This window comes from Massilia yuzhufengensis, assembly GCF_900112225.1.
In the GTDB taxonomy this organism is placed as follows: Bacteria; Pseudomonadota; Gammaproteobacteria; order Burkholderiales; family Burkholderiaceae_D; genus Telluria; species Telluria yuzhufengensis.
Genome location: NZ_FOLD01000018.1, coordinates 55028 through 112140, shown reverse-complemented (window position 1 = coordinate 112140; position 57113 = coordinate 55028). Strand labels below are relative to the sequence as shown.

Sequence of the window (57113 nt, the reverse complement as noted above, 5' to 3'; positions counted from 1 at the left end):
GTCAAGTCGCCGATGGTCGGCACCTTCTACCGTTCGTCGGCGCCAGGCGCCGCGGCCTTCGTCGAAGTGGGCCAGAACATCAAGGAAGGCGACACCCTCTGCATCATCGAAGCGATGAAGCTCCTGAATGAGATCGACGCCGACGTCACCGGCGTGGTCACCAAGATCCTCGTGGAAAACGGCCAACCGGTCGAGTTCGGCCAGCCGCTGTTCGTGATCGGCTAAGCAGCCTTCCCGGCCCGGCGGCGTCCTGCCGCCAGCCCATTCTTGTCGTGTCCGGCGCGTTTGATTTCCTCGATGCGCCGGTATTCACAGAAACACCAAACCTACCATGTTTGAAAAAATCCTTATCGCCAACCGTGGTGAAATCGCGCTGCGTATCCAGCGCGCCTGCCGCGAGCTGGGCATCAAGACGGTTGTCGTGCACTCCGAGGCCGACAAGGACGCCAAGTACGTGAAACTGGCGGACGAATCGGTCTGCATCGGCCCGGCGCAATCGGCCCTGAGCTACCTGAACATGCCGGCGATTATCAGCGCCGCCGAAGTGACCGACGCCGAAGCGATCCACCCGGGCTACGGCTTCCTGTCGGAGAACGCCGACTTCGCCGAGCGCGTGGAAAAATCGGGCTTCGTCTTCATCGGCCCGCGTTCGGACTCGATCCGCCTGATGGGCGACAAGGTCTCGGCCAAGCAGGCCATGATCAAGGCCGGCGTGCCCTGCGTGCCCGGTTCGGACGGCGCCCTGCCGGACGACCCGAAGGAAATCATCCAGACCGCGCGCAAGGTCGGCTACCCGGTCATCATCAAGGCGGCAGGCGGCGGCGGTGGCCGCGGCATGCGCGTGGTGCACACCGAAGCGGCCCTGCTGGGCGCGGTGCAGATGACCAAGACCGAAGCCGGCAGCGCCTTCGGCAACCCGGAAGTCTATATGGAGAAGTTCCTGGAAAATCCGCGCCACGTGGAAATCCAGATCCTCGCCGACGAACATAAAAACGCCGTCTGGCTGGGCGAACGCGACTGCTCGATGCAGCGCCGCCACCAGAAGGTGATCGAGGAAGCACCGGCGCCGGGCATCCCGCGCAAGCTGATCGAAAAAATCGGCGACCGCTGCGCCGAAGCCTGCCGCAAGATCGGCTACCGCGGCGCCGGCACCTTCGAATTCCTGTACGAGAACGGCGAGTTCTACTTCATCGAGATGAACACCCGCGTCCAGGTCGAGCACCCGGTCACCGAGATGATCACCGGGATCGACATCGTGCAGGAACAGATCCGCATCGCCTGCGGCGAAAAACTCCGTTTCCGCCAGCGCGACATCATGTTGTCGGGCCACGCGATCGAGTGCCGCATCAATGCCGAAGACCCGTTCAAGTTCACCCCGTCGCCAGGCCGCATCACCGGCTGGCACCCGCCGGGCGGCCCTGGCATCCGTGTCGATTCGCACTCGTATGCGGGATACTATGTTCCACCTCATTACGACTCGATGATCGGCAAGGTAATTTCCTACGGTGCGACGCGCGACCAGGCTATCCGCCGCATGCAAATCGCGCTCTCGGAAATGGTGGTTGAAGGTATCCTCACCAACATCCCGCTGCACCGCGAACTGATGGTGGATGCGCGCTTCATCGAAGGCGGCACCAACATCCACTACCTGGAGCACAAGCTGGCCTCCAAGCCAGACCTGCCGAAGGAAGGCGGTATCGGCGCCAAATCGGAAGTCAAGGCAGACGCATGAGCTGGACCGAAGTCGTCATCGAAGTCGCCCGCGAACACGCCGAGGCCCTGTCGGACGCCCTGATGGAAGCGGGCGCGCTGTCGGTCTCGGTGGAAGACGCGGACGAAGGCACCGAGGCGGAACAGCCGCTGTTCGGCGAGCCGGGCATGGAACCGAAGGAAGCGGCGTGGGAGCATTCCCGCGTGGTCGCGCTGACCGACGTCGATGCCGACCAGTTCGCGATCGTCCAGGAAGCCGCCAACGCCATCAAGCTGCCCGTCATCCCGTCCTTCACCACCCGCGCGGTGGCCGACGCCGACTGGGTGCGCCTGACGCAATCGCAGTTCGAGCCGATCCACATCGGCACCAACATCTGGGTCGTGCCAAGCTGGCACGAAGCACCGGACCCGGATGGCCTCATCCTCGAACTCGACCCGGGCCTGGCTTTCGGTACCGGCAGCCACCCGACCACCCGCCTGTGCATGGAGTGGCTCGAAGCGCACCCTGCGCCCGGCAAATCGGTGCTGGACTACGGCTGCGGCTCGGGCATCCTGGCGATGGTCGCCAAGAAGCTCGGCGCGGCTGACGTGGCCGGGGTCGACATCGACCCGCAGGCGATCGAATCGGCGCGCGCCAACGCCGAGCGTAACCACTGCGCGATCGACTTCTACGTGCCGGACGACCTGGCCGTGACGCCCAACGCGCGCCATGCCACCGGCCAGTTCGACATCGTCGTGGCCAACATCCTGTCGAGCCCATTGAAGCTGATGGCGCCGATGCTGGCCGGCCGGGTGGCCGCCGGCGGCAGCCTGATCCTGTCGGGCGTGCTGGCGCGCCAGGCCGAAGAAGTCGCTGCCGCCTACGCGCCTTTCATCAAGCTGGGCGTCTGGGCCGAGCAGGACGGCTGGGTTGCCCTTCACGGCACGCTCGGCCAGGACAGCGTGCCGCCGTCGCGCCAGGCAGCTTCCAGCTGACGCATGGCGCTCGCCACCCAATGCCCCCATTGCGGCACCGTGTTCCGCGTCGCCGCGGACCAGCTGAAGCTGCGTGGGGGGATTGTTCGTTGCGGCGCCTGCACCCAGGTCTTTGACGGCAGCGCCGCGCTGGTCGACCTCGACGCGCCCAAGCCTGCCTCCCCCCTACCGCCTCCTGCCGTTGCGCGCCGCCGCCGCGATTCCGATGCAGCGCCGGTAGCCGAACCGGCCGACGACGATCCCATCTACACCCTCGAATTCGACCGCACCTTCGCGCCCTTCGGCATCCTGCCGCAAGCCGGCGGCGAGGACGCCACGCCCGCGCAAGACGTGATGGTGGAAGCGCCTCAGGAAGCGCCGGCCGCGCCGGAGCCCGAACCAGACCCGGATCCCGGACCCGAGCCCGAGCCCGACCCTGAGCCGGAGGCGCCCGCCGAACCGCCGCCGCCCCTGGCCGAGCTGCAGGTCGACGAGGAACTGGTGGCCGCGCCCCTGCCCGGCGACAGCCACGACGAGCTGGAGGAGGCGGTGGAGCCCGCTCCTGCCCCGGCCCCGGCCCACAAGGCGGCCCACACGTCGATCCCGCCCCTGCTGCTGCGCGAATCGCGTCCGTCCACCGTGACGATGGCGCTGCCGCCCAGCGCCCCCCAGGTGGCCCCGCGCACGCCGCGCACCAAGTCGGCCGAAGCGCGCGCCGCGCGCCGCTCCAAACTCACGCCGACCAAGATCGAGCCACCCAAGCTGCGCGTGCCGGAAAGCGACGAGCCGGAATTCGTGCGGCGCGGACGCCAGCGCGAACGCTCAAGCAAGGCAGTGAGGATCGCGCTTGGCCTGGGCAGCCTGCTGCTGCTGCTGGTGCTGGCCGCGCAGCTGGTTTCCACCTTCCGCAATACGCTGGCCGCGCGCTATCCCGACATGAAGCCCTCGCTGGTCACCGTGTGCAAGCTGCTCGGCTGCAGGGTCGAGCTGCCAGCCCAGATCGACCAGCTGGTGATCGACACCGGCGAACTGACCACGCTCGGCGGCGCCGCCTACACCTTCAGCACCCAGCTGCGCAACCAGGGCGAGCTGGCGCAGGCCTGGCCGAGCATCGAACTGACCCTGTCCGACCCCGACGACAAGCCGCTGGTGCGGCGCGTCTTCGGCCCGCGCGACTACCTGCCTGCCGGGCCCCTGCTGGCCAGCGGCTTCGCCGCACGCGCCGAGCAGCCGATCAAGCTGCACTTCCGCGTCGAAGCGCCGTCGCCGTCCGGTTACCATATCGCCGTTTTCTATCCTTGAAGGCCACCTCATGACCAAAACCGCCCTGATCTGCGGCTCGATCGCATTCGACAAGATCATGCAATACCACGGCCGCTTCGCGGAAACCCTGCTGGCCGACCAGCTGCACCGCGTGAACGTGTCCTTCCTGGTGCCGACCATGCGCCTGGAGTACGGCGGCTGCGCGGTGAACATCGCCTACAACCTGCAACTGCTGGGCGGCGCCCCGCTCATCATGGGCGCCATCGGCCAGGACGGCGGCGACTACCTCGAGCGCATGGGCAAGCAGGGCCTGGAGACGCGCGCGATCCGCACGATTCCCGACGCCTACACGGCGCAGTGCTTCGTCACCGCCGACCAGGACAACAACCAGATCAACGCCTTCCACCCGGGCGCGATGCAGTACTCGCACGACAACAGCGTGGCCGACATGGGCGCATTGCGCGTGGCGATCATCTCGCCGGACGGCCGCGACGGCATGATCAAGCACGCCGCCGACTGCGCCGAACTGAAAGTGCCCTTCATGTTCGACCCGGGCCAGCAGCTGCCGATGTTCTCGGGCGAAGAACTGATCCGCTTCATCGGCCAGGCCAGCTACCTGGCGTGCAACGACTATGAATTTGAAGTGGTGATGGACCGCACCGGCCTGAGCCAGGCCGACATCGCGTCGCGCCTGGAGGCGCTGGTGATCACGCGCGGCGGCGAAGGTTCGGACATCTACGCGGGCGGCGAGCACTATCGCATCCCGGCGGTGAAGGCCGAGAACATCGTCGACGCCACCGGCTGCGGCGACGCCTACCGCGCCGGCCTGCTGTACGGGATCACGGAAGGCCTCGACTGGCCCACCACCGGCCGCATCGCCAGCCTGCTGGGCGCCATCAAGATCGGCAGCACGGGTGGGCAGAACCACACGTTCACGCCGGCGGAGATCGATGAGAAGTTCGAGGCGGCGTTTGGGTACAAGTTCCGCTGATTGCTTGCGCTGACACTGCGCATACAACTTGGGTCCCGGCCTGCGCCGGGACCCAATTTCATCAGCGCACCAATAAAGCACGCTCTAGCCCATCACCCGTGAAACACCTGCCTGAGCACAAACTGAATAATCTGAATCACCACCAGCGCCACCAGCACTGACAAATCCACCCCACCCACCGGCGGCACCACCTTGCGGATCGGCCGCAGGATCGGCGTATTCATCGCATGCACGAACGGCGCCAGCGGTGCGTTCGGGTTCACCCAGCTGAAGATCGCATCGATGATCAGCAGCGCCATGAAGCCGTACAGGATCCAGGTAAGGAAGCGATACAGCGCGTGCAGCAGCACGGCCTCCACCGGCGCCCCGGCCACCAGCAGCAGCGAGCTGGCCAGCAGGACCACCAGGAAGGCGCCGATCAGGCTCGCCCAGTCATAGCCGCCCATGCCCGGCACCAGGCGCCGTAGCGGCAGCACCAGCCAGTCTGTCAGGGTGAAGGTGAACTGCCCGATCTGCTGTGGCGGACGCACGCGGATCGCCTGCATCCAGAAGCGCAGCAGGAGCAGTCCGCCCAACAGGCTGGCAGCGGTATCGACGATAAACTGGAGAATAGACAGCACAAAGGCTCCTCAAAAAAAAACCGCTGTGTGAACGATCACACAGCGGTATTTTGCCTTATCCAGGCAAGACTGGCTAATCCAGCCGAATTACGGGCGGCTGCTGGTCGGGAATGGCCATGCAGCTGCCGGCGACAGCGCGGTCTTTGCGGCTGGAGCAGGTGCGGCAGCTTTGCCGTCCTTGCCGTCCGCTTTCGACTCGGCCTTCGAATCCGACTTCGAATCGGCTTTGGTGTCGGCTTTCGATTCTGCTTTGGTATCGGCTTTGGAATCGGCTTTCGCTTCCGGCTTGGCTTCTGCCTTGGCTTCCGGCTTCGATTCCGCTTTCACTTCCGGCTTGGCTTCTGCTTTGGCGGCTGGTTTAGCAGCAGGCTTGGCAGTAGTTTTAGTCGCGGTCGATTTGGTAGCAGCGGTTTTGGTCGCAGCCGATTTCGCTGGAGCAGCAGCTTTAGCTGGCGCTGCGGCTTTAGCTGGTGCGGCGGCTTTTGCAGGAGCAGCGGCTTTAGCTGGAGCAGCCGATTTAGCTGGGGCAGCAGCTTTCGCAGGTGCAGCCGATTTGGCCGGCGCAGCTGATTTGGCCGGTGCAGCAGCTTTCTTGGCGGCAGGTGCAGTTGCTTTCTTTACAGCAGGTTTCTTAGCTGCTGGTTTTGCAGCCGATTTGCTGGCGACGGTTTTAGTAGCGGCTGCTTTGACTGCTGGTTTAGCGGCGGCTTTCTTTGCAGCTGGCTTGGCAGCGGCTTTCTTTGCAGCTGGTTTAGCGGCGGCCTTCTTTGCGGCTGGTTTAGCGGCTGCCTTCTTTGCTGCTGGTTTAGCAGCTGCTTTCTTTGCTGCTGGCTTGGCTGCGGATTTAGCTGCCGATTTGGCCGCTGGTTTAGCTGCCGCTTTCTTGGCTGCAGGTTTTGCTGCGGCTTTCTTTGCTGCAGGTTTAGCGGCTGCTTTCTTGGCTGCAGGTTTAGCTGCTGCTTTCTTTGCTGCAGGCTTAGCGGCTGCTTTCTTGGCTGCAGGTTTAGCTGCTGCTTTCTTTGCTGCCGGCTTGGCCGCCGATTTAGCGGTCGACTTGGCTGCTGGCTTCGCTGCGGCCTTCTTCGCTGCTGGCTTGGCTGCTGCCTTCTTGGCTGCTGGCTTGGCTGCAGTCTTCTTCGCTGCTGGCTTTGCTGCTGCCTTCTTCGCTGCTGGCTTTGCTGCTGGCTTTGCTGCAGCTTTCTTCGCTGCAGGTTTTGCTGCCGACTTTGCAACAGCTTTCTTCGCTGCCGGTTTTGCCGCAGCTTTGGTGGCGGTGCTCTTGGTTGCGGCGGTCTTGCTTGCTGCAGCTTTCTTTGCAGCAGGCTTAGCGGCCGATTTCGCTGCCGATTTCACGGCTGGCTTTGCAGCCGACTTGGTCGCGCTCGCCTTTGCCGCCGGTTTGGCAGCAGCTTTCTTGGCTGCCGGTTTCTCCGCTGCGGCTGCCTTCGCTGCCGGTTTGGTGGTCTTCGTCACGGACGAAGGCGCGCTTTTTGCTGCTGCCTTTGCTGCTGGTTTCTTAGCGGTTGCCATTTTAATTCTCCTTCATCTGCGATGAGAAAATACGCCTAGGGTTAAAACCCGCCCAACCAATCACTGACGGGCGAATTATTCATCGGACCACACCGCCTGCTGGTCTGGGCCAATGAATCCGGCACCGGCTGAACTGCTGCAACTCCTCACAATTGCAGCGCTTCAGCCAACGTCGACAGGTAACCGACTCAATGCGTTTTCACATCGCTACCCTTACGGGTGCGAAAAGAAAAAGCCGCCATGCCTGAACTCGGTCAGGCAGGGCGGCTTGTTCTTTTCGCTTCGCTTGCGTGCATACTGATTGAATCAGTGTCCTATTATTCGATCGATTACTGCCTGGATGGACGCGACAATATCACATGTTCACGTTTTGACAAATTCAATCAACGTAAAGTACACGAAAATCGTGTGGGTGCGCAACCCGAACACCTCAAATGAAATCACGTTTTTCGCACTTCAACATGCGATTGCGCATTCGTCCGTTATCTATCACACCGAATCGCATTTCAACCCATCGACAAACTCCATAGCCGCCGGTCCGGACGCCTGGTGTTTCAGCCAGATCGCGTGCATTGAAAAGCCGTAGCTAGCAATGGATGAGCTTTCATCATCACGCCGATTTCGCGAGCCGGTCACGTACATCAGGTTCGGACGCGCGGGCGGCATCGACGTCCTACTCGACCACGCGCAGCAGGTCCATCTTGCACAGCCAGGCCAGCCCGCGCAGCAGGGTCGGGCGGTCGCACGGGCCCAGCGTGTCGATCAGCTCTTCCACCTCCACCGGGCGCGGCCCGATCGCGCCGAACAGCTGGCCGAAGTCTTCCAGCGTCGGCAGCGAGGCGCCGGCGTAGCGGTTGATCGCCAGCTCGCGGTACTGGTTCACCCGGGCCAGCGACGCATCCGGCGCGAGTTCCACCAGCGAGGCCGCCGTCAGTGGCCGGGTCGGATACGTCGCGAAGAGCTTGAACGGATCGGGACGGTCCGGCGCGCGCATCGGCAGCGCCGGCGCCAGCACCGGATCGGCGCGGCGGCGCTCGGCCAGCTCCTGCCACAGCGCGCGGTAGCGCCCATACACCACGGCCCAATCGAACTCGGTCTCGGCCCGGCGCCGCGCCTGCGCTCCCAGCTCCCGGCGCAGGCCGGCGTCGCACACCAGGCGCCCGTAGGCCTGCGCCAGCAGCGCCCCGTCCAGCGCCACCGCCTGGCTGGCGTGGCCACTGTACATGTCGAAGCTGTCCACCCCATCGTCGTATCGCAGCGCCAGGTCGAGCCCCGCGCCCGGTCCCGGCATCACGGTCGGGATGCGGTAGCCGTCGACGCCGTCGCGCACCGTGTCGCGGTAGCCGTTCCAGTCCGAGACCACGCAGGGCAGCCCGGACGCCATCGCTTCCACCGGCGTGAGGCCGAAGGTCTCCTGCACGTTGTCGGACAGCGACGTGAACACGTCGGCGGCGGCCCAGGCGTCGCGCTGGTTGGCGTGCTCGCGCCCGTCCAGTTCCACCAGCCGCACCGATGGACACAACAGCGCGGCGGCTTCCTGGAAGGCCGCCTGCATTGCCTCGCCCGCGTACCAGCCCGCCATGATCAGGTGGACCCGCCGCCCGCCCTTCTCGGCCCGTTCCAGCGCCGTGAACATCTGCTGCGGGTGCGACTTGGCGTGCACCGACAGGCGGCCCAGGTACAGGAAGGCGACATCGTCCGCGCCGATGCCCAGCCGTGCGCGCGCCTCGGCGCGGCGCGCGGCATCCGGCCGCAGGTCGGCGCAATGCACGCCGAGCGGAATCAGGGGCAGCTGGGGCAGCTCGAAACGCTGCGCCGACAGCCGCGTGCGCAGGTAGTCGGCCTGCTCCTCGACCAGCACGCGCAGGCTGTCGCGCACCACGCGCGAGGTGCAGATGATCGCGTCCCAGCTGCGCACCGGCGCCACCAGCAGGTTGGTCACCATGCTCATCATCTCGTGCGAGGCGGTGCCGTGGGTGACGCCGCACAGGCTGTAGCCGCGCTCTCCCGCGGCCAGCCGGCGCCACGCGAGGCGCTCGATGCCGGGCCCCGGGTGGACCAGGCAGCCGTAGGGTTCCAGTTGCTCGGGGGCGGAGCGGGGAATCCAGGCGATCTCGCCGCCGTAGCCATCCTCGTGCAGGGCCGCGCCGAAGGCGTCGGCATGCGCGCGCTCGGCCGCGAAGCAGCCGATTTCCGCGGCGTCGGTGTGGCGCGCGATGGCGCGCAGCAGGCCGACGCCGGCGGACTGGCGGCCCATCAGTTTCTGGCCGGCGGTGGAGAAAGCTTCGGGAAGGTAGTGCAGCGCAAAGCGGTCGATCATGCGGTCTCCTGCGGCCACGCACGCGCCGCACGAACGCGGCGCGCAGCGGGCCTGTCGAAACCATCATAGCCAGTGGCTGCGCAAGGTGGCGCAGGCCTGCCGCGTTGCGTGGCTAGCTGCTGCCGCAACCGCCTCCGCCGCAGGAGCTGCCGCCGCATGCACTGCCGCTCCAGCTACTGCCGCCGTCCGGCGGCGCGGCCCCGTCGCCGCTTGCGCCGTCGTCGTCGGTGCCGGCGATGTCAAGATAGACGCCGGCGCCAATGATGGCGGCGCCGTCATCGGCAACGCAGCGGCGCTCGCGCACGCCGCCGGGGAGCGCGGCGGCGTCGTACTCGTCTTTGCTGACCAGGCCCGACACGTAGAGCGCGTACGGCGCCAGCTCGCCCGGGAAGCCCAGCTTGTCCTCGGGATTGCCGAATTCGTCCAGGGTGGAACAGGCGACCAGGCCGCCGATGACGCGGTAGCCGAAGCCGCCGGGCATGCCCAGTTGGCCATCGAGCGAGAACAGCCGCGGCAAGTGGGTGCCGGCGGCAGGCTGCGACGCCCGGCGGCGCGCCTGCACCAGGCAGACCGCGAGCGCCAGGCCCATATCGCCCTGCATGTGCGCCCGCTCGACATGCGGGATGCCACGGCCGAAGTGGCGGATGCAGAAGCGGTCCAGGCCCGGCGCATCCAGGCGCGCCCACGCATGCCAGACCGAGTCGGCAGCGCGCGAGGGCAGCGCGCAGCGCCTGCCGGCCGCCGCCACGCAGTCGAAGAACATCATCAAGCCCTCCACCGACTGCGCGTAGAACGACGCGTCGCGCGGGATGCCGGGGAATTCGTGGTGCGCGGTCGCCACCCAGTAGGGGAACAGCGCCCCAGGCACGTCGGCCAGCACCTGCGCATAGGTGGAGTGCGCGAATTCCCATTCCACCGCGCGGGTTACTGCGTTGGCGGTCTCCCTGATATTCATCGCCGTCCCTCCGTCGTGGGTCATCCGGCTACGTTAGTTCACGGCAAGCTCGACAGTGATGATGGAGCGCAAGCGATAAAAAAACCCGCCTTGCGACGGGTTGATGTCTGCTTCGTACGGTGGCCGGGTGTCCCGGCCGCGCGTCCAGCTCCGATGTGATCTGCCGCAGCGCATCGGCGATGTGAACGCGCGGCCGGTATAGCCGGCCACCCTACGTTGGCGCGCCAAATGCGCGCAATGACGTGGTGCCTAGCGCTGCGGCGCGATGCGCCACACGACCCCGCTGCCGGCGTCGTCGACCACCAGCAGCGCGCCGTCGGCCGCCACCGCCACGCCGGCAGGCCGGCCCCAGACATCGCGGTCGCTCAGCACCATGCCCGACATGAAGTCCTGGTACTGCCCGGTCGGCACGCCGTTCTTCATGAATACGCGCACCACCTTGTAGCCGGTGCGCACGCCCCGGTTCCAGGAGCCGTGCAGCGCCACGAAGATGTCGCCCTCGTACTCCTTCGGGAAAGCGTGCTGGGCGCCTTTTGGCGCGTGGTACACCGCCATGCCCAGCGGCGCCGAGTGCGACTGGATCAGCACGTCCGGCACGATGACCTTGCCCTTCAGGTCCGGCCGCTGTCCCTTCAGGCGCGGGTCTTCGTTGTCGCCGATGTAGTACCACGGCCAACCGTAGAAGCCGCCCTGCTTCACGCGCGTCAGGTAGTCCGGCGGCAGGTTGTCGCCCAGCGCGTCGCGCTCGTTCACGTTGCACATCACGTCGCCCGTGCCCGGGTACACCAGCATGCCGACGCAGTTGCGCAGGCCGGTGGCATACGTGCGGCGGTTCTTGCCGTCCGCGTCGAAGGCCATCACGGTGGCGCGGTCGGTCTCGACGCCCCAGCTGGCGCCGACGCCGTGGCGCGCTTCCCATTGCGCCAGCGGCTCTGGCGGCTTGGGGCCGATCTCGGTGGCCACGTTGGTGGCCGAGCCGATCGACAGCAGCAGCGTCTTGTCGTCCGCCGAGAAGGCCAGGGTGCGGGTGGTGTGGCCGCCGCTGGTCTCGGACAGTTCGGGAACGACGACTTCCGGTGCGCCGCGCGCCTTCAGGTCGCCGTTGCGGTAAGGGATGCGGACGATCGCGTTGACGTTGGCAACGTACAGGTATTGCGGGTTGGCGCCGGACGGCCACAGGGCCATGCCGTAGGGACGCGTGAGGCCACTGGCGAATACCTCTGCGGTGTCGACCGACTGGCCATTATTCGCGCGCAGCAGCTTGATCTCGCCCTTGGCGGTGGCGGCCAGGAAGATGTCGCCGTTCGGGGCGCGCAGCGGCAGGCGGGCCTTGTCGGTGTCGCTGGCAAACACGCTGACGGCAAAGCCTTTCGGGACCACCGGCAGGCTGCCGTTCGGGCGCGCTTCGACGCGCGGGCCGTTGCCGGCGCTGGCGGTGGCGAAGGGCGGCGGCAGGTCGGACAGCTTGATGTGGTGGATCTTGCCGGGCTGGTTGTCGTCCCAGGAGCCGCTGCGCTCGGGCGGCGCCGCAGCCGTCGCCGGCGCGGCTGCCGTGGCGGGACCCTGCAGCGTGGCCAGGTAATCGACCAGGGTGGCGCGGGCTTTCTTGTCGGTGATCCCGACCGGCATCGTGGTGCCGGGCACCGACTTGGCCGGATCGGCCAGGAACAGGTCGAGCTCGGCGCGCGTCCAGGTCTTGCCGGACTTGATCAGCGCGTTCGAGTAGTTATAGCCGGGCACCGCGGCGGCCTTGCGGCCCACCAGGCCGAACAGGCCGGGACCCGCGCGCGAGGACAGGCCGCTGTCGACGCTGTGGCAGCTGGCGCAGTTATTCTGGAAGACGGTCTGGCCGGCGCTCCGGGGCGCGGCATGGGCGCTGGACGCCGCCGCCAAAGCGGCGAGCATGAGGACGTGCAGCGGCAGGGACTTGGCGTGCAAGGGGATACTCCTGGATGGTTTGACTGGTCAATCCGCCATCATAGGGGAAGTCGGCATCTAGCGTTACACCGCCAGCGTGCCGCGAAAACCGCGCGCCGCGTAATACGACTCGGCGCCGTTGTGATAGACGAAGACCCGGCCGTAGCGGCGGTCGCAGAACAAGGCGCCGCCCAGCGCGCGCACGTCCGGCGGCGTCGCGATCCAGCTCGAGGTCTTGCGGTCGAATTCACCCAGTTGCTGCAAGGCGCGGTACTGCGCTTCGGTCAGCAGTTCGATGCCCATGCCGGCCGCCACCTCCAGCGCACTGCTGCGCGGCTTGTTTTCCTTGCGCGCGTCCAGCGCTGCGCGGTCGTAGCAGATGCTGCGGCGGCCACTCGGGGTCTCGGGCGCGCAATCGCAGAAGGCGATGCGGCCGGTGGCGGGGTCGATGCCGATCACGTCCGGCTCGCCGCCGGTGGCTTCCATCTGCGCCAGCGAGGCCAGCGCCGCCGGGTTGGCGTCCAGCCTGGCCCGGACATCGGACCACGCGATGCCCTCGTGGCGCTGCATGTGCTTGTCGAAGCGCGCTTGCAAGGCCTGGAGCAGGTCCTGGGGAAGGTCTGGTGCTTGCGGCATGGTGCCTCCGGTGGGTTGTCGAAGCGGCGGTTCAGCCTTGGCCGGGCAGGTGCTTCCTGAAAAAATCGAGGATGGCGGTATTCATCGTCGCATGGAAGGCGCTGCGGTCAAAACCGCCGGCATCCTGGCACAGGGCCGGCGGACCAATGAGTCCACAAGGCGCGAGGAAGGCGGTATGGCCGGCGCCGGCCACCGTGTGGAACTCGACCCTCTCGCCGAGTGCCGTGCGCACCAGCGCAGCGTTGCTCGCGTACGGCGTGTGGCGATCCTGCTCGCCGCTCCACAACTGCAGCGGCACCTGAATCCCCGCCAGGCTATCCGGCGCCACGGTGAACACCAGGCCGGGCGCGGCGATGACGGCGGCCTTGATGCGCGCATCCTTCACGAAGCTGCCACCCTGCTCCCCCGCTGTCTTCACCAGCGGGGAGCCGGCGGCGCGCAGCGCCTCGCACACGAATTCGGGCTGCGCCGCGCAGTGCGGCGCGACCTTGCGCAGGTCCGGCTCCGCGCCCACGGCAGCGAGCACCGTGAAGGCGCCGGCGGAAAAACCGTAGGCGCCGATCCGCGCCGCGTCGATCTGGCCATGCGCGGGCCAGGCCTTGAGCATGAAGTCCACGGTGGCATGCAATTCATCGCTGCGGCCGCCGAACAGGTTTGCCGAGCCGGCCGCGCTTTGGTCGGCATAGTTGTCGCCCCGGTGCATGGGCGCCGCGACGACGTAGCCTGCGTTGGCGAGGGCCAGTGCCAGGTCCACATGGCTGCCGGGGCCGCCGCCATTGCCATGGGACAGGACAATCAGCGGCAGCGCCTGCCCCGCCACCGGTGCGTCCGGCGCCACGTTCATGACCCGCAGGCCGAGCAAGGTGGTGGGACGGGGCCGGGCCTGGGTCGGATGCCATACGGCGACCGCGAACGGACGTCCGCCGCTATCTGCCGCCTGTAGCACCTGGAAGCCCACCGGCTTGTCGGTGCCGAGCGCCGTCAGCATGCCGGCGGCGACCAGGCCGGCGGCGAGGAGCAGGACCACGATGACCACGCGACGCATCCATTTCATGATTGACCTTCCTGTTCGGGGATGTCGAGCATTTTGCTTTAATAGCAATTTCCCGACAACAAGAATCAGATATGCATAAGGCCGGGCCGTGCAGCACATACAACAACGCCCGGCTGGTTTCCCAGCCGGGCGTCGGATTTTATGCTGGAACCGGTCAGTCCCAGTTCAGCGCACCACCGGTCTGGTACTCGGTCACGCGGGTCTCGAAGAAATTACGCTCTTTCTTCAGGTCGATCATCTCGCTCATCCACGGGAACGGGTTTTCTTCGTTCGGGAACAGCGGATCGAGGCCGATCTGCACGGCGCGGCGGTTGGCGATGAAGCGCAGGTAGCCCTTGAACATCGGGGCGTTCAGGCCCAGCACGCCGCGCGGCATGGTGTCTTCGGCGTAGCGGTATTCGAGTTCGACGGCCTGCAGGAACAGGACCTTGATCTCTTCGCGGAATTCCGCGGTCCACAGCATCGGGTTTTCCATCTTGATCGTGTTGATCAGGTCGATGCCGAAGTTCACGTGCATCGACTCGTCGCGCAGGATGTACTGGTACTGCTCGGCGGCGCCGGTCATTTTATTTTGACGGCCCAGTGCCAGGATCTGGGTGAAGCCGACGTAGAAGAACAGGCCTTCCATCAGGCAGGCGAACACGATGATCGACTTGAGCAGCTTCTGGTCGTTTTCCAGCGTGCCGGTCTTGAATTCCGGATCGGTCAGGGTGTTAATGAACGGGATCAGGAACTGGTCCTTGTCGTGGATCGACTGGATCTCGTTGTAGGCGTTGAAGATTTCCTTCTCGTCCAGGCCGAGCGACTCCACGATGTACTGGTAGGCGTGGGTGTGGATCGCTTCCTCGAAGGCCTGGCGCAGCAGGTACTGGCGGCATTCCGGCGCCGTGATGTGGCGGTAGGTGCCCAGCACGATGTTGTTGGCGGCCAGCGAGTCGGCGGTAACAAAAAAGCCGAGGTTACGCTTGACCAGGCGGCGCTCGTCTTCCGACAGGCCGTTCGGGCTCTTCCACAGCTCGATGTCGCGCTGCATGTTGACTTCCTGCGGCATCCAGTGGTTGGCGCAGCCTGCCAGGTATTTGTCCCACGCCCATTTGTACTTGAACGGCACCAGCTGGTTGACGTCGGTCTGGCCGTTGATGATGCGCTTGTCGTCGGCGTTGACGCGCTTGGCGACTTCGGCGGCGGCAGGCGCGGCTTCCGAAGGGGCTTGCGGGGCGCGCGGGGCTGGCGCGGTGGTTTGTTCGTCGTCCCAGGAGAGCATGGTTGGTTCCTTCTTTCGTGGCTGCGTCCGCGGGGAGCGGACGGCCAGTGATTTGTTCGGTTGTTCGTCGTCCTGATGGACCGATACGCTAGCGAGATGCTGCGAAATTAGGGGAATTCATGCCAGTGGCATGGATTCCGCCTGCGCCGGAACGACGGTTATAGGGTAGTGGTGAAAGCGGGCTGCCTGGCCTTCAGGCCGGGTAGCCCGCTTGATCCATTACTGGCAGGCTTCGCACTCGTCGAAACCGGCGTCGCCGGGGCGCAGGTAGCAGGCGGCGCCGTCGGCTTCGGCCGCGGCGGCGGCCGGTGCTGCGGCCGGGGCCACTGGCGCTGCATGGCCGCCCGACAGGGCGCCCGAGACCGAGACCGCGTTCAGCGCGCCGGTGCGGCTGGTGGATTTCTCCATGTGGGTCGCGGCGATGGTGCGCAGGTAGTAGGTGGTCTTCAGGCCACGCAGCCATGCCAGTTTATAGGTCTCGTCCAGCTTCTTGCCCGAGGCGCCGGCCATGTAGATGTTCAGCGACTGGGCCTGGTCGATCCACTTCTGGCGGCGCGAAGCCTGTTCCACCAGCCACTTTGGTTCGACTTCGAAGGCGGTGGCGTAGATGTCGCGCAGGTCTTGCGGCACGCGGTCGATCTTGGACAGCGAACCGTCGAAGTACTTCAGGTCGGCGATCATCACTTCGTCCCACAGGTCGCGGGCCTTCAGGTCGCGCACCAGGTACGAATTGATCTCGGTGAATTCGCCCGACAGGTTCGACTTCACGTACAGGTTCTGGAAGGTCGGCTCGATACAGGCCGACACGCCGATGATGTTCGAGATGGTCGCGGTCGGGGCGATCGCCACGCAGTTCGAGTTGCGCATGCCGAATTCCTTGATGCGGCTGCGCACCAGGCTCCAGTCCATGCTTTCGCTCGTGTCCTGCTCGAGGTAGCCGCCGCGCTCTTCCGCCAGCATCTTGATCGAATCCTGCGGCAGGATGCCGCGGTCCCACAGCGAACCTTCGTAGGAACCGTAGCGGCCGCGCTCTTCGGCCAGTTCGGTCGAGGCCAGGTAGGCGAAGTAGCAGACCGCTTCCATCGACTTGTCGGCGAATTCCACCGCTTTATCGGACGCGAACGGCACGCGCATCATGTGCAGGCAGTCCTGGTGGCCCATCACGCCCATGCCGACCGGACGGTGGCGCATGTTCGAATTGCGCGCCTTGTCCACGGCGTAGTAATTGATGTCGATGACGTTATCGAGCATGCGCATGGCGATGCGGATGGTCTTCTGCAGCTTGACGTGGTCCAGGCTGTCGCCCTTCATGTGCTGCGGCAGGTTCACCGAGCCCAGGTTGCAGACGGCGATTTCGTCGGCGCTGGTGTTCAGGGTGATCTCGGTGCACAGGTTCGACGAGTGCACGACGCCGATGTGCTGCTGCGGCGAACGGATGTTGCACGGATCCTTGAAGGTGATCCATGGGTGGCCGGTTTCGAACAGCATCGACAGCATCTTGCGCCACAGGTCGAGCGCTTCGATCTTCTTGTACACGGTCATTTCGCCGCGCTCGGCCTTGGCTTCGTAGCCTAGGTACGCTTCTTCGAAGGCCTTGCCGACCTTGTCATGCAGGTCCGGGGTTTCGCTCGGCGAGAACAGGCTCCAGTAGCCTTTTTCCATCACGCGCTTCATGAACAGGTCGGGAATCCAGTTCGCGGTGTTCATGTCGTGGGTGCGGCGGCGGTCGTCGCCGGTGTTCTTGCGCAGGTCGAGGAACTCCTCGATGTCCATGTGCCAGGTTTCCAGGTAAGCGCAGACCGCGCCCTTGCGCTTGCCGCCCTGGTTCACCGCCACGGCGGTGTCGTTGACCACTTTCAGGAACGGCACCACGCCTTGCGACTTGCCGTTGGTGCCCTTGATGCGCGAGCCCAGTGCACGGACCGGGGTCCAGTCGTTGCCCAGGCCGCCGGCGAATTTAGAGAGCAGCGCGTTTTCCTTGATGGCGTCGTAGATGCCTTCCAGGTCGTCGCCGACGGTGGTCAGGTAGCAGGACGACAGCTGCGAGCGGCGGGTGCCCGAGTTGAACAGGGTCGGGGTCGAGCTCATGAAATCAAAACTCGACAGCAGGTTGTAGAACTCGATCGCGCGCGCTTCGCGGTCCGCTTCGCGCAGGGCCAGGCCCATCGCGACGCGCATGTAGAAGGCTTGCGGCATCTCGATGCGGGTTTCGCGCACGTGCAGGAAGTAGCGGTCGTACAGGGTCTGCAGGCCGATGTAGCCGAACTGCAGGTCGCGGTCGGCAACTAAGGCCTTCGACAGGCGCTCGAGGTCGTAGGTGCCCAGTGCTTCGTCGAGCAGCTCGTTGGCGATGCCCTTGGCGATGTACTGCGGGAAGTAGGTGATGTATTCGGCGGCGGCGCCGGCTTGCGGCACTTCGTGGCCGAAGACTTCCTTGCGGATGGTATGCAGCAGGATGCGGGCGGTGACCTGGCTGTAGGCCGGGTCTTTTTCCATCAGGGCGCGGGCGGCCAGGATGGCCGACTTGTGCAGCTCTTCGACCGGCACGCCGTCGTACAGGTTCTTGAGGGTCTCGGCGACGATGGCGTCGGCGTCGACATGCTTTTCCAGGCCCGAGCAGGCGGCGTTCACCAGGCCGTACACGGCATTCATGTCCAGCGGGATGCGCTGGCCACCGTCGATCACGTGGATCTGCGGCGCGGCCACGGCGGCGCCGCCGGCGGCTTCCTTGGCGGCGCGGCGTTCTTCCATGCGCTTGGCGCGGTACAGCACGTATTCGCGCGCGACGTCATGCTCGCCCGAGCGCATCAGCGACAATTCGACCTGGTCCTGCACGTCTTCGATGTGGAAGGTGCCGCCGTTCGGCTGGCGGCGCACCAGCGCAGCCACCACGTTGCCGGTCATCTGCTCGACCAGTTCGCGGATGCGCGCCGACACCGCGCCCTGGCCGCCGGCCACGGCGAGGAAGGCCTTGGTCATGGCGACCGAGATCTTCTGCGGCTCGAATGCGACCACGGCGCCGTTGCGGCGGATGACACGGTAGTCACCGCGCGCCGCGATTTCCGCAGGCGTGGAGGTGGACGACGCGCCGGAAGTGACGTGTGGATTGATCGAAATGTCTTGTGCTGTTTGCATTGAGCCTCCAGGGTGGGCAGGTGCTGCCGCCATTTGTTTGTTACCAGGACCGAAGTCCTACGGAATTCATAGCAAAGCGATACCCCGCCAGCCGGAACGCCTTGCTGGCACCAGATATGCAGGGTGATAAATCGCTGTTGAATCAGTCGCTTGCGCTGCAAGCCTCATGTCGGGACTGAGCTACTTGCTTTAAGTCCACTACCACTACATCTAGTGTTCGACGTTGATATTGGACTAATTGTAGTACCTGACCCAGGTCACGGCAAGTGAATAACTTCTCAATTTTTTCGGTTTTTTTTGGCGCGCGGGGTTGACAAGGCGGTGTGGCCAGAACGGCGGGCAGTATGCGGTGAGCGAGCGCTAACCTTAATCGGTAGGCTGCGTAAAGTCTCATCAGCGCGATGCGCGGCGCATCGTTCTTGTGCATTTTGCACTGGCGAAAAGACAACACGCCGACGTCGACTTTTCCCGGTTACGGATTGTCGTCCGGCGCGCTGATCTCCAGCTTCTGCATCTGGTAGCGCAGCTGGCGCACGCTGATCCCGAGCAGGGCCGCGGCCTGGGTGCGGTTGAACTGGGTCTGCTGCAGGGCGCGCCCGATGATGTCGCGCTCCACCTGGCTCAGGTACTCGGGCAGGTTGCTCGGCAGCGCGTCCGGCGCCGGCGCCGGCGCCGCCTCGGCCGGCACGGGCGCCGGTTCCGGTTCCGCGACCGGCACGGGCGCCGGCGCCGGCGCCGCTCCCTCCCCCGGCCGCGCCGCCTTGAGCGACAGGTCGCCTACTTCGATCACGCCGTCGTTGGCAAACGCGAGCGCCCGTTCCAGCACGTTTTCCAGTTCGCGGATATTGCCCGGGAAGGAATACGCCCGCAGCGTGTCCAGCACGCCCGGCGCCAAGGCGGCCTGGCCTGGGCCGGCCAGCCGCGCCAGGATCGCGTCCACCAGCGGCGGCAGGTCGTCGATGCGCTCGCGCAGCGGCGGCAGCGACAGCTCGATCACGTTCAGCCTATAAAACAGATCCTGCCTGAACCTGCCCTGCTCCACGCACCTGGCCAGGTCCTGGTGGGTGGCGCTGATGATGCGCACGTCCACCGGTTCCTCGAGCGTGGCGCCGATCTTGCGCACGCGCCGTTCCTGGATCGCGCGCAGCAGCTTGACCTGCATCGCCAGCGGCAGGTCGGCCACCTCGTCGAGCATCAGGGTGCCGCCGTTGGCGGCCTGGAAGAAGCCGTCGCGTTCTTCCGATGCTCCGGTGAAGGCGCCCTTGCGGTAGCCGAAGAACTCGGCCTCCATCAGGGTTTCGGGGATCGCCCCGCAGTTCACCGCGACGAAGGGCTTGGCCGCGCGCGAGCTCTGGGCGTGGATTTCACGGGCCGCGAGTTCCTTGCCGCTGCCCGATTCGCCGGTGATCGAGATCGGCGCGTTCGAGCGCGCCAGCCGGCCGATCTGGGCGCGCAGCGCGGCCATCGCGCTCGATGCGCCGATCATGCGCGAGCCGGGCGCCGCGCCGCCGGGCTGCGCGGGCGCGGCATCGAGCAGGCGCAGCGCCGAGCGCACCATCACGCGCAGCGCGTCCAGCGCCACCGGCTTGGAGATGTAGTCGAAGGCCCCCGCCTTGAGCGCCACCACCGCGTTGTCGGCGCTGCCGTAGGCGGTGATGACGGCGATCGGCGTGCTCTTGCCATTGCTGGTGGCGGCCGCCACTTCGCGCACCAGTTCCAGCCCCAGGCCATCGGGCAGGCGCATGTCGGTCAGGATCAGCGCGTAGTCGTGCTCCTCGACCAGGGTGCGCGCCTGGCGCAGCGTGGCGGCGCTGTCGACGTCCAGCCCCATCTTGAGCAGGGTGATCTCGAGCAGTTCGCGCAGGTCGGCTTCGTCATCGACCACGAGGATGCGGGGTGCGGTCATGGTGTTCTCTATCTCTATATATTAGGCGGGCTCGCGCTCGCCCGGCTGCGGCCGGCTGGCAAAGCTGATCACGAAGCGCCCGCTCGCCCTGCGCGGCCCCATGGCCGCGGCGTCGAAGCGGTATTCGTAGTCGAGCTTCGCATCGTTGTTCAGGCACAGCTCGCGCGCCAGGTACAGGCCCAGGCCCGTGCCCTTGCTCGAGGTGGTGTAGAAGGGCTCAAACAGGTGGGCGCGCACTTCGGGCGTGATGCCGGGGCCGTCGTCCTGCACGTGCAGCTCGGTGCGGCCGGCGGCGTCGCGCGCCGGGAAGATGCGGATGCTGGCCGGTTCCCGGCTGGCGTAGCGGATCGCGTTGCCCAGCAGGTTGAGCAGCACTTCATGCAGGTGCAGCGGGTCGAAGCGCACCGCGCTCTGCCCGGCATCGCCGATATAGACTATATCATCGGCCAATCCGTGGGTTTCGCAAAATTCCGCCTTCAGCTCGGCCAGGAAGGGCGCCAGCAGCAGCGGCTCGCCGTTGGGCTGCACCTTGCGCGAGAGCTGCAGGATGTCCTCGACCATGCGGTTCACGCGCGCGACGTTGTCGCCCACGATCTTCAGCAGGCGCAGCTCGGCCGGCCCGTGCAGGTCTTCGGCCAGCAGCGCGGTGGCGTGGCCGATGGCCGACAGCGGGTTGCGCACCTCGTGCGCGATGCTGGCCGTCAGGCGCCCCATCGAGGCCAGCTTGAGCTGCTGCGCCTGGTTTTCGATGGCGCTGACGTCCTGCATGAACACCACGCTGCGGCCCAGCGCCACGCCGGCGGTGTCGACCCGCGCGAAGCGCAGCTTCAGGTGGGCCGGCTGGTCGCGCCGGCCGCGCAGCGGACCTGCGTCTTCGCGGTAGGGCTTGACGGTAACGAAGGCTGCGCCCTCGAGCGGGGCGCGCAGCCAGGCGCTGAAGGCTTGCGCCACCGGCTCCATGTCCGGGGCCTCGCCCAGCTTGAAGCCCGAGGCGTCGCCTTCCAGGCCCAGCATGCGCCGCGCCGCCGGGTTGCCGGTGAAGACCGCGCTGTCGTCGCCCACCACCAGGATGCCGTCGCCGACATCGGCGATGACGATCTGGTTGATCATCTGCTGCACCCGCAGATCGGTGCCGCGCTGGGCGGCCAGTTCTTCCTGCTTGATCAGGCGCGCCGCCAGGCGGTTGAGCACCAGCACCACCGCGAAGAAGGCGGCGCCGTACAGGCCGGCCTGCATCAGCGGCGGCTGGCGCTCCAGCATGATCACCTGCCAGGTGCTTTCGGCGAGCAGGAACAGGGTGGCGACCGAGGCCGAGAACAGCGCCAGCGTCAGCGGCGCGAGGATGGCGGAACCGGCCAGCGGGAACAGGTACAGGATCGCCAGCCCGCTGCGCATGCCGGCCGCTTCCAGGTAGAGCAGCGAGATCACCGCCAGGTCGACCGCGAGCTGGCATCCGAGCTGCACGGCGAAGCGCCGGCGCCACCAGGTGCCGAGCGCGGCGAACAGCAGCGCGGCGGCCAGGTAAAAGGCGCAGGCCTTGGTGTTGACGACATCGGTGCGCGCGGCGCCATTGGTGACGCTCACGCCCAGGTAGAGCAGCAGCACCAGCGCGATGACGATGCGGGTGATGGTGAAGGTCTGGAGCGAGCGCCACAGGGTCGCGCGCGCTTCGCGGGACAGCACCGGCCGGGGCGGCATCGGCCGGCTTACCGCGGCGGCAGGCGCACGTGGCCCGGCGAGCAGTAGTCGTGGCCGTCTGCGCGCACCGCCTCGGAGGCCGGGAAGTGGATGCCGCAGTGGGCGCACTGGGCCATGTCTTCGATGGCGGCGACCGGTTCCGGCGGCGCCTGGCGCTGCTGCTGGCGCATGGCCTCCCGCTGGCGCGCGCTGGCCGCCTTCAGCTTGGCGCGGATGGCGAAACCGACCAGTGCGATGAGCAGGATCCAGAACAGGATGCGGCTCATGCGAGCCCCCGGTGCAGCACCACTTCGAGCACGAAGCGGCTGCCGACATAGGCCAGCGCCAAGGTGGCGAAGCCGGCCAGCGTGAAGCGCAGCGCGGTTTTTCCGCGCCAGCCCTGCCAGCGCCGGCCGGCCAGCAGCGCGGCGAACAGGAGCCAGGACAGCAGCGCGAACACGCTCTTGTGGTCCAGTCGCAGCGCGCTGCCGAACAGCTGCTCGGAAAACACCACGCCGGACAGCACGGTCAGGCTCAGCAGGATGAAGCCGATCCAGATGACGCGGAACAGCAGCTTTTCCATGGTCAGCAAGGCCGGCAGCTGGTCCAGCGCACTGCCGAGCCAGCCGCCGTTGGCGCCGCGCGTGTGCAGCCGCGCTTCCTGCAGCGCCATCAGCACCGCGTGGAAGGCGGCGATGGTGAGCGTGCTGTAGGCCAGCACCGCCACCGCCACGTGCCAGCCGAAGGCGGGCGACTGGCTGGCCACCGGCAGCAGGCTGCCGGGGAACACCAGCGGCAGCAGGCAGGCCACGAAGGCGCAGGGCATCACCAGCCGGCGCATGCCGTCGAGGGCGAAGTTGCGGTTTTCCAGCCAGTAGGCGGCGACCGAGACCCACAGGGCCGAGGACAGCATGATGGCGAAGCCGACCCGCAGGCCGCCGGGCGTGACGACGTCGAGCCCAAGCGCCGCGCCATGCGCCGCCCAGGCCACGGCGGTGACGCCGGAAACGAGCGCACCCCGGCGCGACGGCAGCAGGGCGCACACCGCGTACAGCAAGGCCGCGGCGAGGAAGAGGGAGTTCTGCATAGCAGGAGTCTACACCATCGGGTTGGGGCGGTGGCGGGGCTCTGCGTTGCCGGTCAAAGCGTGCTGTATGGGCTGCGCATACAAACTTGGGTTCCCGCCTGCGCGGGAAGCCGTAGGCGCCAGTGGCGCGTACGACGGTCTTTAGATTAACTGTACAAATAGGCGCTACAAATATTCTGGCCACGTATATATGCACGTCGTTCCCGCGAAGGCGGGAACAATGCCACCGGCATTGTTCCGCCCAACGATCATGACGCTGGCGTCACCCTTGAAGATGAAAGAAACGTGAGGGTGGAAGGTAACGGGTAGAGGTCGTTACTAAACTTTGGCGGGCATGCACCCCGTACCCAACGTGACCCGCCGGGCTGACTCGCACCCAGAATTGCACTCCCGAGGGCGTACGCTAAATTGGCCGTTGGCGACTTGTCGCCTCCAGGCATCTTCAGTCCCGGCACCCGCACCTTCCATTTTTGAGTTTATCTCAATGGGAGGAGTGATGGAACTGGTGACGATTTACAAGCGTGTAATCGGGCTGGATATCCACCAAGCCCAGATCACGGCTTGTGCCTTGCTAGAAATGCCTGATGGTTCTAGCCGAGTCGAACAACGGCAGTTCGGCGGATTTAAACGTGATCGACGTGAGTTGGCTAAGTGGGCCGCCGCCCTTGACCCGGAGGAAGTGGTCATGGAAAGCACGGGCATTTATTGGAAAAGTCCGTAGGGAAATGGGCTATAGGCACGTGAGGCGTGTCAAAGACGGCAAGGTTTCCATATGATCGAACACATCACCGTTGATGAAAAATTGCGCTATATCGTTGCTGCGGTCGAACTCGGCGGCTTGCGCAAGGTAAAATGGCGGTTTTCCGAATGCCGTCGTATTCATAGTCAGGTAGAACATGCTAGATAACCTTACCCAACGCCTAGCCAAGGTCGTCAAGACGATGCGCGGCGAGGCGCGCCTCACGGAGGCGAACACCGCCGAGATGCTGCGCGAAGTGCGCATGGCCCTGCTCGAGGCCGACGTGGCCCTGCCGGCGGTGCGCGAATTCATCGCCAAAGTCAAAGAGAAAGCGCTCGGCGAAGAAGTCATCGGCTCGCTCAGCCCGGGCCAGGCCCTGGTCGGCGTGGTGCAGCGCGAGCTGGCCGCCCTGATGGGCGCCGACCTCGGTCCCGAAGCCTCGCAGCTGTCCTTCGCCCAGCAGCCGCCGGCGATCATCCTGATGGCCGGCCTGCAGGGTGTGGGTAAGACCACCACCACCGGCAAGCTCGCCAAGTACCTCAAGGAACAAAAGAAGAAGAAGGTCCTCACCGTCTCGGCCGACGTCTACCGCCCCGCCGCGATCGCGCAGCTGGAGTCGGTGACCAAGCAGGTCGGCGCCGATTTCTTCCCGTCTTCCGCCACCGACAAGCCGGTCGACATCGCGCTTGCCGCGCTCGACTGGGCCAAGAAGCACTACCACGATGTCCTGATCATCGACACCGCCGGCCGCCTCGGCATCGACGAAGCGATGATGCAAGAGATCGCCGCGGTGCACGCCGCCGTCAATCCGGTGGAAACCCTGTTCGTGGTCGACGCCATGCTGGGCCAGGATGCGATCAACACCGCCAAGGCCTTCAACGACGCGCTGCCGCTGACCGGCATCGTGCTGACCAAGCTCGATGGCGATTCGCGCGGCGGCGCCGCCCTGTCGGTGCGCCACGTGACCGGTAAACCGATCAAGTTTGCCGGCGTGTCCGAAAAACTCGATGGCCTGGAAGCCTTCGACCCAAGCCGCATGGCCAACCGCGTGCTGGGCATGGGCGACATCCTGGCGCTGGTGGAAGAAGCGCGCAAGGGCGTCGACGCCGAAGCCGCGACCGAACTGGCCAACAAGATCAAGAGCGGCGGCCGCTTCGACATGAACGACTTCAAGGCGCAGCTGACGCAGATGAAGAAAATGGGTGGCATGTCGGGCCTGCTCGACAAACTCCCGGCCCAGTTCCAGCAGGCCGCAGCCGGCGCCAACATGGACCAAGCCGAGAAGCAGGTGCGGCGCATGGTCGGCATCATCGACTCCATGACCCCGGGCGAGCGCGCCAAGCCCGACCTGATCAAGGCCAACCGCAAGCGCCGCATCGCAGCCGGCGCCGGCGTGCAAGTCCAGGAAGTGAACCGCATGCTGAACCAGTACGACCAGATGCAGACCATGATGAAAAAGCTCAAGGGCGGCGGCCTGATGAAGATGATGCGCGGGATGAAAGGCATGATGCCTGGCATGCGCTAAGCGCACTGCCACGTCCAGGGAAACCGCGCGGGCACTGGCCTTGCGCGGTTTTTGTCTATCCAGGTCACGGTTTTTTCAATTGAAGCGGCGCTAGTGTGCGACAGCTCGCATTTCGGGCCTTATAAGAATGAAAAAATTTCGAAAAAGACTTGCATGAACAGTAAAACGCCACCAATATAAGCCCGTGCGTCAATAGCGCAACTTTCCCTGTGTTCGTTTAGGAGGCTCGAAGATGGCAACAGCCAAAAAATCCACCGCAGCGCCAGCCAAGAAAGCAGCGGCCGCCAAGCCTGCTGCAGCGGCCAAGCCTGCAGCAAAAAAAGCAGCAGCTCCAGCAAAGGCAGCAGCGAAACCAGCAGCCAAACCGGCCGCTGCACGCAAGCCTAACGCCGCTTTCATGAAAGAGATGACCCCATCGGGTGACCTGGCGGCAGTCGTGGGCAACAAGCCGCTGCCACGTACCGAAGTCACCAAGAAAGTCTGGGACTACATCAAGAAAGAAAACCTGCAGGATCCAGAGAACCGCCGCATGATCAACGCGGACGACAAGCTGAAAGTCGTCTTCGGTGGCAAGGCCCAGGTCTCGATGTTCGAAATGACCAAGCTCATTTCGGATCACCTGAAGTAAGCACTGGCCGGCTGTCCAGTTGCCTGAATGCAGAAAGCCCCGGTGACGGGGCTTTTTGTTTTTGGGCGGCGTCCTGCATGCAGATGGGAGTGCTTCCTCTTCCCTCAAACAGATGATCCGTCGTCCCGGCGCAGGCCGGGACGACGTTGGTTTAGCCTGGCCGTGACGCGGCATGCGCGGCTTCGATTACAAGCCCGCCGCCGCCTTCATCAAGTGAAACACCTGCGTATTCTCGATCGTCCCCTTGAACGGCGCCGAGCCCGCACCCACCGCATACAGCTTCACATCCCCGCCCCCGTGCGACTCGTAGACCGTATGCACGCCGGCTTCCTGCTGGTACTTGTCGCCCAGCGCCACCGCGCTGTCCACGTCGGTGCGCACGTCAGGGCGGACCTTGCCGTTGCCGAAGACGAGGGCCGTGAAGCTCTTGCCGTCGGCGTCCTTTTTTGGCTGGCCATTGGCGTAGTCGTGCACGATGTCGAGCACCTTGCTGCCGCGCTTCGGGTAGCCGCTGAGCACCATGGTGTGGTCATGGTCGGCGGTGACGACGACCAGGGTGTTTTCCAGGCCAGGGTCGAGCGCGCGCATGCGCTCGATCGCCGCCTGGATCGCTTCATCAAACGCCACCGTGTCGGCCAGTGCGTTTTTCGCGTTGTTGTCGTGCAGGGCGTGGTCGATCTTGCCGCCTTCGACCATCAGGAAGAAGCCGTCCGGGTCCTTCGACAGCAGGTCGATCGCCTTCAAGGCCATCTCGCCCAGGGTCGGCTGTTCGGGACGGCGCGCCAGCGCGTAGTCCATGTGGTCGTCCGCGCTGTAGATGCCGACGAACTTGCGGCCCGGCCGCGCCGACATCATGCCGGCGCGGGTGTTGGCCACCGCATAGCCCTGCGCCGCCAGCTCGGCCAGCAGGTCGCGTCCGTCGGCGCGGCCCTGGGGATTGCCGGCCTTGTCGTAGGGCGTGAAGTGGTGGCGCCCGCCGCCCATCAGCACGTCGACACCATCGCCCAGCGCCGGGTTGTAGCCCGCCCCGCCCGGCACCAGCTGGCGCGCGATGGTGTAGGCCGCGTCGCGGTGGCACACGTGCGAGAAGGTCGAGGCCGGGGTCGCGTGGGTCAGTTCGGTGGTGGTCACGGCGCCCACGGCCTTGCCCCGTGCCTTGGCCAGTTCCAGGATGGTCGGGGCGATGCTGCCGTTGTTGTCGCCGCACTGGTCGAGCGTCTGGTTGCCGTTGGCGTCCTTGAGCGGGTCGATGGCCCTGGCATCCTTCATCGAGATGCCGTCCTGGTTGATCTTCACGCCGGTCATGTAGGCGCCCATCGAGGGCGCGCTGTCGGTGGTCTGGAAGTCGTTCGAATAGGTCTTGATGCGCGCGGTGCGCTCGAGCCGCTCGAAGCTCAAGAGGCCGTCCTCGCCATGCCTGTAGATGCGCGCGGCGGTGATGGTGGTCGGGCCCATGCCGTCGCCGAGGAAGAAGATGATGTTCTTCGCCTTGGGCGCGGCGATGGCGCTGGCGCTGAACACGGTCGCTGCCAGCAGCAGGGGAAGTCGCTTTTTCATGTGCATTCCTGTTCTTACAAGCCGGCCGCGGTCTTGATCAGGCCAAAGACGCGGGTGTTGTCGATGGTGCCGCGGAACAGCTCCGCGCCGGCGCCGGTGGCGCCGAGATAGACGTCGGTCCCGCCGTGGGTCTCGGCCCCGGTGCGGGTGCGCACGACCGCTTCCTGGTGGTAGTCGTCGCGCGTCACGATGTCGTCGGTGAGTGCCGGCTGGCTGCCGCGGCTGCCGTTGACGCGGTTCTCGCCGGTGCCGAATCCGATGATGGTGAACGGGCGGCCCGCCTTGTCGAGCTTGGGGCTGCCGTCCAGGTTGCGCACCAGGCCGAGCACGCCCGGATTGGTGGGCGTGGTCTTGCCGGTGCGGACCGTGTAGCCGTTCAGGAGCAGCGTGTGGTCATGGTCGGCGGTGGAGACGATGAGGGTGTTCTTCAGGCCCGGGTCGAGCGCTTCCATTTTGTCCAGCGCGGCCTGCATGGCGTCGTTGAACGAGACGGTTTCCTGCAGCGCGCGCTTGCCGAGGGTGGCGTGCAGCGCGTGGTCGATCAGGCCGCCCTCGACCACCAGGAAGAAGCCCTTGCCGGCGCTGCCTGCGTGCGGCGCCAGCAGGTCGATGGCCTTGCGCGTCATGTCGGTCAGGCTCGGCTGGCTGGCCGGCTTGCGCACGGCGTCGTAGTCCATGTGGTTGGGGGCGAACAGGCCGATGGCCGGCTGCTGCGCAGTGTGGGCCAGTGCGTTGAAGCCGGCCGTGTCGGACACCACGCGGAAGCCTTGGGCGCTCAATTCGGCCAGCAGGTCGCGGTTGTCGGCGCGCTTGCCGCCGCGCGCGAACGGGGTGAAGAACTGGGCGCCGCCGCCGAACAGCACGTCCAGGCCGCGCGAGCCGAGGGCGGCGTTGTAGCCGGCGCCGCCGGGCACCAGCATGGCCGCGAAGTCGGTTTCGAGCTTGCGGTGGCAGCCGTGCCCGTAGCTCGATGCCGGCGTGGCGTCGGTGACGCTGGTGTTGGTGACCACGCCCAGCGCCATGCCGCGGCGTCTTGCCAGTTCCAGCAGGGTGGCGGCGGGTGCGCCGTTCTCGCAGCGACTAAGCAGCGCGTTGCCGTTGGCGTCCTTGGCGGGGGCGACCGATCGGGTGCCGGCCGACATCGAGATCACGCCGTTATTGTGTTTTACCCCGGTCATGTAGGCGGCCATGCCGGCCGCGCTGTCGGTCACCATGGCGTCGTTCGAGAAGGTCTTGACGAAGGCCGATTCGGGCAGGCGGTCGATGGTGAGCTGGCCTTCTTCGCCGGCGTGGAAGATGCGGGCGGCGGTGAGGGTGTTCAGGCCGAGGCCGTCGCCGAGGAAGAAGATGACGTTCTTGGCGCGCTGGTCGGTGTTTGCCTGGGTGGGAATGGACTGGGAAGGCGGCGGCGCGGAGGCGCAGCCGGCCAGCGTGGCGATCAGGACGGCGCTGGCGAGGGTGGACAATCGCATGAAAACCTCTACGTTGGGGAAGCGGAGAGTTTACACCTTGCCAAGTGCATATGGCGGGGTGAAATGTTGCGGGATTGTTGGCAGAACTTGGGTTCCCGCCTGCGCGGGAAGTCGTAGGCGCCAGTGGCGCGTACGACGGTCTTGAGGCTAACGAAGATAGTGCCGTAGCGGGCGGTTGAAGCAGTAGGTCAAACGCCAGGCTTGAATTCCCACTTCTTCCACGCCGACAGCACGGCGTTCGGGTATTGCGGTTTGCCGCGGCTGCCGTTGTAGCGGCCGAGGGCGAGGTAGAGGTTGCCTTGTTCCATGTCGATGTACATGCGCAGGATCGAGCAGCCGTAGCGCAGGTTGGTTTGCATGTGGAACAGCTTGCGGCGGTCGGCGTCGCCGATGACCTTGGTCCAGAAGGGCATCACCTGCATGTAGCCGCGCGCGCCGGCGATCGAGATGGCGTACTTGCGGTAGGCCGACTCGACCTGGATCAGGCCCAGCACCAGGCCCGGGTCGAGCCCGGCGCGGGTCGACTCGTACCAGGCGACTTCGAGGAACTCGGTGCGGCCCTGTTCGTCGGGGATGCGCTTGGCCAGGCGGCGCGACATCTCGCCGAACCAGGCCTGGTAGCGCACCCGGGTGGCGTCGTCGCGCAGCACCGGCTTCGGGGGGCGGCTGTCGCGGATGGCGTTGGCCAGGGCCAGGCGCACGGAATCGGCCATCGCCTCTTCCTTCTGGTTGCCGGCGTGCGCCGACCCGCCGAGCATCAGCCCGGCGGCCAGCAGCACGCTGCACGTCCAGGGAACCAGCGTGACGAGGTTCACTTGCCCAGCTTGCCCTTGATGAAGGCGACCATGCCGTCGACCGGCACGCTGGTGGCGGCGTCGTCGCGGCGGCCCTGGTATTCCAGGTTGCCTTCCTTCAGGCCACGCTCGCCGATCACGACGCGGTGCGGCACGCCGATCAGTTCCCAATCCGAGAACATGGCGCCCGGACGCAGGCCGCGGTCGTCGACGATCACGTCGACGCCAGCCGCCATCAGCTCGGCATACAGCTTCTCGACCTGTTCCTTGACCATCTCGCTGCGGTCCATGCCCATCGGGCACAGCACCAGCTCGAAGGGTGCGATGGCGTCCGGCCAGACGATGCCCTTGTCGTCGAAGTTCTGCTCGATGGCCGCGCCCAGGATGCGGGTCACGCCGATGCCGTAGCAGCCCATCTGCAGCGGGGCCGGCTTGCCGTTTTCGTCGAGGAAGGTGGCGCCCATGGCTTCCGAGTAGGCGGTCCCGAGCTGGAACACGTGGCCCACTTCGATGCCGCGTTCGATGGCGAGCACGCCCTTGCCGTCCGGCGAAGCGTCGCCTTCGACCACATTGCGCAGGTCGGCCACGATCGGCTCGGCCACGTCGCGGCCCCAGTTGGCGCCCGTGAAGTGGAAATCAAGCTCGTTGGCGCCGCAGACGAAGTCGGCCATGTTGGCCACGGTGCGGTCGGCCACCACGGTGAGGGGCAGCTTCGCGCCGATCGGGCCAAGATAGCCCGGCACGGTGCCATACACGTCCTGGATCTCCGCTTCGGTCGAGAAGCGGAAGTCCTTCAGGCCCGCCACTTTCGAGACTTTGATCTCGTTGAGTTCATGGTCGGCGCGCAGCAGCAGCAGGAAATAGGTCTTCTTGCCCTCGTTTTCCACCGTCAGGGCGATGCTCTTGACGTGCTGCTGCAGCGGGATGTTCAAGAGTTCTGCCACGGCTTCGCACTTGGTCTTGCCAGGGGTAGAAGTCTTGGTGAGCGCCTGGGCGGCAGCGAGGCGCTCGCCGATCGCCAGCGCTTCGGCCGCTTCCATATTGGCCGCGTAGTCCGACTCCTTGCAGTACACCAGCGCGTCTTCGCCGGTGCTGGCGATGACGTGGAATTCATGCGAGCCGGTGCCGCCGATGGCGCCGTTGTCGGCCGCCACCGCGCGGAATTTCAGGCCGAAGCGGTTGAACACGCGGGTGTAGGCGTCGAACATGTTCTGGTACGAGGCCTGCATGCCGGCCACGTCGCGGTCGAACGAGTAGGCATCTTTCATGGTGAACTCGCGGCCGCGCATCAGGCCGAAGCGCGGGCGGCGCTCGTCGCGGAACTTGGTCTGGATGTGATAGAAGTTGACCGGCAGCTGGCGGTAGGATTTGATTTCCGAACGCACGACGTCGGTGATGACTTCTTCCGAGGTGGGCTGGATCGCGAATTCACGGCCGTGGCGGTCTTTGACGCGCATCAGTTCCGGGCCCATCTTGTCCCAGCGGCCAGTCTCCTGCCACAGTTCGGCCGGCTGCACGAGCGGCATCAAGAGCTCGATCGCGCCTGCGCGGTTCATTTCTTCACGGATGATGCCTTCGACCTTGCGGATGATGCGCAGGCCGGTCGGCATGTAGGTGTAGATCCCCGAACCGAGGCGCTTGATCATCCCGGCGCGCATCATCAACTGGTGGCTGACGATTTCGGCGTCGGAAGGCGCTTCTTTAAGAGTTGAAATAAAAAATCGTGAGGCGCGCATATCCGTGAATTCTTTTTAAAAAGAGAGAGTTATAATCGACCTAATTTTAAAGGATTAGCTGGCTGATGCGTCCAATCTTTCTACAAATGGGTCCGGAACACGCAGCACCCGCTCCGTCGGCAACTCGCCGGCAAGGTGGTAATGGCAATTTGTGGGTAAAAATATAAGGATCGTACGGCCGGCAGAAAGTTTCGAGGTGCACTTATGCTCGATCGTGAAGGGTTTCGCCCCAACGTCGGCATCATCCTGCTGAACGCCAACAACGAGGTGTGGTGGGGCAAGCGGGTGCGCGAGCACTCGTGGCAATTTCCGCAAGGGGGAATCAAATACGGCGAGACGCCGGAACAGGCGATGTACCGTGAGCTCGAGGAAGAAATCGGCTTGCGCCAGGAACATGTCAAGATCGTGGGGCGAACCCGCGACTGGCTGCGCTATGAAGTGCCCGACCACTTCATCAAGCGCGAGATCCGCGGCCACTACCGTGGCCAGAAGCAGATCTGGTTCCTGCTGCGCATGGTGGCGCGCGATAACGACGTCAACCTGCGCCTGACCGACCATCCCGAGTTCGACGCCTGGCGCTGGCACGACTACTGGGTGCCGCTGGACGTGGTCATCGAGTTCAAGCGCGATGTCTACCAGCGGGCCCTGCAGGAGCTGTCGCGCTTCATCACCTGGCCCGCCAAGGGCCCGCACGGGGAACGGCGCCATAGTGCCCGTTACCTGAGGCAGCCGCATGGCCGCTCGCAGGCCGGCGGCAAGGTCGCGCAGCAGCAAGCGGCGCTCGAGGTCGCCGGCGCATCGGCCGCGCCCGCCACGCCGGATTCGCTGGCGCTGGCGCCGGACGAGTAAACCAAGGGGAGCCTGCGCGCTCTAATGCTGTTCAGTTAGTTTCAATATGCACGTCGTTCCGGCGCAGGCCGGAACCTAATGTTGCAAGCGTTTCAATAGCGCGATCAGAACTTGGGCGGAACAATGCCTGTGGCATTGTTCCGGCCTCCGCCGGAACGACGTTTTTACGTTAACGAAGGAAGCGCGCGCGCCTCGTTTATGCCGGCCGCATTGTCAAAAGCTGTATCCAGCCATGACAATGTTCGGATGAAACTCTCCCACCTGCTCGCCTGCGCTGCCCTGCTCGCCACCTTCCCCGCCCATGCGCAGCAGGAGGCGTCCGCCAAGGGCTGCAAGTACGTGAACGTCGCCAGCGTGCCCTTGCGCTATACCGGGCCTGGGCTCGAGCTGACCATGGAAGGCTCGCTCAATGGCACGCCGGCGACCCTGCTGGTCGATACCGGCGCCAGCGACACCGCACTCACGCGCACCGGGACCGAGCCGCGCGCCATGACGCTGTGGAATACCGGCACCAGCGTCATGGGCGTGGGCGGCTACAGCCGCATCTACAACACCCGCTTCAAGGAATTCCGCGCCGGTCCCGTGTCCTCCAGGCCGGGCAGCCTGAGGGTGATCCACGATTTCGGCAGCGCCCCGGCCTACGACGGCATCGTGGGCGCGCCCTTCCTGCTGCAGGCCGACCTCGAATTCTCGCTGGCCGAAAAGCAGATCCGCTTCTTCCGGCCGGTCGACTGCCGCAAGGATTTCCTGGCCTACTGGGATCCGGAAGCCGTCGTCCTGCCCTTCGAGCGCAGCTACAGCCGCAGCCCGAATCCCCACTTCACGGTGCTCCTGAACGGCAAGAAGCTCAACGCCATCATCGACAGCGGCGCCTCCACCACCGTGGTCACGCTCAATGCCGCCAAGCGCGCCGGCCTGAAGCTCGACGCGCCCGGCGTCGAGCGCGCCGGCTACAGCGCCGGCGTCGGCGAGTCCCGGGTGGCGCGCTGGGTAACCGTGTTCGACACCCTGCAACTGGGCGCCGAGACCATCCGCAATGCGCGCGTCGGCGTGATCGACGCCGACCTGCACGACATCGATGTGCTGCTCGGCGTGGACTTCCTGCGCGCACACCGGGTGCTGTTCGCCATGAGCCAGGAAAAACTCTACATCAGCTACATCGGCGGCGAGCCGCTGGGACAGCGGCGCGGCATCGAGGCCTGGATCCAGCAGGAGGCCGACGCCGACAACACCGACGCCCAGATGATGCTGTGGCAGCTGTACCGCAGCGGCCAGGGCGTGGCGCGCGACCCGGTACAGGCCAAGACCTGGCTCGACCGCGCCGCCGCCGGCAACAACCCCTTCGCCAACTTCTTCATCGGGCGTGGCCACATGCCGCGGCGCCAGTACGCCCACGCCGCGCGCCACCTGCGCCTGGGCCTGGAAAAGCTGCCGGGCGACCGCAGCGCCGCCCTGTGGCTGTATCTCGCGCGCCTGCACCTGGGCGAGGGCGAGGCCGCCAGGGCCGACCTGGAAAAGACCTTCGCGCGCGACGACAACGACCAGTGGCCCTCGCCGGTCGCCCGCCACTTCCTGGGCAAGATCGACGAAAAGGAACTGCTGGAACAAGCGCGCGACGACAAGGCGCGCGCCAACAGCCAGGTGTGCGTGGCCAAGACCATGATGGCCGAACGCGTGGCGGCCAGCGGCGACATGGAGAAGGCGAAGGCGCTGATGGCCCAGCGGCCGGAGTGCGGGCCACCGCCGCAGCCGCAGCCGCAACCGCAGCCAAACAAGGCGTAGAGCGCGGGGGCGCGGGAAGCGCTAAAATGCCCGCTTCCCGCCATTTTCCTGCCCTCTCCCGCCATGTTTACTCCGTCTTCGCACGACGTGCGCCGCTTTTTCTGCGACGCCCTGCGCAAGCAGCGCAACAACGAGATCCTGACCCCGATGGACGCCATCGCGGCCGACTGGATCGTCCAGCATCCCGAATACCACGATCAGCTTGGCGACGTCGATGCGGCGATCGCGCGCGATTACTCGGTCGAGGGCGGCCAGGCCAACCCCTTCCTGCACCTGTCGATGCACCTGTCGATCGCCGAACAGGTATCGGTCGACCAGCCGCGCGGCATCAAGGCCGCGCACGACCTGCTGGTGGCCAAGCGCGGCGAGCACGACGCCCACCACGAGATCATGGAATGCCTGGGCGAGATGATCTGGGCGTCCCAGCGCAACGGCGTGCCGCCGGATACCGAGGCGTATATCGAGTGCGTGCGGCTGCGCGCGGCGCGCTAGCGCCTGCTGGACATGATTCAATAATGCGGCCGGTGCCGCATTTTTTGTATCATGTTCCGATTCACAACAGGCAGCAGCAGCTATGCAGGGTGGATTGCATAAAAAGAAACTTCCCTTCTAGAATTTACGCATGAACCCCATCCTGTGCCGCGCGCTCACGCGCCTGACCCTGGGCGCGGCCTGCGCCTTCCTGCCCCTCGCCCACGCCGCCGCCGAGGCGGCCAAGTGCAGTTATACGCCGATCGGCAAGCTGCCGCTCCGGTACAGCGGGCCCAGCCTGGAAATCACCACCGAGGGCACCATCAACGGCACCCCGGCCGAGCTGCTGGTGGACACCGGGGCCTACGCCACCGTGCTCACCCGCACCGGCACCGAGCGGCGCGGCATCCGGCTGTATGCCACCGGCCGCCACGCCTCCGGCGTCGGCGGCAGCTCGCCCTTGTATGCGTCGATCGTCAACGAATTCATCGTCGGGCCGGTGCGCGCCGGCCGCAGCAACATGCCGGTGCTGGGCAGCTTCGGCGACACGCCCTCGTATGACGGCATTCTGGGCGCGCCCTTCCTGTTCCAGACCGATCTCGAAATTTCGCTCGCGACCAGACAGCTGACCTTCTTCGTGCCCAAGGGCTGCGGCGGCGTCTTCCTTGGCTACTGGGGCCAGGACGTGCAGGAAGTGCCGCTGCGGCGCCATAACGAAGACCACATGAATCCCCACTTCTTCGTACGCATCAACGGCAAGGAGCTGGAGGCGATGATCGACACCGGCGCCGCCTTCAGCATGATCACCGGCGACGCGGCCAGGCGCGCCGGCATCGCGCTCGATGCGCCCGGGGTCGAGCGCGGCACCGACATCGTCGGCGTGGGCAGCCATGCGGCCAATCGCTGGTTCGTGAAAACCAGGTTCCAGATCGGCGAAGAGACCGTCGAGAACGCCGACATGGCGGTGGAAAACTCGGGCCTGAACAGTGCCGACGTGATCCTCGGCGCCGACTTCCTGCGCGCCCACCGCGTGCTGTTCGCCATGAGCCAGAACAAGCTGTATTTCTCGTATGTGGGCGGCGCGCCCTTCGGCCAGCGCCGCACGCTGGAACCGTGGATGGTGGCCGAGGCCGAGGGCGGCAATGCCGACGCCCAGCTGGTGCTGGCGCGCGCCTACAGCGGCGGCAAGCTGGTGGCGCGCGACCGCGCGCTGGCCGGCGAGTGGCTGGAAAAGGCGGCGCAAGGCGGCAGCGCCCATGCCAAGCTGTATACCGGCCACGACCTGCTGGAGCGCCGCGACTACGCCGGCGCCGCGACGCGCCTGCGCGCTGGCCTGGACAAGCTGCCGGCCGAGCGCCACGCCGCGCTCTGGCTGTACATCGCCCGGGTAAAAAGCGGCCAGGCCGAACTGGCGAAGTCGGAACTGGCCACCATCTTCGCGCGCACCCAGAGCGACGAATGGCCCAAGCCGATCGGCGAGTTCTATCTGGGCAGCCTGGCGGCCGACAAGCTGCTGGCGCAGGCCGGCGACGACCGCAGCGAAGGCAAGGGGCGCCGCTGCGAAGCGCTGTCGGCGATGGCGGACTGGCACCGCGCGCACGGGCAGGCGGCGCAGGCCTCCACGCTCGATGCGCAGGTGGAGGCCGGCTGCGGCGATACCGGACGGCGCTACGACAAGCTCGGGGACTGATCCCGGCCCATCACCCCAGCTTGTCGTCCGCCACGCGGTAGCGCGGGTCTTCCAGCAGGTTCACTTCGATCATGTCGCTGGCCTTGCCGAGCAGTTCGCGGCAGTCGGGGCTCAGATGGCGCAGGTGCAGGCGCTTGCCCAGCGCCCGGTAGCGCTCCGCAAGGGCGTCGATGGCCTGGATTGCCGAATGGTCGGCCACGCGCGCATGCAGGAACTCCACCACCACGTCCTGCGGGTCTTGCGCCGGCGTGAACAGCTCGCTGAAGCTGGCGCTGGAAGCAAAGAACAGCGTACCGTCCAGCGCATACACCTTCCAGCCCTGCGCGTCGATGCTGGTCGCCACCGTCACCTGGCGGGCGTGCTGCCAGGCGAACACCAGCGCCGACACCACCACGCCGGCCAGCACCGCCACCGCCAGGTCGAAGGCCAGCGTGAGCCCGGCCACCAGCACGATCACCAGCGCATCGGCGCGCGGCACCTTGCCGAACAGGCGGAAAGTGCCCCATTCGAAGGTCTTCTCGCACACCACGAACATCACGCCCACCAGCGCGGCCAGCGGGACCTGCTCGATCCAGTGCGAGCCCACCAGGATGAAGGACAGCAGGAACAGCGCCGCCGCGACACCCGCCAGGCGCCCGGTGCCGCCGCTGTTCACGTTGATCATGCTCTGGCCGATCAGCGCGCAGCCGCCCATGCCGCCGAACAGGCCGCTGGCGACATTGGCCGCGCCCAGCGCCAGGCTTTCGCGGTTCGGCTGGCCGCGGGTGCCGGTGATCTCGTCGACCAGGGTGAGCGTGAGCAGCGATTCGATCAGGCCGACGCCGGCCAGTACCAGCGCATACGGGAACACGATGTACAGGGTCTCGAGATTGAAAGGGACGTCCGGGAGCGAGAAGGCAGGCAGGCCGCCCGCGATGGAACCGAGGTCGCCCACGGTTTTGGTATCGACGCCCAGCAGCGCGCAGCCGGCCGTGGCCAGCAGGATGCCCACCAGCGTCGACGGTACCGCTTTCGTGATGCGCGGCGCCAGGTAGATGACGGCCATGGTGGCGGCGGCGATCGCCAGCATGGTCGCCAGTTCGGCGCCCGGCATCCACTGCATCGCGCCATCCGGGCCACGGGTCTTGAAGTGGCCGAACTGCGCGAAGAAGATCAGCAGCGCCAGTCCGTTGACGAAACCCAGCATGACCGGGTGCGGCACCATGCGGATGAACTTCCCCAGCTTCGCGGCCGCGAACAGCAGCTGCAGCCCCCCCATCAGCACCACCGCCGCAAACAGGTACTGCGCCCCGTGCTGCACCACCAGCGCCACCATCACCACCGCCAGCGACCCGGCCGCCGCCGACACCATGCCGGGGCGGCCGCCGAAGGCCGAGGTGATGAAGCAGACCAGCACCGCCGCGTACAGGCCGGTCAGGGGCGACACCTGGGCCAGCAGGGCAAAGGCGATCGCTTCGGGGACCAGGGCCAGGGCGACGGTGAGGCCGCTCAGGAGGTTGGATTTGATGTGGGACGGCATGGGGGGTTCCGGTGGGGTGGTGCAGGGTGAGGCGGGTGGCGGCGGTGCGAACTTGGGTACCGGCCTTCGCCGGTACGACGTGCATGAGATGACCACCAGTGGTAGAGCCGTCGTACGCGCCACTGGCGCCTACGACTACCGGCGAAGGCGCAGCAGCACTCCAAAAAACAAATCCCCCCGCCAGCTACCCGGTCGGGGGGATCGCAGTTTACCAGCCCGCGGCTGGCAACGCTGGAATGCTGTTACTTGCTGACCACGAACTGCGTCGGCAAGCTGCCCAGGTAAGCGCCGATATCGGCCATGTCCTGGTTCGACAGCGGCTGCACCTGCCCCGCCATGATCGGGTTGGTGCGGCCATTGGCGCTGGCGCCGCGCTTGTAGGCGCGCAGGGCGTGGGTCAGGTATTCAGGGTGCTGGCCGGCCAGCTTCGGGTAGCTCGGGTCGATCGGCTTGTTGTAGTCGGCGCCGTGGCAGGATGCGCAGTTGTACTTCTTGGCCAGCGCCTCGCCCTTGGACACGTCGGCGGCCGAAGCGGTGAGGCAGAAGGCGCCGAGGGCCAGCGCGAAGAATAGTTGTTTCATTGGCTGTCCTTAGCGCTTGACGGTGGCGGGAGTCTGGGCCGCGTAGTAGGCGGCGACGTCGGCGATATCCTGGTCGCTCAGGCTCACGGCGATGCCGCGCATCGACGGGTGCTTGCGGTCGCCCTTTTTATACGCGTGCAGTGCCGATTCGATGTACTTGGCCGACTGTCCGCCGATCATCGGCACGCGATAGACCTCGGGGAAGGACGCCTTGTAGCCCGGGATGCCATGGCAGCCGATGCACATTTCGATCTTGGCCGGTGCGGCCTTCGGATTGCCGACGACTTCCGCGGCAGCGGCGGTACCGGCAAAAGCCGCCAGGACCAGTAAGGCTAAAGATGTTTTCATGGTGTGGCTCGTTAGTTGTAATTCGAATACCGCAAACGCACAAAAAGTTAGCAAATGGACTATCAAGCTGACGATTCTATCTGAAGAGTTGTCCCCAGTCTACAAACGCACGCACTCTCGAACGCGCCTGTTCTGTCTTATACTCGGCCAGATTTCCCCTTATTTCACCTCACCGCAGAGCGCACATGCAAGCTTCCCAACGCTTCGAAGGCAGCGACAACTACGTTGCCACCGCCGACCTGAAACTGGCCGTCAACGCCGCGCTGACGCTCGGCCGCCCGCTCCTGATCAAGGGCGAGCCGGGCACCGGCAAGACCATGCTGGCCGAGGAAGTGGCGGCCGCACTGAACATGCCGCTGATGCAGTGGCACGTGAAGTCCACCACCAAGGCCCAGCAGGGCCTGTACGAATACGACGCCGTCTCGCGCCTGCGCGATTCGCAGCTGGGCGACGAACGGGTGCGCGACATCCACAACTACATCGTCAAGGGCGTGCTGTGGCAGGCCTTCACGGCGCCGGAACCAGTGGTGCTCCTGATCGACGAAATCGACAAGGCCGACATCGAGTTCCCGAACGACCTGCTGCGCGAACTGGACCGCATGGAGTTCTTCGTCTACGAGACGCGCGAGATGGTGGTGGCCAGGCACCGCCCGCTGGTGATCATCACCTCGAACAACGAGAAGGAATTGCCGGACGCTTTCCTGCGCCGCTGCTTCTTCCACTACATTAAGTTCCCCGACCGCGAGACCATGGTCGACATCGTCAAGGTGCACTTCCCGACGCTGAAACAGGACCTGCTGGCCGCCGCCCTGCACAGCTTCTACGAGCTGCGCGAAGTCGCGGGCATCAAGAAGAAGCCCTCGACCTCGGAATTCCTGGACTGGCTCAAGCTGCTGCTGGCCGAAGACATCCCGTTTGAAGCCCTGCGCAGCCAGGACGGGAAAGCCATCGTGCCGCCGCTGCACGGCGCGCTGCTCAAGAACGAGCAGGACGTGCACCTGTTCGAGCGCCTGGTCCAGATGGCGAGGACCAACCGATGATCCGGGTGCTGCCGGTCACGCTCGAGTTCAACGGCCTGCGCCTGGAGCCGCTCGCGCCGCACCACGAGGAAGGCCTGCGCGCCGCCGCCATGGACGGCGAACTGTGGAAGCTGCGCGTGACCAGCGTGCCGGAACCGCACGCGGCCGGCCAGTACATCGAGACCGCGCTCGAGATGCGCGACCGCCTCGCCTTTGCCGTCGTCGACGCGCGCAGCGCCACCCTGCTCGGCTCCACCAGCTACCACGACATCGTGCCAGGCGTCGACCGCGTGGAGATCGGCTACACCTGGTACGCCGCGCACGCCCAGCGCAGCCACGTGAACACCAGCTGCAAGCTGCTCCTGCTGTCGCATGCCTTCGATACGCTGGGCTGCGCCGTGGTCGGCTTGCGCACCGACTGCGAGAACTTCGCCTCGCAGGCCGCCATCGAGCGCCTGGGCGCGCACAAGGACGGCACCATCCGCCACCACGCGCTGCGCCGCGACGGCAGCGTGCGCGACACGGTCATGTACAGCATCCTGCGCGCCGAATGGCCTGCCATAAAAAGCGCGCTGCACGAGCGCCTGGAACGGCACGTCCGAAGCTGAACTTATGCTGATCGATTTCTTCTATACGCTGCGCGACGCCAGGGTTCCGGTCACGATCAGGGAATTCCTGGTGCTGCTCGAAGCCTTGCAGCGCGGTGTGATCGCCCCCTCGCTCGACGAGTTCTACTACCTGGCGCGCCTGACCCTGGTGAAGGACGAGGCCCACTTCGACAAGTTCGACCGTGCCTTCGGCGCCTACTTCAAGGGCGTGAACGCGGTGTTCGACGAGAAGGCCGAGATCCCGCTCGACTGGTTGCTTCGACGTTTCGAGCGCGAGCTCACGCCCGAACAGAAGGCGGCGCTGGAAAAGCTCGGCTACGACAAGCTGCAGCAGCGATTGGCGGAGCTGCTGAAGGAACAGCACGGCCGCCATGAAGGCGGCAACAAGTGGATCGGCACCGGCGGCACCTCGCCCTTCGGGAACGGCGGCACCAACCCGGAAGGCATCCGCATTGGGGGCCAGAGCCGCAACCGCACGGCGGTCAAGGTGTGGGAGCAGCGCAGCTACCGCGACTACGACGACGAGCGCGAACTGGGCACGCGCAACATCAAGGTGGCGCTGCGCCGCCTGCGCCGCTTCGCCCGCACTGGCGCCCTTGATGAACTGGCGCTGGACGACACCATCCGCGCCACCGCCAGCAATGCCGGCTGGCTCGACATCCGCATGCAGCCCGAGCGCAAGAACCGCATCAAGGTGGTGATGCTGCTGGACGTCGGCGGCTCGATGGACGACCACATCGAACGCGCCGAGGAACTGTTCTCGGCGGCGAAGAGCGAATTCAAGAACATGGAGTTCTACTACTTCCACAACTGCGTCTACGACTACCTGTGGAAGAACAACCGGCGCCGCCACAGCGAGCGCTTCCCGACCTGGGACGTGCTGCGCAAGTACCCGAACGACACCCGCATCATTTTCGTGGGCGACGCCACCATGAGCCCCTACGAAGTGCTGGCCCCGGGCGGCTCGGTCGAGTACAACAACGAGGAAGCCGGCGCGGCCTGGCTGGCGCGCTTCACCAATGCGTTTCCCAAGTTCGCGTGGCTCAATCCGGAGCCGGAGAACCTGTGGGAGTACCGGCAATCGATTTCCGTCATCCGGCAAATCATGAACAACCGGATGTTCCCGATCACGCTCGAAGGGCTGGAGCGGGCCATGCGCCTGCTCTCGAAATAGGCGTATTCCTCACGGCATGCAGGTCAAGCGTGCGCGCCTGTCCTTCTTGTAGAATTAGCAAAAATGCCACATGCAGGGTGGTCCGGGCCACGAAAGGCGGCTCCGCCGACCGCGCGTCCATCTCCCGGATGCCTCATGGCGGCGCATGCTTTAGTTGAACGCGCGGTCGGCATAGCCGACCACCCCACAACGTCCAAGGACAACCATGCCAGACCTGCTGCCCATCCTGACCAGCCTTGCGTGGCCGATCGCGCTCGCGGTCGCGTGGCTGGCCGGCGAATTCGGGCAGCGCTTCACGGGCCTGCCCCGCATCAGCTTCTATGGCCTGGTCGGCTTCGCCCTGGGCAGCGCGCAAATCGGCGTGCTGCCGGCGCCGGACGCCGGGCCGGTGGCCCTGCTGGCCGACATCGCCTTCGGCCTGATCCTGTTCGAGCTGGGCTACCGCATCAACCTGCGCTGGCTGGTCAACAATCCCTGGCTCGGTGTCGCCGGGCTGGCCGAATCCGTGCTCACGTTTGTCGCGGTCTACCTGGTCGCCCTCGCCTTCGGCACTACCCATATCATCGCCCTGATGATGGCCGCGCTCTCCATGGGCACCTCGCCCGCCACGGTGGTGCGCGTCATCAACGAGCAGCGCAGCTCGGGCCAGGTGACCGAGCGCGTGCTGCACCTGACCGCCCTGAACTGCGTGCTGGCGGTGTTCGCCTTCAACGCCATCATCGGCTTCTGGATCTTCCGCACCTTCGACGCCGTGGGAGAGGCCCTGTGGCAGAGCAGCGTGATGCTGGCCGGTTCGGCCCTGGTGGGCGCGGTGTTCGGCGTGGTGGTCCCGGCGCTGCTGCGCGCCATCCACAACCCGCGCCAGGACGCCACCGTCGCCTTCGCGCTGGCCATCGTGCTGCTGGCCGCCATCTGCGACGCCGGCGCGCTCTCGCCCTACATCGCCGCGCTGGCCTTCGGCCTGACCGCGCGCCACCGCCGCATCGCCTTCAGCCAGGCGCAGCGCAACTTCGGCGCGCTGGGCGAGCTGCTGACGGTGCTGCTGTTCGTGTACGCCGCCTCCACCCTCGACTGGCGCCAGATCGCCGCGGGCAGCGCGCTGGCTGTCGTCGTGGTGCTGGTGCGCCAGGTGAGCAAGATGCTCGGGGTGACCGCCTTCGCCCGCCTGTCCGGGGTAAGCTGGCGCAAGGGCGCGCTCACCGGCCTGGGCCTGGCGCCGCTGTCGGTGTTCGTGATCCTGCTGATGGAGCATGCGCGCCACGCCGGCGTGCACGTGGTCGAGGAACTGCGCGCGATGGCGGCGGTGACGATGCTGCTGGAAGTGTTCGGGCCCGTGATCATCCAGCGCGTGCTGGTTTGGGCCCGCGAAGCCCCGGAGAACCCGCATGCCGCTTGACGCGTTTACCCCATCGCAGCCGCTCACCTTCGGGGTCGAGCTGGAACTGCAGCTGGTCAGCCTGTCGGACTTCGACCTGACCGCGGCCAGCCCCGACCTGATGCACCTGTTGAAGCGCAAGCCCTTCCCCGGCAATGTGACGCCGGAGATCACCGAGAGCATGATCGAGATTAACTCGAGCGTGCACACGTCCTGGGCGCCGCTGCTGGCGGAACTGCGCGAGATCCGCGACGCGCTGGTGGCCGCCAGCGACATGCTCAACATCGGCATCGCGGGCGGCGGCACCCATCCGTTCCAGCACTGGTCGGAACAGAAAATTTCAGCTAAGCCGCGCTACGAATACCTGTCGCAGCTGTACGGCTACCTGGCCAAGCAGTTCACGGTCTTCGGCCAGCACGTCCACATCGGCTGCGCCAACGGCGACGATGCGCTCTATCTGCTGCACGCCCTGAACCGCTACTTGCCGCACTTCATCGCGCTCTCGGCTTCCTCGCCTTTCGTGCAGGGGATCGACTCCGGCTTCGATTCGGCGCGGCTCAACTCGGTATTCGCCTTCCCGATGAGCGGGCGCGCGCCGTTCGTCCTTACCTGGCAGGAGTTCACCGAGGTCTACTTCGCCAAGATGGAACGCACCAACATCATCAAGAGCATGAAGGATTTTTACTGGGACCTGCGGCCCAAGCCCGAATACGGCACCATCGAACTGCGCGTGTGCGACACACCGCTCACGGTGGAACGGGCAGCGGCGCTGGCGGCGTATTTGCAGGCGCTGTGCCGCTACCTGCTCACGCGCGCGGAAGAACCGCCCGTCGAGGATGACTATCTCGTCTACAACTACAACCGCTTCCAGGCCTGCCGCTTCGGACTGGAAGGCTCGCTCACGCATCCGAAGACCTACGAGAACGTGGGGATGCGCGAGGATATCCTGGCGACGCTCGAGAAGATGATGCCGCATGCGGAGGCGCTGGGGAGCGTGGAGGCGCTGCAGCATCTGGCGGCGGCGGCGCGTGCGGGGAGCGATGCGGCGCAGTTGCGTGGGGTGTTCGAGCGCGAAGGCAGCGTCGAGGGGATGGTGCATGCGGCGATACAGCGGTTCAGGGGGGAGCGGCGGATGCGGTGGCAGCGGGGGTGAGCGTTGTAGGGGAACGTGATAGCGGCCACGACAGCAAACCCCGTCGCTCCCGCGCAGGCGGGAGCCTAATTTACGCGAACACCCTGCAGCGCCCGCTTGTACCACATCACTCAAAACCGTCGCACCGGCGAAGGCCGGTGCCCAAGTTTTGCGTGAGTGGCACGCTACGAACTTGGGTTCCCGCCTGCGCGGGAACGACGGTTTTAAGGATAACAATGAAAAAAACTGCAGCGGCTCTCGCGCATCGGAAAACCTTTGTTACGCCACCACCGCCTTCCCACTCCACGCCCCCTTCATGAACCTCGCCAGCAGCGGCTGCTTCACCTGCGGCCTGGGCAGCTGTTCATCCACCAGCCCCGCCCAGCGATCCGCCAGTTGCTCGCAGGTCGCCCGCAGCACCGGATCGATATCCGGCAATCGCGACAGCGCGCACAAGTGGCGTTCGATCACCGAGGCCAGCTTGACGCACGGCTGTTCGCCGTCGCCGCGCGCGGTGTAGTGGGACATCAGGTGCAGCAGGGACGCCACCAGCAGCACGTCCTGGCTGCGCGGTTCTTGCGGCGTCATCGCCGGGTCTGCAAAAGGAATGTTCACGCACGCCCTCCTTACGGACAGTCAAGCAGTTGGATGAGAATGATTCTCATTCATTATTGACTGGCCGATTGCCGAAAGCAAGCGTTTTCGATGAAGGACAAGTTACAGCCGCGTTTCCCGGGCCGCCCGCAGGAATTCATCCAGCACCGGCGTGCAGTCGAGCAGCTCGACGCCGCCGGCGCGGTGGAATTCCGGATGCCATTGCAGCCCCATCACGAAGTCGGCGCGCTCGTAGCGGATCGCTTCCACGATGCCGTCGGGATCCGAGTAGGCCTCGACCCGGATATCGCGTCCCAGTTCCTTGACGGCCTGGTGGTGGATCGAATTCACGATCGGCCGCCCGGCATGGCCAAACATCTTGCCTAGCGACGAACCGGGCGGGAAGCGGATCGCATGGCGATGGGCGTCGTACAGGTCGTGCACGTGGGCCAGTGCCTCGGGCACGTTGGTGGCCACATCCTGGTACAGCGTACCGCCGAACGCGACATTGATCAGCTGGCAGCCACGGCACACCCCCAGCACCGGCTTGCCGGCATCGACGAATTCGTGCAGCAGCTCGAGTTCATACAGGTCGCGCGCGCGGTCGCCGCTCCATTCCGGGCGGGTGGGCGATTCGGAATAGGTTTGCGGGGCCACGTCCGCCCCACCCTGCAGCACCAGCCCGTCGAGGTGGCGCGCGTAATGGCGCAGGGTGATGTTGCTGGGGTGCAGAAGCCCGTTGGTATTCACCGTGGGGATCATGAAGACCAGCACGTCGCGCGACATCACCCATTGGGCGATCGATTCTTCGAGGTACTGGAGATTCTTGCTGAGCAGGCCCTTGGCGCCCGCTTCAGGATGGAAAATGCGCGCCGACACCCCGATGTGGAGCGTACGGTTCATGAAGTCGCGATTGAAACGATCGCGTAGTGCGCGCCAGCGCGAACTCAGGACCCGTCCGGCCAGCGCCAGCGGCGTGTCGCCATCGCGCTGGTAGCGCGGCCCGCGCGCGGACTGGCCACGCGTGGCGCGGCGATCCGGAACCCGCACCGGGGCTTCGGGACGCGTTTCGACCGGGGGGCCGGGGACTTCCTCGGGGGGTTTTTGATCGTCTTCTGCCATGCCTACCAATATAGCCGGGCTGCGGCGACGACCGCGCACGATGTGGCGGTGTGGGGGGCTGTGCTGCTGCCACACAACAGCAACGGCGCACAAAGGCGCCTTGCAGAATTTCCGATTTCGGTTAATACTGTATGCAAGTACAGTGGTTTTCAGGTGGGCAGGGCCAGCAGCTTCTGGAAGGTCGCCACCAGGTGGCGGTCGGCCACAGGCTTGTCGAGCAGGCCGCGTACCCCTGCATCGCGGGCGCGCAGGCTGTCGTATTTAAAGGATTGCCCGACCAGGAAGAGCACGGCGGTGCGGCTCGCGCCCTCCTGCGATTTGATGGCGCTGCTCAAGCTGTACGATTCGACGCCGATGGCGCAGGTATTGATCATCACGAGGGAAACCGGCGTTTCGTCGCACAGGCGCACGGCGGCGCGTGTGCTGTCGGTCCATTCCACCGGGCGGCTGAAGCCGGGCCGGGGGCTGGCGGCGAGCCGGGTATCGACCACGCGCGCCACGTGGTCGCGGAAGGCGCCGCCCTTGTCGATGATCAGCACGGCGCCGTCCGGCGGTCCCTGCCGCATGCGCTGGTAATGGGCCGGGGCTTCGGTATCGGGCCCCAGCCTGGGCCTTCGTCGCCGCTCCGGGCAACATCGCTCGCCGCGCGCTGCCTGTGCCGCCAGTGCCTGCACCCGTTCGTCGAGCAGGTCGGCCAGGGCATGGTAGAGGCGAGCGGCATCGACCGGGCGCGGTAGCGTGCGGCGGGTGCTGGCGCCATCGCCGCCGATCAGCAGAATCGGCTGCAGCGTACCGGCGGGCAGGCAAGCCAGCCGCGCCAGCGCAGCGGGGTTGCCACCGTCGGCAAGATACAGGTCGGGCTCTTGCAAACTGTCGTCGTGCAGGCAAAAATACGACGGCCCCGTACGGGGGGCTTGCGCGAGCAGGCTTCCGAGCTGTACGCATTCAGCCGGTGCGAACCCGACCAGGCGGACGGTGAACGGATATCTGGGTGCGTGCATCGCTTTTCCAGCCTTTCCATAACAAATCCGGGTCGATCGTCTTAATCTAGCACAAGGGTGCGGACTAACAAGCACGTTTGGCATTTTCCAAAAATGCCAAATTTTTCCGCCTGACAAGATAGAATGCGCAAGCATTGAATTTAAGAAAATCAGCATGGCCTCCAAGAAACCCGCATCCGACTACAGCGAATCATCCATCCGCGTCCTCAAAGGACTCGAGCCCGTCAAACAGCGTCCGGGCATGTATACCCGCACCGAGAATCCGCTGCACATCATCCAGGAAGTGATCGACAACGCCTCGGATGAAGCGCTGGGCGGACACTGCAAGAACATCGCCGTCACCATGAACACCGACGGCTCCGTCACGGTCGAGGACGATGGCCGTGGCATCCCGGTTGGACTGCATCCGGAAGAAGGGGTTTCCACGGTCGAAATCGTGTTCACCCGCCTGCACGCGGGCGGCAAGTTCGACAAGGGCTCCGGCGGCGCCTACGCGTTCTCGGGCGGCCTGCACGGGGTTGGCGTGTCCGTCACCAATGCGCTGTCGACACGCCTGGAGATCACGGTCTGGCGCAAGGAAGACAACGGCAACGGCGTGCACGACCTGGTGTTCGCGGCCGGCGACGTGATCGAACCGCTCACCTCGCGTCCGGCGGAGCGGGGCGGCAAGAAGAACGGCACCCGCGTCACCGCCTGGCCGGACGCGAAGTACTTCGATTCGCCCAACATTCCCCTCGGCGACATGCAGCGCCTGCTGCGCTCCAAGGCCGTGCTGCTGCCGGGCGTGACCGTCACCCTCACCAACCAGAAGACCGGCGACGTGCAGACCTGGCGCTACGACGAAGGCCTGCGCGGCTATCTCACCGAAGCGCTGGCGCAAAGCTCGAGCGGCCAGACCGTGATCCCGCTGTTCGAGGGCGCGCAGTACGCCCCGGCCGGGGACGAAGGTTTCGCCGAAGGCGAAGGCGCGGCCTGGGTCGTGGCCTGGACCGAAGAAGGCGGCGTGGTGCGCGAGTCCTACGTCAACCTGATCCCGACCGTGAGCGGCGGCACCCACGAATCCGGCCTGCGCGACGGCCTGTTCGGCGCCGTGAAAAGCTTCGTCGAGATGCACTCGCTGCTGCCGAAAGGCGTCAAGCTGCTGCCGGAAGACGTGTTCGCGCGCGTCTCCTTCGTGTTGTCCGCCAAGGTGCTGGACCCGCAGTTCCAGGGCCAGACCAAGGAACGCCTGAATTCGCGCGACGCGGTGAAACTGGTCTCCACCTTCACCCGCCCGCCGCTGGAATTGTGGCTGAACCAGCACGTCGAATACGGCAAGAAGCTCGCTGAACTGGTCATCAAGCAGGCCCAGTCGCGCCTGCGTTCGCTGCAAAAAGTCGAAAAGAAGAAATCCTCCGGCGTGGCCGTATTGCCGGGCAAGCTGACCGACTGCGAATCGACCGACATCACGCGCAACGAACTGTTCCTGGTCGAGGGCGACTCGGCGGGCGGCTCGGCCAAGATGGGCCGCGACAAGGAATTCCAGGCCATCCTGCCGCTGCGCGGCAAGGTGCTCAACTCCTGGGAGACCGACCGCGACCGCCTGTTCGCCAACAACGAGATCCACGACATCGCGGTGGCGATCGGCGTCGACCCGCACGGCGTGGACGACAATCCTGATTTGACCGGCCTGCGCTACGGGAAGATCTGCATCCTGTCCGATGCCGACGTCGACGGCTCGCACATCCAGGTGCTGCTGCTCACGCTGTTCTTCAAGCATTTCCCTGCCCTGTTCAGGAATGGCCACATCTGCGTCGCGCGTCCGCCCCTGTACCGCGTGGACGTGCCGGCGCGCGGCAAGAAGCCGCTGCAAAAGCTGTATGCGCTGGACGAAGGCGAGCTGCTGGCGATCGAGGACAAGCTGACCAAGGAAGGCATGAAGGAGGGCGCCTGGAGCATTTCGCGCTTCAAGGGCCTGGGCGAGATGAACGCGGAACAGCTGTGGGAAACCACCATGAATCCCGACACGCGCCGCCTGCTTCCGGTGTCCTTCGGCCAGTACAACCTGGCCGAATCGGCCTCGCGCTTCAACATGCTGATGGGGAAAGGCGAAGCCGCCGCCCGTCGGGCGTGGCTGGAGGAACATGGGAATGAAACTGAGGCGGACATTTAAGGTTTAGGGCCACTTGGGTCCCGGCCTGCGCCGGGACGACGGTCTTTGGGCCAGCGGCGTTAACACCGTCGTTCCGGCGCAGGCCGGAATCCAAGTTCGTAGCGCAGCCACAGTCCCCCGCAAAGAACCGAACACACAATCATGACGACGCAAGCAAGCCTCTTCGAACAACAACACGAGCCCACCGACGACATCGAGACGCTCACCCTTTCCACCTTCGCCGAGCGCGCCTACCTGGACTACGCCGTCTCAGTGGTCAAGGGCCGCGCGCTGCCGGACGTGGCCGACGGCCAGAAGCCGGTCCAGCGCCGCATCATGTACTCGATGCACGAGCTGGGACTGGGCCATACCGCCAAGCCGCGCAAGTCGGCCACCGTGGTCGGCGACGTGCTGGGTAAACTCCACCCGCACGGCGACCAGTCGGTCTACGACGCGCTGGTGCGCATGGCGCAGGACTTTTCGCTGCGCTACCCGCTGATCGACGGCCAGGGTAACTTCGGCTCGCGCGACGGCGACGGCGCCGCGGCGATGCGCTACACCGAAGCGCGCCTGACACCGGTGTCGCGCCTGCTGCTCGATGAACTCGACATGGGCACGGTGGACTTCCAGCCGAACTACGACGGTTCCACCACCGAACCGCGCCAGCTGCCGGCGCGCCTGCCGATGGTGCTGCTCAATGGCGCCTCGGGCATCGCGGTCGGCATGGCCACCGAGATCCCGTCGCACAACCTGCGCGAAGTGGCGGCTGCTACGGTAGCGCTGATCCGCAACCCGAAGATGTCGCACGCCGAGCTGATGGCCATGATCCCGGGCCCGGACTTCCCGGGCGGCGGCCAGATCATCACCCCGGCCTCGACCATCGCCGACATGTATGCGACCGGCCGCGGCTCGATGAAGGTGCGGGCACGCTGGATCATCGAAGACCTGGCGCGTGGCCAGTGGCAGCTGGTGGTCACCGAACTGCCGCCGGGCACCTCGTCCCAGCGCGTGCAGGAAGAGATCGAAGAGATCACCAACCCGAAGGTCAAGGCCGGCAAGAAGGCCCTGCTGCCCGAGCAGCTGGCGCTGAAGCAGTCCTTCGGTTTCGCGCTCGACAAGATGCGCGACGAATCCGGCCGCGAAGCGGCGGTGCGCCTGGTGTTCGAGCCGAAATCGAAAAACCAGGACAAGGGCGAATTCGCGCTGATGTTGCTGGCTAATACCTCGCTCGAGACCTCGAACCCGATCAACCTGGTGATGATCGGCGGCGATGGCCGTCCGCGCCAGAAGGGCCTGACCGACATCCTGCAGGAGTGGGTCGACTTCCGCTTCGTGACGGTGCGGCGCCGGACCGAATTCAAGCTGGGCAAGGTCAACGACCGCATCCACATCCTGGAAGGCCGCGAGACGGTCCTGCTGAACATCGACAAGGTGATCGCGATCATCCGCAATTCGGACGAGCCGAAAGCCGCGCTGATCGAGGAATTCCGCCTGTCCGAGCGCCAGGCCGAGGACATCCTCGAGATCCGCCTGCGCCAGCTGGCGCGCCTGGAGGCGATCAAGATCCAGCAGGAGCTGGCCGAGCTGCGTTCGGAGAAGGAAAAGCTCGAGGACATCCTGGAAAACCCGTCGACCATGAAGCGCCTGATCATCCGCGAGATCGAAGCCGACGCGAAACAATACGGCGACGAGCGCCGCACCGTGATCGAGGAAGCCGAGCGCGCCGTGGCCGAACAGAAGGTCATCGACGAGCCGGTGACGGTGATCGTGTCCGAAAAAGGCTGGGTGCGCGCGCGCACCGGCATCGGCCACGACCCGGCGCAGTTCACCTTCAAGGCCGGCGACTCGCTGCAAAACGCCTTCGAGTGCCGCACCGTCGATTCCCTGATCGGCATCGGCAGCAACGGCAAGGCCTTCTCGGTGCCGGTGGCCGCGCTGCCCGGCGCGCGCGGCGACGGCGTGCCGATCACCACCCTGCTCGACTTGTCGGGCGGCGTGCGGATCCTGCACTACTTCGCCGGCAACCCGGACACCCGCCTGCTGCTGGCATCGTCGAACGGCTTCGGCTTCATCGCCAAGGCCGGCGACATGGTCAGCCGCCTCAAGGGCGGCAAGTCCTTCATCACCCTCGACGACGGCGCCGTGCCGCTGCCGCCGCGGATCGTGCTGGACAATACCGGCGCGATCGCCTGCCTGTCCGAAAAGGGACGCGTGCTGGTGTTCGGCATGGACGAGATGAAGGTGCTGACCAATGGCGGCCGCGGCGTGATCCTGATGGAGCTGGAGCCGAAGGAAACCCTGCTGGCGGCGCAGCCGATCACCCAGAAGGGCGTCAACGTCATCGGCACCTGGGCCGGCTCCAAGCCACGCACGGTGGAGCTGTTTGCTTCAAGCCTGGAGCCACACTTCGGCAAGCGCGCGCGCAAGGGCAAGCCGCTGTCGGCCAAGTTGAAGGCGCAGGATCTGGCGATGCGGGTGACGGAGGGGGAAGCGGCGAAGGCTGCTTGAATGTAAACGCCGGCTGAACGCCGGCGTTTTTTTGTTTGTTCGTTCGTCGTTCGTGGTGCGAGCGCACGGTTGCGGCCTGCATCGAACCTGGGTGAATACTACATAGCGCAAAATAAAAACGCCGACCCCAAAAGGCCGGCGTTTCTATCAAAGCACTACGAACTTAGTGCTTCGCAGCCGCCTTGTGCACTTCCGCCGTAGCTTCAGCGCGCGCCTGCTCGGTCTTGGCTGCAGCGGTGGCCTTGTCGGCCGCCGCTTCGACCTGGGTCTTGAGCAGCTTCTCGTCGGCCTTGATCATCTTCTTGTCCGCCTTCAAGGTCGCGTCGGCGATCTTTTCTTCGGCCTTGGCGGAGGCTTTCGCGCGGTCTTCCGGATCGGCCTTGGCGACCTTCGCGGCTGCTTCAGCCTGGGTTTCGGCGGCCTTGTTGTAGGCTTTCACCTTCTTCTCGTTGGCATCGGCCGCGGCCTTGCTCACTTTCGCGTCCGCCTTGGTGGCGACCTTCAGTTCCTTCGACTCGGCCTTGGTGATGTCCTTGGTCGCTTCGGCTTCCGCTTTCACGACGGCCTTGGTGGCGGCCGGGGTGGTGGTGGTCTGGGCGGTGGCGGCGGTGGCGAACAGGCCGGCGATGAGGGTGGCGATCAGTTTGTTCATGATGGTTTCCTTTCAGTGGGTCTGGGGCAGATCGATTCGTCTGCGAAATAATTTTTCTGTGACAACGACTCCAGAATATTCCGCTGCACGGCCGAGGTCTGTTACCCACCCCACTTAGACCCGTGCCAAGTTGTAAGCAAACTTTACTGTCGAGCTGGCCCCGCATACAGGTCGATGATGTCGGTGATCCCGTCCTGGCACACCGGACAGAACGCCTCGCTGCGGTCGAACATCAGGCACTGCATCGTGGGCCGGTAGTATCCGCTGGCTTCATAGTTCGCGCCTTCGAACGCGCCGACGTCGTGGCGGTGCGGCTTGCCGGCAAATAAAGCTTCAGTGGCGCGCAGGTCTTCGCGGAACAGCGCGTTCATTTCCGATTCCGGACGATTCGCCGCGCGCAGTGCCGCGCGCTTCTTCTGGTAGGCGCGCGAGGCTTCTTCATATTCCGCCTTCGGCCACGGCGTCGGCAACGGCGTGCCGGCCTTCACGTGGCGCTTCCACTTGATGCTGGCCGCATCGCGCAGCGCGGTCACGTTCGGTTCCCACGGCTCCACGCGGGTACTGGCGGCCGCGTAGGCCACCGGCGAGGTGTAGTACTCGTCGGCCAGGCCCGCGAAGTGGTGGCCGAATTCGTGCACGAACAGGTAGTTGGCCCACGCGTTGCCGGCCGCCGCGGTACTGAACTGGCCGAAGATGCCGCCACCGCCATAGGTCTCGTTATTGACCAGGATTTCGATGAATTCATACGGCGCATGCTGGGCGATCTCGCGCAGCGCGCGGTTGTCCAGCGTGAGCACGTAGCGCTCGCTGCCAAAGATGTCGTAGCGCGTGCCCAGCGGCGACGCGTGGTGCACGCCAGTGGAGGGGCGGCTGATGCCCGATTCGCCCGTAGGCACAGCCAGCGCCCACACATTGAAGTCTTTTGCGCGCTCGCGGAAGGGCGAGACCGTGAACAGGTGCCTGGTCAGGCGCCGTGCGTCCGCCTCGAACTTCTTCATGTCGGCGGCGGTGTAGCCATCGCCCATGATCAGCAGGTCGACCTTGTCCGGCGAAGGGCCGCTCACGTGGATCGGGATCGGCTTGGCTGGCAGCGCAGGCTGCTGCTTCACGACGTCCTGCGCCTCGGTATCCACGTCCACGCTCCAGGCCACCGAAAACCCGTTGCGCTCGTCGCGCTTGAGGATGCGCACACGCACCGGGCGGTCTGGTTTCGGAAAGCGCACGGACTCCTCGAAACTGCGGCTGATCTTGTTCGCCTCGTCGGTCGTGCGCCACTCGCCGAAGATGGTCGAGAAGCCGCGCGAGTACAGCAGGTCTCCGGTCTTGGCGTCGACCACCTCGACCCGGTTCTGGCCACGGTCGGTCGCGTCCAGCTGGCGCGCCGTGTTGCCGGGCCAGGGCAGCGGTTCGATGACGACGCGCGCCAGCGCGTAGTGCTCATTGAGCGCATTGCCGCTGTGGGCATAGTCGACGCGGACGGTGGCCGGCTGGGCGGCATGGGCGCTGGCTGCGGCGGCGGCCAGCGCCAGCACGGCGGCCAGGAATCGGAAGGCGAAGCGGGTCATGGATGGTCCTCATGCTGGAAGAACGTCCATTGTACTGCCGGGTTGTGGCGCGATGGCTTACCTGGCGGCGTCCGCGGCCCGGTACTGGTACAGCGGGCGCGGCACGACGATGGGCCGGATGTCGAGCCGCATGTTGTAGACCGAGTACTGCTCGGTAAGCAGGGAGACGTAGCCGACGCTGTCGCCCGTGCGGGTGAGCTTGAACTCGAAACCGAGGTCGGGCTGCACGCCATTGGGGCTGTCGAGCGACAGGCCGATGGCTTCGGACTGGTCGCTGTCGATGAGCCGGGCCATCAGGTCGACCACCGTGGTGTTGCCGAGGATGTCGGCCGAGAACAGCGGCTCGCGGAAATAGGGCTTGGCCGGGTCGATCTTGTTGTCCAGTTTATCCGCGGAGGGCGTGAATGCGTGGGTGACCAGGTTGAAGCGGTCGCCGTTGTCCAGGTAGCTCAGGCGCACGTTGCTGACATTGAGCGGGCCGTCCTGCGGCACCGCCTTCGACAGATCGACCAGCAGCGCGCCGCGGTAGCCGATGACCTCGACTTCGCGGTTCGGGCCCACCACCATGGCGGTGTTCTCGTCGATGCCCAGGCCCAGCTTGTAGCCTTTCTTGAGCATCGCCGGCACCATGCGCGCGAAGCGGCCGCGCACCAGCAGGTGCTGGTCGATGAAGACGTCTTCGCCAATGAAGCCCAGGCCCGGCGCGATCTCCTTGCCGTCGTCCAGGCCCAGCTTGAGCGTGGCCAGCACCGGTTTGGGATGGCCGAACATGGTGCTGCTCATGATGGCCGCGCCCGCGCTGGAGCCGGCGATGACGCCGCCGCGCCGGTACATATCCCATAGCGCGTCGAGCATGCGGGTGTTGCTGCCGTCTTCGCGCCGCAGCGCGCGCGTGATGCGGCCCTGGTCGCCGCCGGCGAAGTAGGCGCCGCCGGCCGAGCGCACCGCGTCGGCCAGCGCGGCATCGTCGGCCGCGGCCTGGTAGTCGGTGCCGGACAGGGTGACGGCGACCGGCACGAAGAAGGCCCTGGCGCCGTACTGGTTGAAACGGTTGACCAGCAATTGGCCGGTTTTTGCGGGATTGGCGGAAGCGGAAGCGAAGACGGCGATACGGGCGCCCTTGCCGCCTGCGAGCTGGACCATGCGCTCCCAGACCGGGGCATTGTCGCCACGCAGCGCGCCGCCGATGATGACGAGCGAGCCCTTGGGCTGGGCTGCTTGCGCAGCCGCGAGGGACGGGCTCGCCAGCAGGGCCAGGGCAAGCAATGCATGCACGACAACACGGACGGCGACCTGAAGCATACGGCTTCCTTCTCGGTTCAGACTATCGTAAGCCTGATTCCAGAAGGCCGTCGCCGTGTTGAGTATGCTCAGGACAAATATATGTTCGGAAAGTAGCGTTCCATCAGGGTCTCGGGGCGCTGGGGCGCGGTGAAGCCGAAGCGCTCGTACAGGCTGTGGGAATCGGTGGTGGCAAGGGTAAAGCGGCGCAGCTTCTGCAGGCTGGGGTGGCGCAGCACGACCCCAACCAGCTGCTTGCCGTAGCCGCGGCCGCGGAATTCCGGCACCACGAACACGTCGACCAGGTTGGCGAAGGTCGCGAAATCGGTGATGACGCGCGCGAAGGCAATCTGGCGCCCGTCGAGGTAGCCGCCGAAGCACAGCGAATTCTCGATGGCCCGCTCGACCACCGGCCGGGAAATCCCGACCGCCCAAGTGGACTGCTCGCTCAGGAAGCGGTAGATCATCGGGATGTCCAGCTGCGTCTGGTCGGTACTGACCTGGAAGCTCGAATCGTTGGTAATCATGGCACCTGGGAATCTGGCTTAAAAGTCAATTCTAGCGCTGTTTGCACAGTGCATAACATTCAATTGAAACCACCTGTGCGCTGTCCCGCCTTTGCACCTCAGCCGTTGCGCAGGTAGCGTTCGGGCAGCTGCAGTTTCGCGTCTTCGGCACGCCAGATCAGGCTCAGCACGTACCAGCGCTTGCCGTCGTGGACCAGCTGGATGCTGTTGACGCCGCGCATGAACGGCTTGGCGTCGGTCGGCGCATGGCGCGCTTCATAGGTGCTGAACACGTGGGCCACCTGACCGAACACTTCGGTGGTGCGCGCCAGCTCGGTTTCAAAGAAACCGCTCGTGGCGAAGGCCTTGGTGTTGCGCACGATGTAGTCCTCGGGCGTCATGGTGCGCAGCGGATAGCTGCCGTCGGGACGCATGCCGACCGACCCCATGCGGGCCTCCGGCGCGAACAGCGAACGCATGCGGTCCCAGTCGCGCGGCGCGCCGGCCGGGCCGGAGATCACGTCGTAGACGGCGGCGACGATGGCGTCGATCGAGGCGACGTCGGCGGCGCGGGCGGCCGGGATGCTGGCGGCGGCGGGCGCGGCCGGCGCCGCCACCGCGGTCGGCGTCGCGGCTTGCTGCGCCATCGCCACCGGTGCGCAGGCCAGCGCCACCAATGCCGCCGCCAAAACCAGCTGGACCAATCGTTTCATGTCTCCCCCTATTGTTATCATTTGGTGAATATGTGGCCCATCATCATGCATTTCCTGGCGCTTGTCACCCACCACGGATGGGGGTTGGGCGAAGGCTTTATAATCGTGGGATACCAATAGGGATCCCACCATGACCGAACAATTCTCCAAGAAAGCCGAAGCCTGGTCGGCGCGCTTCTCCGAACCTGTCTCCGATCTCGTCAAGCGCTACACCGCCTCGGTGTTCTTCGACAAGCGCCTGGCCCCCTTCGACATCCAGGGCTCGCTGGCCCACGCCGAGATGCTGGCGGCGCAAGGCATCATCAGCGCGCAGGACCGTGCCGAGATCGAGCGCGGCATGGCCCAGATCAAGGGCGAGATCGAGGCCGGCAGTTTCGAATGGCTGCTGGACCTCGAAGACGTGCACTTGAATATCGAAAAGCGCCTCACCGAACTGGTGGGCGACGCCGGCAAGCGTCTGCACACCGGCCGTTCGCGCAACGACCAGGTGGCCACCGATATCCGCCTGTACGTGCGCGCGGCGATCGACGACATCGTGGTGCTGCTGGGCAGCCTGCGCGGCGCCCTGACCGACCTGGCCGAGCGCCATGTCGATACCATCATGCCGGGCTTCACCCACCTGCAGGTGGCGCAACCGATCACCTTTGGCCACCACATGCTGGCCTACGTCGAGATGTTCGGCCGCGACGCCGAACGCATGCTCGACGCGCGCCGCCGCGTGAACCGCCTGCCGCTGGGCGCCGCCGCCCTGGCCGGCACCACCTTCCCGATCGACCGCCTGCGCGTGGCCAAGACCCTGGGCTTCGACGACGTGTGCCACAACTCGCTCGACGCCGTGTCGGACCGCGATTTCGCGATCGAGTTCACGGCAGCGGCATCCCTGATCATGATGCACGTCTCGCGCTTCTCGGAAGAACTGGTCATGTGGATGAGCCCGCGCATCGGCTTCATCGACATCGCCGACCGCTTCTGCACCGGCTCGTCGATCATGCCGCAAAAGAAAAACCCGGACGTGCCGGAAC

General features: G+C 65.7%; 48 protein-coding genes and 1 pseudogene (2 of these 49 running past the window's edge). 22 read left to right on the top strand and 27 right to left on the bottom strand.

The window, feature by feature from the left end; translation table 11 throughout:
• From accB to BM031_RS15530, 5 genes are all read left to right on the top strand, one after another.
• Positions 1-225 carry the end of an acetyl-CoA carboxylase biotin carboxyl carrier protein gene (gene accB / locus BM031_RS15550; protein ID WP_091875470.1) on the top strand. Its footprint begins 237 nt before the window's first position, so 225 of the gene's 462 nt are visible here — the last part of the coding sequence; its start codon lies off the left edge, out of view; its stop codon occupies positions 223-225.
• Positions 226-331: 106 nt separating this feature from the next.
• Positions 332-1732 (top strand): acetyl-CoA carboxylase biotin carboxylase subunit, encoded by a 1401-nt coding sequence (gene accC / locus BM031_RS15545; protein ID WP_091875469.1) that lies wholly within the window; start codon positions 332-334, stop codon positions 1730-1732.
• Positions 1729-2685 (top strand): 50S ribosomal protein L11 methyltransferase, encoded by a 957-nt coding sequence (prmA, locus tag BM031_RS15540; RefSeq protein WP_091875468.1) that lies wholly within the window; start codon positions 1729-1731, stop codon positions 2683-2685. The genes accC and prmA overlap by 4 nt, the downstream gene beginning before the upstream one ends.
• A 3-nt stretch (positions 2686-2688) precedes the next feature.
• Positions 2689-3966, top strand: a complete 1278-nt coding sequence (locus tag BM031_RS15535; RefSeq protein WP_091875467.1) for a DUF3426 domain-containing protein — start codon at positions 2689-2691, stop codon at positions 3964-3966.
• 10 nt (positions 3967-3976) lie between these two features.
• The gene (locus tag BM031_RS15530; RefSeq protein ID WP_091875466.1) at positions 3977-4918 is read left to right on the top strand and encodes a carbohydrate kinase family protein; all 942 of its coding nucleotides are present in this window, start codon (positions 3977-3979) and stop codon (positions 4916-4918) included.
• Positions 4919-5010: 92 nt separating this feature from the next.
• Here BM031_RS15530 and BM031_RS15525 read toward each other — a convergent pair whose 3' ends face one another.
• Complete coding sequence (locus BM031_RS15525) at positions 5011-5538, bottom strand: YggT family protein (protein WP_091875465.1); 528 nt, start codon at positions 5536-5538, stop codon at positions 5011-5013.
• A gap of 178 nt (positions 5539-5716) precedes the next feature.
• On the opposite strand from BM031_RS15525, the gene BM031_RS25585 reads away from it, so the two are divergent.
• On the top strand, positions 5717-7093 hold the full coding sequence (locus tag BM031_RS25585; protein ID WP_177207779.1) for a hypothetical protein: 1377 nt from the start codon (positions 5717-5719) through the stop codon (positions 7091-7093).
• 648 nt (positions 7094-7741) lie between these two features.
• On the opposite strand, the gene BM031_RS15515 is transcribed toward BM031_RS25585, so the two are convergent.
• The 11 genes from BM031_RS15515 to BM031_RS15465 form a co-directional block, all read right to left on the bottom strand.
• On the bottom strand, positions 7742-9388 hold the full coding sequence (locus tag BM031_RS15515) for a glycosyltransferase family 4 protein (protein WP_091875464.1): 1647 nt from the start codon (positions 9386-9388) through the stop codon (positions 7742-7744).
• Positions 9389-9500: 112 nt separating this feature from the next.
• Positions 9501-10343, bottom strand: coding sequence for a UCP032817 domain-containing protein (locus BM031_RS15510; RefSeq protein ID WP_091875463.1), 843 nt, complete (start codon positions 10341-10343; stop codon positions 9501-9503).
• A gap of 249 nt (positions 10344-10592) precedes the next feature.
• Positions 10593-12281, bottom strand: coding sequence for a PQQ-dependent sugar dehydrogenase (locus tag BM031_RS15505; RefSeq protein WP_091875462.1), 1689 nt, complete (start codon positions 12279-12281; stop codon positions 10593-10595).
• A 63-nt stretch (positions 12282-12344) separates the two neighbouring features.
• Positions 12345-12896 (bottom strand): DUF4256 domain-containing protein, encoded by a 552-nt coding sequence (locus BM031_RS15500; RefSeq protein WP_091875461.1) that lies wholly within the window; start codon positions 12894-12896, stop codon positions 12345-12347.
• Between the two features lie 31 nt (positions 12897-12927).
• Positions 12928-13950 (bottom strand): alpha/beta hydrolase family protein, encoded by a 1023-nt coding sequence (locus BM031_RS15495; RefSeq protein WP_177207778.1) that lies wholly within the window; start codon positions 13948-13950, stop codon positions 12928-12930.
• Positions 13951-14104: 154 nt separating this feature from the next.
• Complete coding sequence (locus BM031_RS15490; RefSeq protein WP_091875459.1) at positions 14105-15214, bottom strand: ribonucleotide-diphosphate reductase subunit beta; 1110 nt, start codon at positions 15212-15214, stop codon at positions 14105-14107.
• Between the two features lie 219 nt (positions 15215-15433).
• Positions 15434-18349, bottom strand: coding sequence for a ribonucleoside-diphosphate reductase subunit alpha (locus BM031_RS15485; RefSeq protein WP_091875458.1), 2916 nt, complete (start codon positions 18347-18349; stop codon positions 15434-15436).
• Positions 18350-18821: 472 nt separating this feature from the next.
• Positions 18822-20255 carry a sigma-54-dependent transcriptional regulator gene (locus BM031_RS15480; RefSeq protein ID WP_091875457.1) on the bottom strand — a complete coding sequence of 478 codons (1434 nt, stop codon included), beginning with the start codon at positions 20253-20255 and terminating at the stop codon, positions 18822-18824.
• A 21-nt stretch (positions 20256-20276) separates the two neighbouring features.
• Positions 20277-21953, bottom strand: a complete 1677-nt coding sequence (locus tag BM031_RS15475; RefSeq protein WP_091875456.1) for a sensor histidine kinase — start codon at positions 21951-21953, stop codon at positions 20277-20279.
• Positions 21954-21961: 8 nt separating this feature from the next.
• Positions 21962-22219 carry a PP0621 family protein gene (locus BM031_RS15470; RefSeq protein ID WP_091875455.1) on the bottom strand — a complete coding sequence of 86 codons (258 nt, stop codon included), beginning with the start codon at positions 22217-22219 and terminating at the stop codon, positions 21962-21964.
• Complete coding sequence (locus BM031_RS15465) at positions 22216-23019, bottom strand: cytochrome C assembly family protein (protein ID WP_091875454.1); 804 nt, start codon at positions 23017-23019, stop codon at positions 22216-22218. Before BM031_RS15465 ends, BM031_RS15470 begins: the two co-directional genes overlap by 4 nt.
• A 496-nt stretch (positions 23020-23515) precedes the next feature.
• Between BM031_RS15465 and BM031_RS15460 the strand changes: the two are divergent.
• From BM031_RS15460 to BM031_RS15450, 4 genes and pseudogenes are all read left to right on the top strand, one after another.
• Positions 23516-23737: pseudogene (locus tag BM031_RS15460) on the top strand (IS110 family transposase); the annotation flags it as partial.
• Between the two features lie 54 nt (positions 23738-23791).
• The gene (locus BM031_RS26245) at positions 23792-23926 is read left to right on the top strand and encodes a hypothetical protein (RefSeq protein ID WP_267873318.1); all 135 of its coding nucleotides are present in this window, start codon (positions 23792-23794) and stop codon (positions 23924-23926) included.
• A complete protein-coding gene (ffh, locus tag BM031_RS15455; protein ID WP_091875453.1) occupies positions 23916-25283 on the top strand; it encodes a signal recognition particle protein in 1368 nt (455 codons plus the stop codon). Before BM031_RS26245 ends, ffh begins: the two co-directional genes overlap by 11 nt.
• 232 nt (positions 25284-25515) lie before the next feature.
• A complete protein-coding gene (locus BM031_RS15450; protein WP_091875452.1) occupies positions 25516-25911 on the top strand; it encodes an SWIB/MDM2 domain-containing protein in 396 nt (131 codons plus the stop codon).
• A gap of 186 nt (positions 25912-26097) precedes the next feature.
• On the opposite strand, the gene BM031_RS15445 is transcribed toward BM031_RS15450, so the two are convergent.
• The 4 genes from BM031_RS15445 to BM031_RS15430 all read right to left on the bottom strand — a co-directional run bounded on the left by BM031_RS15445 (position 26098) and on the right by BM031_RS15430 (position 31470).
• Positions 26098-27474, bottom strand: coding sequence for an alkaline phosphatase (locus BM031_RS15445; protein WP_091875451.1), 1377 nt, complete (start codon positions 27472-27474; stop codon positions 26098-26100).
• 8 nt (positions 27475-27482) lie between these two features.
• Positions 27483-28940 carry an alkaline phosphatase gene (locus BM031_RS15440; protein ID WP_091875450.1) on the bottom strand — a complete coding sequence of 486 codons (1458 nt, stop codon included), beginning with the start codon at positions 28938-28940 and terminating at the stop codon, positions 27483-27485.
• A 188-nt stretch (positions 28941-29128) separates the two neighbouring features.
• Complete coding sequence (locus BM031_RS15435) at positions 29129-29698, bottom strand: lytic transglycosylase domain-containing protein (RefSeq protein ID WP_091875479.1); 570 nt, start codon at positions 29696-29698, stop codon at positions 29129-29131.
• A 53-nt stretch (positions 29699-29751) separates the two neighbouring features.
• A complete protein-coding gene (locus tag BM031_RS15430; protein WP_091875449.1) occupies positions 29752-31470 on the bottom strand; it encodes a proline--tRNA ligase in 1719 nt (572 codons plus the stop codon).
• 204 nt (positions 31471-31674) lie between these two features.
• Here BM031_RS15430 and BM031_RS15425 point away from each other — a divergent pair, with 204 nt between their 5' ends.
• The 4 genes from BM031_RS15425 to BM031_RS15410 all read left to right on the top strand — a co-directional run bounded on the left by BM031_RS15425 (position 31675) and on the right by BM031_RS15410 (position 36262).
• Positions 31675-32319, top strand: coding sequence for an RNA pyrophosphohydrolase (locus BM031_RS15425; RefSeq protein ID WP_091875448.1), 645 nt, complete (start codon positions 31675-31677; stop codon positions 32317-32319).
• A 246-nt stretch (positions 32320-32565) separates the two neighbouring features.
• Positions 32566-34101 carry a retroviral-like aspartic protease family protein gene (locus BM031_RS15420; protein ID WP_177207777.1) on the top strand — a complete coding sequence of 512 codons (1536 nt, stop codon included), beginning with the start codon at positions 32566-32568 and terminating at the stop codon, positions 34099-34101.
• 63 nt (positions 34102-34164) lie between these two features.
• Positions 34165-34593 carry a DUF1841 family protein gene (locus BM031_RS15415; protein ID WP_091875446.1) on the top strand — a complete coding sequence of 143 codons (429 nt, stop codon included), beginning with the start codon at positions 34165-34167 and terminating at the stop codon, positions 34591-34593.
• A gap of 130 nt (positions 34594-34723) precedes the next feature.
• Positions 34724-36262 (top strand): aspartyl protease family protein, encoded by a 1539-nt coding sequence (locus BM031_RS15410; RefSeq protein ID WP_091875445.1) that lies wholly within the window; start codon positions 34724-34726, stop codon positions 36260-36262.
• A gap of 10 nt (positions 36263-36272) precedes the next feature.
• Here the strand turns inward: BM031_RS15410 and BM031_RS15405 are convergent, their stop codons facing one another.
• From BM031_RS15405 to BM031_RS15395, 3 genes are all read right to left on the bottom strand, one after another.
• The gene (locus tag BM031_RS15405; RefSeq protein WP_091875444.1) at positions 36273-37781 is read right to left on the bottom strand and encodes a SulP family inorganic anion transporter; all 1509 of its coding nucleotides are present in this window, start codon (positions 37779-37781) and stop codon (positions 36273-36275) included.
• Positions 37782-38023: 242 nt separating this feature from the next.
• Entirely contained in the window at positions 38024-38362 is a 339-nt protein-coding gene (locus BM031_RS15400; protein WP_091875443.1) for a c-type cytochrome, read from the bottom strand.
• A gap of 9 nt (positions 38363-38371) precedes the next feature.
• Positions 38372-38710, bottom strand: a complete 339-nt coding sequence (locus BM031_RS15395; RefSeq protein ID WP_091875442.1) for a c-type cytochrome — start codon at positions 38708-38710, stop codon at positions 38372-38374.
• Between the two features lie 185 nt (positions 38711-38895).
• Here BM031_RS15395 and BM031_RS15390 point away from each other — a divergent pair, with 185 nt between their 5' ends.
• The 5 genes from BM031_RS15390 to BM031_RS15370 all read left to right on the top strand — a co-directional run bounded on the left by BM031_RS15390 (position 38896) and on the right by BM031_RS15370 (position 44039).
• Complete coding sequence (locus BM031_RS15390; RefSeq protein WP_091875441.1) at positions 38896-39750, top strand: AAA family ATPase; 855 nt, start codon at positions 38896-38898, stop codon at positions 39748-39750.
• A complete protein-coding gene (locus BM031_RS15385; protein ID WP_091875440.1) occupies positions 39747-40337 on the top strand; it encodes a GNAT family N-acetyltransferase in 591 nt (196 codons plus the stop codon). The genes BM031_RS15390 and BM031_RS15385 overlap by 4 nt, the downstream gene beginning before the upstream one ends.
• 4 nt (positions 40338-40341) lie before the next feature.
• Positions 40342-41511, top strand: coding sequence for a vWA domain-containing protein (locus BM031_RS15380; protein WP_091875439.1), 1170 nt, complete (start codon positions 40342-40344; stop codon positions 41509-41511).
• Between the two features lie 205 nt (positions 41512-41716).
• Positions 41717-42907: a cation:proton antiporter gene (locus BM031_RS15375; protein ID WP_091875438.1), complete on the top strand. Its 1191-nt coding sequence runs from the start codon at positions 41717-41719 to the stop codon at positions 42905-42907.
• On the top strand, positions 42897-44039 hold the full coding sequence (locus BM031_RS15370; protein ID WP_091875437.1) for a YbdK family carboxylate-amine ligase: 1143 nt from the start codon (positions 42897-42899) through the stop codon (positions 44037-44039). The genes BM031_RS15375 and BM031_RS15370 overlap by 11 nt, the downstream gene beginning before the upstream one ends.
• 258 nt (positions 44040-44297) lie before the next feature.
• Here BM031_RS15370 and BM031_RS15365 read toward each other — a convergent pair whose 3' ends face one another.
• The 3 genes from BM031_RS15365 to BM031_RS15355 all read right to left on the bottom strand — a co-directional run bounded on the left by BM031_RS15365 (position 44298) and on the right by BM031_RS15355 (position 46735).
• Complete coding sequence (locus tag BM031_RS15365; RefSeq protein ID WP_091875436.1) at positions 44298-44606, bottom strand: hypothetical protein; 309 nt, start codon at positions 44604-44606, stop codon at positions 44298-44300.
• Between the two features lie 129 nt (positions 44607-44735).
• The gene (locus tag BM031_RS15360) at positions 44736-45734 is read right to left on the bottom strand and encodes a gamma-glutamyl-gamma-aminobutyrate hydrolase family protein (protein ID WP_091875435.1); all 999 of its coding nucleotides are present in this window, start codon (positions 45732-45734) and stop codon (positions 44736-44738) included.
• A gap of 149 nt (positions 45735-45883) precedes the next feature.
• Positions 45884-46735, bottom strand: coding sequence for a response regulator (locus BM031_RS15355; protein ID WP_229408926.1), 852 nt, complete (start codon positions 46733-46735; stop codon positions 45884-45886).
• A 154-nt stretch (positions 46736-46889) separates the two neighbouring features.
• Here BM031_RS15355 and BM031_RS15350 point away from each other — a divergent pair, with 154 nt between their 5' ends.
• Together BM031_RS15350 and parC are read left to right on the top strand one after the other, a co-directional pair.
• Positions 46890-48887, top strand: a complete 1998-nt coding sequence (locus tag BM031_RS15350) for a DNA topoisomerase IV subunit B (RefSeq protein ID WP_091875434.1) — start codon at positions 46890-46892, stop codon at positions 48885-48887.
• A gap of 141 nt (positions 48888-49028) precedes the next feature.
• Entirely contained in the window at positions 49029-51374 is a 2346-nt protein-coding gene (parC, locus tag BM031_RS15345; protein ID WP_091875433.1) for a DNA topoisomerase IV subunit A, read from the top strand.
• Between the two features lie 163 nt (positions 51375-51537).
• Here the strand turns inward: parC and BM031_RS15340 are convergent, their stop codons facing one another.
• From BM031_RS15340 to BM031_RS15320, 5 genes are all read right to left on the bottom strand, one after another.
• On the bottom strand, positions 51538-52026 hold the full coding sequence (locus tag BM031_RS15340) for a hypothetical protein (RefSeq protein WP_091875432.1): 489 nt from the start codon (positions 52024-52026) through the stop codon (positions 51538-51540).
• Positions 52027-52169: 143 nt separating this feature from the next.
• Positions 52170-53591 (bottom strand): IgA Peptidase M64, encoded by a 1422-nt coding sequence (locus BM031_RS15335; protein WP_091875431.1) that lies wholly within the window; start codon positions 53589-53591, stop codon positions 52170-52172.
• A 57-nt stretch (positions 53592-53648) separates the two neighbouring features.
• On the bottom strand, positions 53649-54893 hold the full coding sequence (locus BM031_RS15330; RefSeq protein ID WP_091875430.1) for a cyanophycinase: 1245 nt from the start codon (positions 54891-54893) through the stop codon (positions 53649-53651).
• Between the two features lie 68 nt (positions 54894-54961).
• Positions 54962-55399: a GNAT family N-acetyltransferase gene (locus BM031_RS15325; protein WP_091875429.1), complete on the bottom strand. Its 438-nt coding sequence runs from the start codon at positions 55397-55399 to the stop codon at positions 54962-54964.
• 98 nt (positions 55400-55497) lie between these two features.
• On the bottom strand, positions 55498-56091 hold the full coding sequence (locus BM031_RS15320; RefSeq protein ID WP_229408925.1) for a hypothetical protein: 594 nt from the start codon (positions 56089-56091) through the stop codon (positions 55498-55500).
• 130 nt (positions 56092-56221) lie between these two features.
• On the opposite strand from BM031_RS15320, the gene argH reads away from it, so the two are divergent.
• Positions 56222-57113, top strand: the 5' portion of a protein-coding gene (gene argH, locus BM031_RS15310; RefSeq protein WP_091875427.1) for an argininosuccinate lyase. Its footprint extends 506 nt past the window's final position; only the first 892 of its 1398 coding nucleotides appear in the window; its start codon is at positions 56222-56224; the stop codon falls past the right edge of the window.

What these genes read in the sequence shown, in the direction of transcription:
- BM031_RS15535 (WP_091875467.1), top strand. Translation starts at nt 2,689, where the DNA reads ATGGCGCTCGCCACCCAATGCCCCCATTGCGGCACCGTGTTCCGCGTC.
- BM031_RS15445 (WP_091875451.1), bottom strand. Translation starts at nt 27,474, where the DNA reads ATGCACATGAAAAAGCGACTTCCCCTGCTGCTGGCAGCGACCGTGTTC.
- BM031_RS15485 (WP_091875458.1), bottom strand. Translation starts at nt 18,349, where the DNA reads ATGCAAACAGCACAAGACATTTCGATCAATCCACACGTCACTTCCGGC.
- BM031_RS15330 (WP_091875430.1), bottom strand. Translation starts at nt 54,893, where the DNA reads ATGCTTCAGGTCGCCGTCCGTGTTGTCGTGCATGCATTGCTTGCCCTG.
- BM031_RS15470 (WP_091875455.1), bottom strand. Translation starts at nt 22,219, where the DNA reads ATGAGCCGCATCCTGTTCTGGATCCTGCTCATCGCACTGGTCGGTTTC.
- BM031_RS15435 (WP_091875479.1), bottom strand. Translation starts at nt 29,698, where the DNA reads ATGCTCGGCGGGTCGGCGCACGCCGGCAACCAGAAGGAAGAGGCGATG.
- BM031_RS15510 (WP_091875463.1), bottom strand. Translation starts at nt 10,343, where the DNA reads ATGAATATCAGGGAGACCGCCAACGCAGTAACCCGCGCGGTGGAATGG.
- BM031_RS15495 (WP_177207778.1), bottom strand. Translation starts at nt 13,950, where the DNA reads ATGAAATGGATGCGTCGCGTGGTCATCGTGGTCCTGCTCCTCGCCGCC.
- prmA (WP_091875468.1), top strand. Translation starts at nt 1,729, where the DNA reads ATGAGCTGGACCGAAGTCGTCATCGAAGTCGCCCGCGAACACGCCGAG.
- BM031_RS15515 (WP_091875464.1), bottom strand. Translation starts at nt 9,388, where the DNA reads ATGATCGACCGCTTTGCGCTGCACTACCTTCCCGAAGCTTTCTCCACC.
- BM031_RS15530 (WP_091875466.1), top strand. Translation starts at nt 3,977, where the DNA reads ATGACCAAAACCGCCCTGATCTGCGGCTCGATCGCATTCGACAAGATC.
- ffh (WP_091875453.1), top strand. Translation starts at nt 23,916, where the DNA reads ATGCTAGATAACCTTACCCAACGCCTAGCCAAGGTCGTCAAGACGATG.
- BM031_RS15350 (WP_091875434.1), top strand. Translation starts at nt 46,890, where the DNA reads ATGGCCTCCAAGAAACCCGCATCCGACTACAGCGAATCATCCATCCGC.
- BM031_RS15405 (WP_091875444.1), bottom strand. Translation starts at nt 37,781, where the DNA reads ATGCCGTCCCACATCAAATCCAACCTCCTGAGCGGCCTCACCGTCGCC.
- BM031_RS15410 (WP_091875445.1), top strand. Translation starts at nt 34,724, where the DNA reads ATGAACCCCATCCTGTGCCGCGCGCTCACGCGCCTGACCCTGGGCGCG.
- BM031_RS15325 (WP_091875429.1), bottom strand. Translation starts at nt 55,399, where the DNA reads ATGATTACCAACGATTCGAGCTTCCAGGTCAGTACCGACCAGACGCAG.
- BM031_RS26245 (WP_267873318.1), top strand. Translation starts at nt 23,792, where the DNA reads ATGATCGAACACATCACCGTTGATGAAAAATTGCGCTATATCGTTGCT.
- BM031_RS15500 (WP_091875461.1), bottom strand. Translation starts at nt 12,896, where the DNA reads ATGCCGCAAGCACCAGACCTTCCCCAGGACCTGCTCCAGGCCTTGCAA.
- BM031_RS15380 (WP_091875439.1), top strand. Translation starts at nt 40,342, where the DNA reads ATGCTGATCGATTTCTTCTATACGCTGCGCGACGCCAGGGTTCCGGTC.
- BM031_RS15415 (WP_091875446.1), top strand. Translation starts at nt 34,165, where the DNA reads ATGTTTACTCCGTCTTCGCACGACGTGCGCCGCTTTTTCTGCGACGCC.
- BM031_RS15335 (WP_091875431.1), bottom strand. Translation starts at nt 53,591, where the DNA reads ATGACCCGCTTCGCCTTCCGATTCCTGGCCGCCGTGCTGGCGCTGGCC.
- BM031_RS15480 (WP_091875457.1), bottom strand. Translation starts at nt 20,255, where the DNA reads ATGACCGCACCCCGCATCCTCGTGGTCGATGACGAAGCCGACCTGCGC.
- BM031_RS15375 (WP_091875438.1), top strand. Translation starts at nt 41,717, where the DNA reads ATGCCAGACCTGCTGCCCATCCTGACCAGCCTTGCGTGGCCGATCGCG.
- BM031_RS15370 (WP_091875437.1), top strand. Translation starts at nt 42,897, where the DNA reads ATGCCGCTTGACGCGTTTACCCCATCGCAGCCGCTCACCTTCGGGGTC.
- BM031_RS15420 (WP_177207777.1), top strand. Translation starts at nt 32,566, where the DNA reads ATGAAACTCTCCCACCTGCTCGCCTGCGCTGCCCTGCTCGCCACCTTC.
- BM031_RS15490 (WP_091875459.1), bottom strand. Translation starts at nt 15,214, where the DNA reads ATGCTCTCCTGGGACGACGAACAAACCACCGCGCCAGCCCCGCGCGCC.
- BM031_RS15465 (WP_091875454.1), bottom strand. Translation starts at nt 23,019, where the DNA reads ATGCAGAACTCCCTCTTCCTCGCCGCGGCCTTGCTGTACGCGGTGTGC.
- BM031_RS15355 (WP_229408926.1), bottom strand. Translation starts at nt 46,735, where the DNA reads ATGCACGCACCCAGATATCCGTTCACCGTCCGCCTGGTCGGGTTCGCA.
- BM031_RS15365 (WP_091875436.1), bottom strand. Translation starts at nt 44,606, where the DNA reads ATGACGCCGCAAGAACCGCGCAGCCAGGACGTGCTGCTGGTGGCGTCC.
- BM031_RS15450 (WP_091875452.1), top strand. Translation starts at nt 25,516, where the DNA reads ATGGCAACAGCCAAAAAATCCACCGCAGCGCCAGCCAAGAAAGCAGCG.
- BM031_RS15340 (WP_091875432.1), bottom strand. Translation starts at nt 52,026, where the DNA reads ATGAACAAACTGATCGCCACCCTCATCGCCGGCCTGTTCGCCACCGCC.
- BM031_RS15425 (WP_091875448.1), top strand. Translation starts at nt 31,675, where the DNA reads ATGCTCGATCGTGAAGGGTTTCGCCCCAACGTCGGCATCATCCTGCTG.
- parC (WP_091875433.1), top strand. Translation starts at nt 49,029, where the DNA reads ATGACGACGCAAGCAAGCCTCTTCGAACAACAACACGAGCCCACCGAC.
- BM031_RS15430 (WP_091875449.1), bottom strand. Translation starts at nt 31,470, where the DNA reads ATGCGCGCCTCACGATTTTTTATTTCAACTCTTAAAGAAGCGCCTTCC.
- BM031_RS15360 (WP_091875435.1), bottom strand. Translation starts at nt 45,734, where the DNA reads ATGGCAGAAGACGATCAAAAACCCCCCGAGGAAGTCCCCGGCCCCCCG.
- BM031_RS15475 (WP_091875456.1), bottom strand. Translation starts at nt 21,953, where the DNA reads ATGCCGCCCCGGCCGGTGCTGTCCCGCGAAGCGCGCGCGACCCTGTGG.
- BM031_RS15320 (WP_229408925.1), bottom strand. Translation starts at nt 56,091, where the DNA reads ATGAAACGATTGGTCCAGCTGGTTTTGGCGGCGGCATTGGTGGCGCTG.
- accC (WP_091875469.1), top strand. Translation starts at nt 332, where the DNA reads ATGTTTGAAAAAATCCTTATCGCCAACCGTGGTGAAATCGCGCTGCGT.
- BM031_RS15400 (WP_091875443.1), bottom strand. Translation starts at nt 38,362, where the DNA reads ATGAAACAACTATTCTTCGCGCTGGCCCTCGGCGCCTTCTGCCTCACC.
- BM031_RS15390 (WP_091875441.1), top strand. Translation starts at nt 38,896, where the DNA reads ATGCAAGCTTCCCAACGCTTCGAAGGCAGCGACAACTACGTTGCCACC.
- BM031_RS15440 (WP_091875450.1), bottom strand. Translation starts at nt 28,940, where the DNA reads ATGCGATTGTCCACCCTCGCCAGCGCCGTCCTGATCGCCACGCTGGCC.
- BM031_RS15385 (WP_091875440.1), top strand. Translation starts at nt 39,747, where the DNA reads ATGATCCGGGTGCTGCCGGTCACGCTCGAGTTCAACGGCCTGCGCCTG.
- BM031_RS15395 (WP_091875442.1), bottom strand. Translation starts at nt 38,710, where the DNA reads ATGAAAACATCTTTAGCCTTACTGGTCCTGGCGGCTTTTGCCGGTACC.